Source organism: Mangrovibacterium diazotrophicum (genome assembly GCF_003610535.1).
GTDB classification, from domain to species: Bacteria; Bacteroidota; Bacteroidia; order Bacteroidales; family Prolixibacteraceae; genus Mangrovibacterium; species Mangrovibacterium diazotrophicum.
Genome location: NZ_RAPN01000005.1, coordinates 115,344 through 173,014 on the forward strand (window position 1 = coordinate 115,344; position 57,671 = coordinate 173,014).

General features: G+C 45.7%; 54 protein-coding genes (2 of these 54 cut by a window edge). 23 read left to right on the plus strand and 31 right to left on the minus strand.

Annotated elements, in window-relative coordinates; all coding sequences use genetic code 11:
- The 9 genes from nadB to BC643_RS21630 all read left to right on the plus strand — a co-directional run.
- Positions 1–794, plus strand: the 3' portion of a protein-coding gene (gene nadB, locus BC643_RS21590) for an L-aspartate oxidase (protein WP_120275383.1). Its footprint begins 778 nt before the window's first position; only the last 794 of its 1,572 coding nucleotides appear in the window; its start codon lies off the left edge, out of view; the stop codon is at positions 792–794.
- A complete protein-coding gene (gene nadC / locus BC643_RS21595; RefSeq protein ID WP_211338171.1) occupies positions 791–1,633 on the plus strand; it encodes a carboxylating nicotinate-nucleotide diphosphorylase in 843 nt (280 codons plus the stop codon). Before nadB ends, nadC begins: the two co-directional genes overlap by 4 nt.
- Positions 1,633–2,361, plus strand: a complete 729-nt coding sequence (locus BC643_RS21600; protein ID WP_120275384.1) for a type III pantothenate kinase — start codon at positions 1,633–1,635, stop codon at positions 2,359–2,361. The genes nadC and BC643_RS21600 overlap by 1 nt, the downstream gene beginning before the upstream one ends.
- A gap of 579 nt (positions 2,362–2,940) precedes the next feature.
- The gene (locus BC643_RS21605; RefSeq protein WP_120275385.1) at positions 2,941–4,587 is read left to right on the plus strand and encodes a tetratricopeptide repeat protein; all 1,647 of its coding nucleotides are present in this window, start codon (positions 2,941–2,943) and stop codon (positions 4,585–4,587) included.
- On the plus strand, positions 4,577–5,158 hold the full coding sequence (gene lptC / locus BC643_RS21610) for an LPS export ABC transporter periplasmic protein LptC (RefSeq protein ID WP_170154655.1): 582 nt from the start codon (positions 4,577–4,579) through the stop codon (positions 5,156–5,158). Before BC643_RS21605 ends, lptC begins: the two co-directional genes overlap by 11 nt.
- 3 nt (positions 5,159–5,161) lie before the next feature.
- Entirely contained in the window at positions 5,162–6,433 is a 1,272-nt protein-coding gene (locus BC643_RS21615) for a hemolysin family protein (RefSeq protein WP_120275387.1), read from the plus strand.
- Positions 6,434–6,526: 93 nt separating this feature from the next.
- The gene (locus BC643_RS21620) at positions 6,527–8,644 is read left to right on the plus strand and encodes a peptidylprolyl isomerase (RefSeq protein WP_120275388.1); all 2,118 of its coding nucleotides are present in this window, start codon (positions 6,527–6,529) and stop codon (positions 8,642–8,644) included.
- 182 nt (positions 8,645–8,826) lie between these two features.
- Positions 8,827–9,762: a glycoside hydrolase family 43 protein gene (locus BC643_RS21625; RefSeq protein WP_120275608.1), complete on the plus strand. Its 936-nt coding sequence runs from the start codon at positions 8,827–8,829 to the stop codon at positions 9,760–9,762.
- 184 nt (positions 9,763–9,946) lie between these two features.
- Positions 9,947–10,852 carry a S1 family peptidase gene (locus tag BC643_RS21630; RefSeq protein WP_120275389.1) on the plus strand — a complete coding sequence of 302 codons (906 nt, stop codon included), beginning with the start codon at positions 9,947–9,949 and terminating at the stop codon, positions 10,850–10,852.
- 286 nt (positions 10,853–11,138) lie between these two features.
- Here BC643_RS21630 and BC643_RS21635 read toward each other — a convergent pair whose 3' ends face one another.
- The 5 genes from BC643_RS21635 to BC643_RS21665 form a co-directional block, all read right to left on the minus strand.
- A complete protein-coding gene (locus tag BC643_RS21635) occupies positions 11,139–12,059 on the minus strand; it encodes a hypothetical protein (protein ID WP_120275609.1) in 921 nt (306 codons plus the stop codon).
- A 551-nt stretch (positions 12,060–12,610) separates the two neighbouring features.
- Positions 12,611–12,862, minus strand: coding sequence for a hypothetical protein (locus tag BC643_RS21645; RefSeq protein ID WP_120275393.1), 252 nt, complete (start codon positions 12,860–12,862; stop codon positions 12,611–12,613).
- Between the two features lie 447 nt (positions 12,863–13,309).
- Entirely contained in the window at positions 13,310–14,158 is an 849-nt protein-coding gene (locus tag BC643_RS21655) for a hypothetical protein (RefSeq protein ID WP_147377301.1), read from the minus strand.
- A gap of 217 nt (positions 14,159–14,375) precedes the next feature.
- Positions 14,376–14,870, minus strand: a complete 495-nt coding sequence (locus tag BC643_RS21660) for a DUF3237 domain-containing protein (RefSeq protein WP_120275398.1) — start codon at positions 14,868–14,870, stop codon at positions 14,376–14,378.
- Positions 14,871–15,070: 200 nt separating this feature from the next.
- Complete coding sequence (locus BC643_RS21665; RefSeq protein WP_120275399.1) at positions 15,071–15,661, minus strand: hypothetical protein; 591 nt, start codon at positions 15,659–15,661, stop codon at positions 15,071–15,073.
- Positions 15,662–16,173: 512 nt separating this feature from the next.
- On the opposite strand from BC643_RS21665, the gene BC643_RS21670 reads away from it, so the two are divergent.
- Positions 16,174–17,121, plus strand: coding sequence for an NmrA/HSCARG family protein (locus BC643_RS21670; RefSeq protein ID WP_120275400.1), 948 nt, complete (start codon positions 16,174–16,176; stop codon positions 17,119–17,121).
- Positions 17,122–17,276: 155 nt separating this feature from the next.
- On the opposite strand, the gene BC643_RS21675 is transcribed toward BC643_RS21670, so the two are convergent.
- The 15 genes from BC643_RS21675 to BC643_RS21745 all read right to left on the minus strand — a co-directional run bounded on the left by BC643_RS21675 (position 17,277) and on the right by BC643_RS21745 (position 34,576).
- Positions 17,277–17,726, minus strand: a complete 450-nt coding sequence (locus BC643_RS21675; RefSeq protein WP_245995042.1) for a GatB/YqeY domain-containing protein — start codon at positions 17,724–17,726, stop codon at positions 17,277–17,279.
- A 156-nt stretch (positions 17,727–17,882) separates the two neighbouring features.
- The gene (ftsZ, locus tag BC643_RS21680; protein WP_211338172.1) at positions 17,883–19,295 is read right to left on the minus strand and encodes a cell division protein FtsZ; all 1,413 of its coding nucleotides are present in this window, start codon (positions 19,293–19,295) and stop codon (positions 17,883–17,885) included.
- A gap of 14 nt (positions 19,296–19,309) precedes the next feature.
- Positions 19,310–20,581 carry a cell division protein FtsZ gene (gene ftsZ, locus BC643_RS21685; RefSeq protein ID WP_211338173.1) on the minus strand — a complete coding sequence of 424 codons (1,272 nt, stop codon included), beginning with the start codon at positions 20,579–20,581 and terminating at the stop codon, positions 19,310–19,312.
- A 119-nt stretch (positions 20,582–20,700) separates the two neighbouring features.
- Positions 20,701–21,996, minus strand: a complete 1,296-nt coding sequence (gene ftsA / locus BC643_RS21690; RefSeq protein WP_120275404.1) for a cell division protein FtsA — start codon at positions 21,994–21,996, stop codon at positions 20,701–20,703.
- A 60-nt stretch (positions 21,997–22,056) separates the two neighbouring features.
- Positions 22,057–22,806 carry a cell division protein FtsQ/DivIB gene (locus BC643_RS21695; protein ID WP_120275405.1) on the minus strand — a complete coding sequence of 250 codons (750 nt, stop codon included), beginning with the start codon at positions 22,804–22,806 and terminating at the stop codon, positions 22,057–22,059.
- Positions 22,799–24,181, minus strand: a complete 1,383-nt coding sequence (gene murC / locus BC643_RS21700) for a UDP-N-acetylmuramate--L-alanine ligase (RefSeq protein ID WP_120275407.1) — start codon at positions 24,179–24,181, stop codon at positions 22,799–22,801. Before murC ends, BC643_RS21695 begins: the two co-directional genes overlap by 8 nt.
- The gene (gene murG / locus BC643_RS21705; protein WP_120275408.1) at positions 24,178–25,278 is read right to left on the minus strand and encodes an undecaprenyldiphospho-muramoylpentapeptide beta-N-acetylglucosaminyltransferase; all 1,101 of its coding nucleotides are present in this window, start codon (positions 25,276–25,278) and stop codon (positions 24,178–24,180) included. Before murG ends, murC begins: the two co-directional genes overlap by 4 nt.
- Before the next feature lie 36 nt (positions 25,279–25,314).
- Entirely contained in the window at positions 25,315–26,520 is a 1,206-nt protein-coding gene (locus BC643_RS21710) for an FtsW/RodA/SpoVE family cell cycle protein (RefSeq protein WP_120275410.1), read from the minus strand.
- Positions 26,521–26,576: 56 nt separating this feature from the next.
- On the minus strand, positions 26,577–27,914 hold the full coding sequence (gene murD / locus BC643_RS21715; protein WP_120275412.1) for a UDP-N-acetylmuramoyl-L-alanine--D-glutamate ligase: 1,338 nt from the start codon (positions 27,912–27,914) through the stop codon (positions 26,577–26,579).
- Positions 27,915–27,917: 3 nt separating this feature from the next.
- Complete coding sequence (gene mraY, locus BC643_RS21720; protein WP_120275413.1) at positions 27,918–29,168, minus strand: phospho-N-acetylmuramoyl-pentapeptide-transferase; 1,251 nt, start codon at positions 29,166–29,168, stop codon at positions 27,918–27,920.
- 42 nt (positions 29,169–29,210) lie between these two features.
- Positions 29,211–30,662, minus strand: a complete 1,452-nt coding sequence (locus BC643_RS21725) for a UDP-N-acetylmuramoyl-L-alanyl-D-glutamate--2,6-diaminopimelate ligase (RefSeq protein ID WP_120275415.1) — start codon at positions 30,660–30,662, stop codon at positions 29,211–29,213.
- Between the two features lies 1 nt (position 30,663).
- Positions 30,664–32,796, minus strand: coding sequence for a penicillin-binding protein (locus tag BC643_RS21730; protein ID WP_120275417.1), 2,133 nt, complete (start codon positions 32,794–32,796; stop codon positions 30,664–30,666).
- Between the two features lie 57 nt (positions 32,797–32,853).
- Positions 32,854–33,219 carry an FtsL-like putative cell division protein gene (locus BC643_RS21735; protein ID WP_120275418.1) on the minus strand — a complete coding sequence of 122 codons (366 nt, stop codon included), beginning with the start codon at positions 33,217–33,219 and terminating at the stop codon, positions 32,854–32,856.
- Positions 33,216–34,118 (minus strand): 16S rRNA (cytosine(1402)-N(4))-methyltransferase RsmH, encoded by a 903-nt coding sequence (gene rsmH, locus BC643_RS21740; protein WP_120275419.1) that lies wholly within the window; start codon positions 34,116–34,118, stop codon positions 33,216–33,218. Before rsmH ends, BC643_RS21735 begins: the two co-directional genes overlap by 4 nt.
- Positions 34,118–34,576 (minus strand): division/cell wall cluster transcriptional repressor MraZ, encoded by a 459-nt coding sequence (locus BC643_RS21745; protein WP_120275421.1) that lies wholly within the window; start codon positions 34,574–34,576, stop codon positions 34,118–34,120. The genes rsmH and BC643_RS21745 overlap by 1 nt, the downstream gene beginning before the upstream one ends.
- 308 nt (positions 34,577–34,884) lie before the next feature.
- On the opposite strand from BC643_RS21745, the gene BC643_RS21750 reads away from it, so the two are divergent.
- Positions 34,885–35,727, plus strand: coding sequence for a 1-acyl-sn-glycerol-3-phosphate acyltransferase (locus BC643_RS21750; protein WP_120275614.1), 843 nt, complete (start codon positions 34,885–34,887; stop codon positions 35,725–35,727).
- A gap of 74 nt (positions 35,728–35,801) precedes the next feature.
- Positions 35,802–36,758: a GNAT family N-acetyltransferase gene (locus BC643_RS21755; protein WP_120275422.1), complete on the plus strand. Its 957-nt coding sequence runs from the start codon at positions 35,802–35,804 to the stop codon at positions 36,756–36,758.
- Positions 36,759–36,835: 77 nt separating this feature from the next.
- Here the strand turns inward: BC643_RS21755 and BC643_RS21760 are convergent, their stop codons facing one another.
- Positions 36,836–38,734, minus strand: coding sequence for an amidophosphoribosyltransferase (locus tag BC643_RS21760; RefSeq protein ID WP_120275424.1), 1,899 nt, complete (start codon positions 38,732–38,734; stop codon positions 36,836–36,838).
- Between the two features lie 2 nt (positions 38,735–38,736).
- Positions 38,737–39,198 carry an SPOR domain-containing protein gene (locus BC643_RS21765; RefSeq protein ID WP_120275426.1) on the minus strand — a complete coding sequence of 154 codons (462 nt, stop codon included), beginning with the start codon at positions 39,196–39,198 and terminating at the stop codon, positions 38,737–38,739.
- A 259-nt stretch (positions 39,199–39,457) separates the two neighbouring features.
- Between BC643_RS21765 and BC643_RS21770 the strand changes: the two genes are divergently transcribed.
- Both BC643_RS21770 and BC643_RS21775 read left to right on the plus strand, forming a co-directional pair.
- Positions 39,458–39,892, plus strand: coding sequence for a carboxymuconolactone decarboxylase family protein (locus BC643_RS21770; RefSeq protein WP_245995043.1), 435 nt, complete (start codon positions 39,458–39,460; stop codon positions 39,890–39,892).
- 11 nt (positions 39,893–39,903) lie between these two features.
- Entirely contained in the window at positions 39,904–40,218 is a 315-nt protein-coding gene (locus BC643_RS21775) for a NifB/NifX family molybdenum-iron cluster-binding protein (protein WP_120275427.1), read from the plus strand.
- Here BC643_RS21775 and yjjX read toward each other — a convergent pair whose 3' ends face one another.
- On the minus strand, positions 40,219–40,764 hold the full coding sequence (gene yjjX / locus BC643_RS21780) for an inosine/xanthosine triphosphatase (protein ID WP_120275429.1): 546 nt from the start codon (positions 40,762–40,764) through the stop codon (positions 40,219–40,221). It lies immediately after the preceding gene.
- 73 nt (positions 40,765–40,837) lie between these two features.
- On the opposite strand from yjjX, the gene BC643_RS21785 reads away from it, so the two are divergent.
- The 6 genes from BC643_RS21785 (at position 40,838) to BC643_RS21810 (ending at position 46,658) form a co-directional block, all read left to right on the plus strand.
- Positions 40,838–41,284 carry a GNAT family N-acetyltransferase gene (locus BC643_RS21785; RefSeq protein WP_120275431.1) on the plus strand — a complete coding sequence of 149 codons (447 nt, stop codon included), beginning with the start codon at positions 40,838–40,840 and terminating at the stop codon, positions 41,282–41,284.
- A gap of 4 nt (positions 41,285–41,288) precedes the next feature.
- Complete coding sequence (locus BC643_RS21790) at positions 41,289–42,170, plus strand: VIT1/CCC1 transporter family protein (RefSeq protein WP_120275433.1); 882 nt, start codon at positions 41,289–41,291, stop codon at positions 42,168–42,170.
- Positions 42,171–42,202: 32 nt separating this feature from the next.
- The gene (locus BC643_RS21795) at positions 42,203–42,871 is read left to right on the plus strand and encodes an AlbA family DNA-binding domain-containing protein (RefSeq protein ID WP_245995044.1); all 669 of its coding nucleotides are present in this window, start codon (positions 42,203–42,205) and stop codon (positions 42,869–42,871) included.
- Between the two features lie 86 nt (positions 42,872–42,957).
- On the plus strand, positions 42,958–44,112 hold the full coding sequence (locus tag BC643_RS21800) for an alkaline phosphatase (protein ID WP_120275618.1): 1,155 nt from the start codon (positions 42,958–42,960) through the stop codon (positions 44,110–44,112).
- 162 nt (positions 44,113–44,274) lie between these two features.
- Positions 44,275–44,838, plus strand: coding sequence for a manganese efflux pump MntP (locus BC643_RS21805; RefSeq protein ID WP_120275436.1), 564 nt, complete (start codon positions 44,275–44,277; stop codon positions 44,836–44,838).
- Positions 44,839–44,867: 29 nt separating this feature from the next.
- A complete protein-coding gene (locus BC643_RS21810; protein ID WP_120275437.1) occupies positions 44,868–46,658 on the plus strand; it encodes a histidine kinase N-terminal 7TM domain-containing protein in 1,791 nt (596 codons plus the stop codon).
- Between the two features lie 8 nt (positions 46,659–46,666).
- On the opposite strand, the gene BC643_RS21815 is transcribed toward BC643_RS21810, so the two are convergent.
- The 3 genes from BC643_RS21815 to BC643_RS21825 all read right to left on the minus strand — a co-directional run bounded on the left by BC643_RS21815 (position 46,667) and on the right by BC643_RS21825 (position 49,834).
- A complete protein-coding gene (locus BC643_RS21815) occupies positions 46,667–47,998 on the minus strand; it encodes a DEAD/DEAH box helicase (protein WP_120275439.1) in 1,332 nt (443 codons plus the stop codon).
- A 228-nt stretch (positions 47,999–48,226) separates the two neighbouring features.
- Complete coding sequence (dprA, locus tag BC643_RS21820) at positions 48,227–49,333, minus strand: DNA-processing protein DprA (RefSeq protein ID WP_120275440.1); 1,107 nt, start codon at positions 49,331–49,333, stop codon at positions 48,227–48,229.
- 54 nt (positions 49,334–49,387) lie between these two features.
- The gene (locus BC643_RS21825) at positions 49,388–49,834 is read right to left on the minus strand and encodes a hypothetical protein (RefSeq protein ID WP_120275442.1); all 447 of its coding nucleotides are present in this window, start codon (positions 49,832–49,834) and stop codon (positions 49,388–49,390) included.
- A gap of 94 nt (positions 49,835–49,928) precedes the next feature.
- Between BC643_RS21825 and aroB the strand changes: the two genes are divergently transcribed.
- On the plus strand, positions 49,929–50,999 hold the full coding sequence (aroB, locus tag BC643_RS21830) for a 3-dehydroquinate synthase (RefSeq protein WP_120275444.1): 1,071 nt from the start codon (positions 49,929–49,931) through the stop codon (positions 50,997–50,999).
- 44 nt (positions 51,000–51,043) lie between these two features.
- The gene (locus BC643_RS21835) at positions 51,044–52,273 is read left to right on the plus strand and encodes a 3-phosphoshikimate 1-carboxyvinyltransferase (protein WP_120275445.1); all 1,230 of its coding nucleotides are present in this window, start codon (positions 51,044–51,046) and stop codon (positions 52,271–52,273) included.
- 139 nt (positions 52,274–52,412) lie between these two features.
- Here the strand turns inward: BC643_RS21835 and BC643_RS21840 are convergent, their stop codons facing one another.
- Together BC643_RS21840 and BC643_RS21845 are read right to left on the minus strand one after the other, a co-directional pair.
- Positions 52,413–53,993, minus strand: a complete 1,581-nt coding sequence (locus tag BC643_RS21840) for a glycoside hydrolase family 28 protein (RefSeq protein ID WP_120275447.1) — start codon at positions 53,991–53,993, stop codon at positions 52,413–52,415.
- Positions 53,994–54,125: 132 nt separating this feature from the next.
- A complete protein-coding gene (locus BC643_RS21845) occupies positions 54,126–54,566 on the minus strand; it encodes a nucleoside deaminase (RefSeq protein ID WP_120275449.1) in 441 nt (146 codons plus the stop codon).
- 92 nt (positions 54,567–54,658) lie between these two features.
- Between BC643_RS21845 and aspS the strand changes: the two genes are divergently transcribed.
- Positions 54,659–56,416 carry an aspartate--tRNA ligase gene (aspS, locus tag BC643_RS21850; RefSeq protein WP_120275450.1) on the plus strand — a complete coding sequence of 586 codons (1,758 nt, stop codon included), beginning with the start codon at positions 54,659–54,661 and terminating at the stop codon, positions 56,414–56,416.
- A gap of 47 nt (positions 56,417–56,463) precedes the next feature.
- Here the strand turns inward: aspS and BC643_RS21855 are convergent, their stop codons facing one another.
- The 3 genes from BC643_RS21855 to BC643_RS21865 form a co-directional block, all read right to left on the minus strand.
- Positions 56,464–56,805 (minus strand): cupin domain-containing protein, encoded by a 342-nt coding sequence (locus tag BC643_RS21855; RefSeq protein WP_170154656.1) that lies wholly within the window; start codon positions 56,803–56,805, stop codon positions 56,464–56,466.
- A gap of 73 nt (positions 56,806–56,878) precedes the next feature.
- Positions 56,879–57,352 carry an ExbD/TolR family protein gene (locus tag BC643_RS21860; protein ID WP_120275453.1) on the minus strand — a complete coding sequence of 158 codons (474 nt, stop codon included), beginning with the start codon at positions 57,350–57,352 and terminating at the stop codon, positions 56,879–56,881.
- A gap of 2 nt (positions 57,353–57,354) precedes the next feature.
- Positions 57,355–57,671, minus strand: the 3' portion of a protein-coding gene (locus tag BC643_RS21865) for a biopolymer transporter ExbD (RefSeq protein ID WP_120275455.1). It continues 262 nt past the right edge of the window; 317 of the gene's 579 nt are visible here — the last part of the coding sequence; its start codon lies off the right edge, out of view; the stop codon is at positions 57,355–57,357.

Consider the following 57,671-nt stretch of genomic DNA (forward strand, 5'->3'; position numbering starts at 1 on the left):
GCGAGCGTTTCATGAAAGATATTCACCCGCTGGCAGAACTGGCACCCCGCGACGTGGTGGCTTTCTCGATTTACCAGCAGATGAAAAAAGACAAAAGCCCCAATGTCTACCTTTCGCTGAAACACCTGAACCCTGAAAAAATTAAGAATCGATTCTCGAATATTTATAATAAGCTCGAAAGCTTCGGCTACGACATGACAGCGGATCTGCTGCCCATTGCACCGGCTGCGCATTACATGGTTGGTGGTGTTAAAACGGGCTTGCACGGCGAAACCAACATTCCCGGCCTTTTTGCCTGTGGCGAAGTTGCATCGACCGGAGTTATGGGAGCCAACCGACTGGCCAGCAACTCACTGCTTGAATGTTTGGTTTTTGGTAAGCGGGCGGCCGAGGCAGCAGGAAAAATTCAGGCTCTCTCACCTTCGATCCCTGAACTGGACGAGTACACTAACAAGCCGGAATTTGAGCAATTCTACCTCGATATCAAAAATGAAGTCGCGGATTTAATGTCGCAAAAAGTGGGCATCGTCAGAAACGAAGAAGACCTGACAAATGCGCTCAACCGATTCGAAGAAATCACGAGAAAGGTTGAAACCTGTGCCCGGGACTACAATGTTTTAAAAGCGCGCCAGATTGTTGAAATCTGCGAACTGATTACTCGCTCCGCATTGCTCCGCAAGGAAAGCCGCGGCGGACACATCCGTGAAGAATTCAAACACGAAGATCCCGACTTCAGAGTACATATTGTTTTTCAAAAAGGAAAAGAAACCACTTACGTTCCGTTAAGAAAATGATGAATCAAAAAGAACTTGAAGCTGCAAAACACCTGATAGAACTGGCACTGGAAGAAGATGTTGCCACCGGTGACCTGACGACCGACAACCTCATTCCTGCCGAGATGAAGCGCACAGCCTATTGGGCTGCCAAAGCCGATGGTATTGTCGCCGGACTGGAGATCGCAGAAATGACCTTCCGCAAGCTGGACCCGGATTTGAAATGGAACATATTTTTCAATGACGGCAGCCGCGTGAAAAAAGGCGACATCATCGTTCGATTTGAAGCAACTTACCGGGCCTTACTGACGGGCGAGCGCACAGCACTGAATTTCGTGCAGCGGCTTTCGGGCGTTGCCAGCATGTCGGGCCTGTATGCCGATGCCGTGAAAGACTACAAAACGGAGATTCTCGACACGCGCAAAACACTTCCCGGCTTTCGCTTGCTAGATAAATACGCTGTCAAAACCGGCGGCGCAACCAACCACCGCATTGGACTTTTCGATATGGTCATGATTAAGGATAACCACATCGATATTGCTGGCGGCATCAAACCGGCGGTGAAAGCTATCCGCGAGAAAGTTGCTCCGGAAATCAAAATTGAAGTTGAAACCACCAACCTTGACCAGGTAAAAGAAGCACTGGAGGCCGGCGCCGACATCATCATGCTCGACAATATGAGCAACGAAACGATGACTGAAGCAGTCGAGTTAATTGCCGGAAAAGCAAAAGTTGAAGCATCGGGAAATATGACACTGGAACGTTTAGCAGGAGTTGCTGCAACCGGCGTCGATTTCATTTCGATTGGTGCACTCACCCATTCGGTAGCAGCATTAGATATCAGTCAACGAATTGAATAATGAATTTAGTTATTGACATCGGGAACACGCGTGTTAAATGGGCACTGTTTCGTGATCGCGAGCTCGTGACACAGGACTCGGCACCGGAACTTACGCTTCATGTACTTGGTCAAATCATCGGCGATTTCCATGATGTCAAGCTAGCGATCCTGTCGTCGGTAAAAGAGTTCCCCAAAGAGTGCCGTGATTTGTTAACCGAAGTCACCGACTTATTCATCGAACTCAATCACAACACTCCCACTCCAATCGTCAATCGGTACCGAACTCCGGAGACCTTGGGACTGGACCGTTTGGCGGCTGCCATTGGGGCAAGTACCGCCTTTCCCGGCGATCCGCTTTTAATTATTGATGCCGGCACTGCCATAACTATTGATCTGGTCAGTCCGGCTAACGAATACCTTGGCGGCAACATTTCGCCCGGTATCGAAACCCGCTTCCGGGCATTGAATCAGTTTACGGGTAAGCTACCTCTTATTCAATTAAAAAATGACTTTGAACCATTGGGCGGCGATACTGAATCGGCTATTCGGGCAGGCGTGCAACAAGGCGTTATTTTCGAACTTGAATCGTACATCGCTCATTATAAAAAGGTATATCCCGAACTTGTTGTTGTCCTTACCGGCGGACATTCCAATTTCCTGATGAAGCACATTGGTGCAGAACTAAAACAGATCGAAAATCTGACGCTGACCGGCCTTCTCGAAATTTTAATGTTCAATGCCAGTTAGTTGCCGCCTCAAAAACAACGCTCCAAAAAATGACAATTTCTTAACACGAGCTGACAGTAAACCAAACGGATAAGATAAATTCAACAACAACTTAACTTATTTTTAGATGCAGAAAAAGTCAGCCGATGACACCATCGGGAATTTTGACCACACATTTCCACAAGTTGCGTTGTTTCCACCTTTACAATAATTCTATTCAGTTAGAACCCACGATCAAGCCAAGCTTAAGATTTTCAGGAAATAAAAAAACTTAGCTACTAAAATAAAAGACAACATGTTAATCAGACACAAAAGAAAAACGGGTTTGAGCAGCGCTTCAAAACAAACTGCATCTTGCCGAAAAGCGTATAAAAATATCCTAAGCTGCAATTTGGCACAGCTTTTGAAATCTGAATAAATGATTCAATTGAATTCGAGAAGAAATTAAAACTGAACACATCTTAAAGATTATTTAGCAGTCGCAAAAGAAAATGGGCGGCGAAGAAAAGCAAAATAAACTTATATTTGACCCTCTGTTATCGCTGTAGACCCAGCGAGATTTGAAAAATAAAAGTGTAATCTAAAATATTTTCAAAAAAAATGAAGTCGTTTCTAATTAAAACCAAAGTACTTACAACTATTTTGGCTGTTGCAATGAGCATCTCGGCCTTTGCGCAAAAAGAAATTACCGGAACCGTTTACCGTGAAGGAAAACCAGCTGCCGGTATCACCGTTGAGGCTCACAAATCGAGTGAAATGTTCATGACCAGCTTCGATGGAAAGTATAAACTGACCATTGATCCTGAAAAATGTAAATACCTGAAATTTACTTTCATCGATGAATCGAAGAAACTTGATTTGACTGGAAGTGAAGGCAATGTAATCAACTTTAGCTTCGACGGAACTCCGATTCCGGGAGAAGGTGACGGCGGCGGCGATGCAGCTGAAGTTGGCGTGGACTTGAGAACCAGCCAGGAATTGGTAAAAGCAAACGATACTGAATTCATGAGCCAATTCACCTTGTACGATCAGTTCTACAAGCAAAAAGACTACAAATCGGCACTGCCTCACTGGAGAAAAGTATACAACAAATACCCAAAATCTTCAAGCAACCTGTACATCCACGGTGTGAACATGTACTCGGCTAAAATTGAAGCAGCTACTGACAAAGCAACAAAAGACGCTTACATCGATACGTTGATGTCAATCTACGATCGTCGTATCAAATATTTCGACCAAAAAGGTTTTGTACTGGGTCGTAAAGCAACTGACTATGTGAAGTACAAACTGGGTGGAGACGAAATTTCGGAAGACGAACGCAAAGCTGTATTGAAAAAAGCTTTCGCTGATCTGCAGGAATCAATTAAACTGCAAGGTGACGATGCTGAGCCAGCTGTAATGGTAATCGACATGCAGGTAATCAAAAGTTTGTTCCTGATGGGCGAGCTTACTAAAGAGCAGGTTGTTGGCAACTATGGTAGCTTGAGCAGAATTACAGATACGCAAATTGCAAAAGATCCGAAGGACGAAAAAGCTCCGGTTGCCAAAGCGGAAATCGACAAAGCTTTCCAAACTTCAGGAGCTGCTGACTGTGAAGCTTTGATCGCTTACTACGAACCTAAGTTCGATGAAATTTCAGGCGACATTGACGCTATGAAAAAAATGCTTCGCGCATTGGACCGTCAGGATTGTACTGAAAGCGAGTTGTTCGCTAAAGCATCTGAGAAATTGTACGAAATGGAGCCATCAGCAGAAGCTGCATTCAACATGGCCCGTTTGTTCGTAAAACGTGACGAGTTCGATCGTGCTAAAGAATACTATCAAAAAGCCATCAGCGCTGAAACTGATAAAGAATTGTTGGGTAAATATTACTATGAGCTTGCTTTCTTTACTTACGCTAAAGAACGTGCTTATTCGAAAGCTCGCGACTATGCCCGCAAATCATTGGAAAATGATCCAAACTCAGGAAGAACATTGCTTCTGATGGGTGACATTTACGCACAAGCTGCCCGTACTTACGGTGAGAATGACTTCGACCACACAACAGTTTACTGGTTGGCCGTTGACTATTACCAAAAAGCAAAACGCGTAGATCCGGACTTGACAGCGAAAGCAAACGAACAAATCGCGACTTACCGCGTGTACTTCCCTGACAAAGAAACCTTGTTCTTCCAAGGTCAACAGGACGGACAAAGCTACAAACTCGGTGGATGGATTAACGAAACGACAACGATACGTGCAAAATAAACAGTTCAACAAACTGAATACAAAACAGCTAAGCATTGCAGTTCTCTTAACGGGAATTGCAGTGCTTTTCTTTTCATGTGCCAACAAGATTGAAAAAATCAAGGAGCTTTCCTCGGCCGACCAATTGCCCGGCATGGAGGCTACCCAGTTCGAAATGATCCAGTCCGATTCGGCCATTGTTCGTTTCAAACTGATTGCTCCGCGAATGATCCGTTACGACCAGGAAAAAGAGCCGTTCATTGAGTTTCCGGAAGGAATCGAAATCGAGAAATTCGACGGCCAGATGCGAATTGTTTCGCGAATTACAGCGGACTATGCGCGCTACCTGGATAACGAAGAAAAGTGGTTGGCCAAAAACAATGTGGTTGCGGTAAACGAAGAGGGCGATTCATTAAAAACAGAAGAACTGATTTGGGAAGAAAAGAAAGGAAAGATTTTCTCGGACCAGTTTGTAAAAATTATACGCAAGGATCAAATCATTAACGGTATCGGTTTTGAATCGGATCAGGATTTAATGAACTGGGAAATTAAAAAACCCACCGGAACTTTGTACCTTGATGTCGCAAATTAGAACATGGAAACCCTCATTATAACCATTTTTCTCACGATTGTCTTTTCCGCCTTTTTCTCAGGGATGGAAATTGCCTTTGTCTCGGCGAACAAATTGCGCCTGGAACTCGACAAAAAGCAAGAATCACTTAATTCTAAAATTCTGACCATTTTTACCCGGAATCCGGGGCAGTACATTGCCACCATGCTGGTCGGAAACAATGTGGCACTGGTTATTTACGGGGTGGCGTTTGCCAAGCTGCTGGAGCCCTTTTTCCAGAGTTTCCTGGCAACCGACGGGGCTGTACTTTTCCTGCAGACCGTCTCCTCAACACTGATAATTCTGGTTACGGCCGAGTTTTTACCCAAAACGCTGTTCCGAATAAACCCGAACATCGTTCTTCGTCTTTTCGCCGTTCCTCTGATCATTTTTTACTTCCTCTTCTACCCGCTCACCCGAATCACAATGGGCATCAGCAAATTTTTGCTGAACGGCATTTTCAGAGCTGCCATTGACAAGGACGAGGAAAAAATTGTATTCAGCCGGATTGACCTCGACCACTTTGTAAATGAGCCCGACAATCCCGATCACCAGCCGCGTCATTCTCAGGAAAACGAATTGAAACTTTTCCGAAATGCGCTGGACTTCTCGAAAGTGAAGCTGCGTGAGATCATGGTTCCCAGAACGGAAATCGAAGCCATGGATATTGAGTCGGGTATTGAAGAGCTGCGTCAAAAATTCATCGATACCGGTTATTCCCGAATCCTGTTTTATAAAGAAAACATCGACAACATTATCGGATACATTCACCATTCGGTAATTTTTACCAGCCCCGAGTCGATCCGTCAAAACCTGAAAAAAGTGCTCATCGTTCCCGAGACGATGCCGGCCAGTAAACTGCTTAGCAAATTCATTTCGCAACACCGCAGCATTGCTGTTGTTGTTGACGAGTTTGGCGGAACATCCGGACTGGTGACCATTGAAGATATTCTGGAAGAAATTTTCGGCGAAATTGAAGACGAACACGACACTATCGACTTTGTTGACCGCAAAATTAGCGACACCGAATACATCCTTTCTGCCCGTATTGAACTCGACTATTTGAATGATAAATACAACCTCAATTTCCCGGTCGAAGAGAACTACGAAACACTGGCCGGCTTCATTCTTTTTCACCACGAAAACATTCCGAAAATCAATACGGTTATCACCATCAACGACTTTCAGTTTAAAGTGTTAAAAGCCAGCAACACCCGTATTGAACTGGTAAAACTGCACATATTAGATAACAGCTAAAATAAAAACCGAACAGTAAGGTTTAAAAGCTAAAATTGTTATCTTCGTACCGCTAAAAATTAAGTAAACAAACAAATTTAGAATCATAAGTAAATGGCTACCTTACAGAGAATTCGTAATCGTGCAGGTATCTTAGTAGCGATCATTATTGGTCTTGCCTTAGTGGCTTTCATTTTGGGAGACATTCTTAATGCAAGTAATTCATTATTAAGACCTAACCAACTTAAAATTGCAGAAATAAACGGCGAATCAGTTCAATATCCTGATTTCCAAAAGAAAGTGGAAGAAACAGCCGAAATTTACAAAATGAACACTGGCCAAACCCAGTTGAACGACAATGCCTGGGCTCAAATTCGTGAGCAAGTGTGGCAACAATACGTTCGCGAAGCGGTGATGGGCGATGTGTACGAAGATTTAGGTCTTGCTGTAAGCGGCGACGAATTGTTCGACATGGTACAAGGTTCAAACCTTCACCCGGTAATTCAACAGTTGTTCACCAACCCGAACACAGGACAAGTTGACCGTACTGCTGTGCTTCAGTTTTTGAAAGCCATCAACTCTGGTCAGGCAACTGCTCAACAAAAAGCATACTGGTTGTACATCGAAGATCAAATCAAAGAAGAACGTATTCAAACAAAATACAACAACCTTGTTCGCCAGGGATTGTACGTTACCAGTGCTGAAGCGAAAGAAAGTCTGAACGAAAAAAACAAAAACGTAAACATCGAATTTGTAAGTCTTCCATACGCTTCGATTTCAGACAGCGCAGTATCTGTTAACGAAAAAGATTTGCAAGCATACTACGATGAGCACAAGGAAACCTACAAACAAGATGCAACCCGCACTATTGAATATTTGGTTTTCCCTGTAGCAGCTACCGAAGAAGATGATGCTAATACCTTGAAATGGATCGAAGACGTAAAACCTGAATTCGAAACGATCCAGGACAATGCACAATATGTGAACGTAAACTCTGATGTTCGTTTCCAGAATGTTTACGAAAAACAAGACGAAATGCCTGAAAACATTGCAGACTTCGCTTTCAGCGGAAACGTTGGCGATGTGTTCGGACCTTTCAAAGAAAACAACGCTTATAAATTGGTAAAAATTGACGACATCAAAAATCTTCCGGATTCAGTTGAAGCTCGTCACATCCTGATTAAACCGGAAACCACTGGTAGCTACGATGCAGCTTTGGCATTGGCTGACAGCTTGAAAAACCTGGTTGAAAAAGGTGAAAGCTTTGCCAAATTAGCTGGAATCTATTCTGAAGACCCGGGATCAGCTGCTAAAGGTGGTGACTTGGGTTGGTTCAAGAAAAACCAAATGGTGAAACCTTTCGAAGAAGCTGCTTTCAACGGTGATGTAAACAAATTGTACGTTACAACAACACAGTTCGGTGTTCACCTGATTCAGCCGACTAAAAAAGGTAAAGAAGTTAAACAAGTACGTTTGGCCGAATTGATTCGCAACATTGAGCCAAGTACAAAAACATACCAAACCGTTTATGGAAAAGCCAGCAAGTTTGCCAGCGAAAACACCAGCGGTTCTGCTTTCGACGAAGCTGCAAAAACAGAAGGTTTGAGCAAACGCGTTGCCCGTGTTAGCGAAAACGACCGTCAGGTTGTTGGTTTGGACCAATCGCGCAACATGATCCGCGCGGCTTACACAGCTGATGTGAACGACATTTTGGTGAATAACGAAGGTTCAACCATCTTCGAATTCGGCGACAACTTCGTGATTGCGAAATTGGCAAGTGTTCAGCCTGAAGGTTATGCTCCGTTGAACGAAGTTGCTCCAACAATCAAACTGGCAGTTTTGAAAGAGAAAAAAGGCGAAGCATTGGTTGCTAAAATGAAAGAAGCTGCTTCATCTGACGATATCGATGCAATTGCATCAACCTTGGGAACTGAAGTAAAATCAGCTGCCAACATCCACTTCGACTTGTACTCAGTACCGGTAATCGGTGTTGAACCAGCCGTAGTTGGAACAGTAGTTAGCATGGAACAAGGTAAAATCTCAGCTCCGATTAAAGGAAACAATGGCGTTTACATCACCAAAGTGGTTGCCATCAACGAGCTGAACAATACAAACGCAGAAGCTGAAAAAGCTCGTCTGGAACAATCATTGGCTTACCGTGCCAACTACCAGGCTTACGAAGCACAACGCAGCGCTGCCGAAATCGACGACAGAAGAGCGAAATTCTATTAATCGACGCTCACAAGATATTTGGAAAAGCAGGCTATTGGGCCTGCTTTTTTTGTTTCCCACAATTGCATGCCTTCACGCTACTATAGTCCGGTATCATTTGTATTTTGTTTTTCACGCGGGTTCCGCCCATCAATAAAAGTAAAAGGAACTTTTTTGCTATTTTTGGGAAAACTCAAATCGAAATGAAAAAACTACACTTCTTCTTATTACTACTTGTTATCGCCTTCACTGCTTGTACTGAAGCTCCGAAGCAAGTCTACCTGTTTTCTTATTTCAAAGACAACGGACAGGACGGACTTCACCTGGCATACAGCCTCGATGGCTATCACTTCGACGCGCTGAACAACGACTCGTCGATTCTAACGCCAATGGTTGCCGACGACAAACTGATGCGCGACCCCTGCATCATCCCGGGGCCAGACGGCAAATTCCACATGGTCTGGACTGTAAGCTGGAACGACCGCGGCATTGGCTACGCTTCATCTGCAGACCTGATCAACTGGTCGGAGCAGCAATTTGTGCCGGTAATGCAAGACGAACCGACCGCCCTGAACTGCTGGGCACCGGAGTTGATTTACGATGCCGACAGCGCTCAATACATGATTTACTGGGCCACCACCATCCCCGACCGTTTTGAGGCGGGCTCGGAACAGGGCGACAGCAAATACAACCACCGCATGTATTACACCACTACAAAAGACTTTATCACTTTCAGCCCGACAAAACTGTTATACGACGAAGACTTCAATGTGATCGATGCGGTGATCAAAAAGATTAACGGCGAATACCTGATGTTCCTGAAGGACGAAACCCGCTACCCGCCGAAAAAACACATTCGCATTGCCAAAAGCAACTCCCTTTACGGCGGCTATAAACTGGCTACCGGCCCCATTTCGCCCGACTGGGTAGAAGGACCAACCGTAGCGGAGGTTGACGGCGCCTGGGTGGTTTATTACGACGAATACACACGCCACCACATGGGAGCAATCCGCTCGACCGACCTGGAGAACTGGGAAGTGATTAACGACTCGATCAGCTTCCCCGAGGGAACCCGTCACGGCACGGTGTTCAAAGCCGACGAAACGGTATTGAGCAACCTGCTCGAATATTTCAAATAAACCGAATTGACAAAATAGAAAATGACCGGGCGGCTTGAAGTCACCCGGTCATTTCGTTTTCTGCAAGAACCTGAGGTTGTCAATATTAGCTAAACCTAATATTTATCAGTCAAAGCCTTAGCCCGAAAATGTATCTTGCGCGCACAAATTTTGAAACATCATTCAATAAATCATTGAGCGTAAAATGAGATACCTTTTCAATACACTTTTGGGCATCGCACTATTCCTGGTTGCTACTACCGCTCAGGGCCAGTATTTCAAGAATAACATTCGGGAATACAAAGCGCGACTGGCCGGCGACTGTGCTAAACTAATCGACTCCGGCAAATTTTTTTTGACGGCAGATTCGCTAAGCAAAACATTTCAGGAAAAGGGTTACGGCCCGGTTGATGTCAGGCTGAAACCGATGAAAAAGAAGAAATTGACACCGGGTCAGATTTACGACCGTGTCTCCGAGTCAATCGTTATCGTTTCTTCGGCCGGAAGATGCGGCGAAGTGAACGATCGCGGCGTTGAGTGCAAACAAATTCACACCTACCCGGCTTCCGGTTACATTATCAACTCCGAGGGCATTATTGTGACCAATTATCACGTCGTGGAAGGCTATGTGACAAAACACAACACAGTTTCGCGGGACGTTCTGGTGGTCATGCTCAAGGATCAAACGATTATCCCGGTAACTGAAGTGCTGTTGGCCGATAAAGCCAACGACCTGGCCATTATCCGGATTGATCCCAAGGGCGTGGAACTTACGGCATTGCCGGTGGCCACCAAAGATGCGGAAATTGGCGACCCGGTCTTTATTGTCAGTCACCCCAAAGGCTATTTCTATGCGTTTTCTTCGGGAATGGTCACCGATAAATTCAGCCAGATCAATGCGCAGCAGTACAGGAACCTGATGGCGATCTCGGCCGACTTTGCGGCGGGCTCCAGTGGTTCAGCCATTATCGATCAATACGGGAACGTAATTGCAACGGTTGATTTCACCAAAACTCTGCAGCACTCCGACGACGAGACCAAAACGCAAATGGTACTGAAAGCGACCATTCCATCTTCGGCACTCTTGAAATTAATTGAGGAAGGGAACTAAGGTTTCCGCTGCAACAAGCGATAAACGAATTGACCGGGTGACGTTGAGTCATCCGGTCAATTCGTTTTTAGAAATAATATAAAAGGTAAAGTGTGACCTTTGGTTGTACTTTTTTGTTGCTATGCCACAGTTTCTGACTCACCCCAAGCATGCGCTGCATGCTTCTCCCCGCTCTGCCGGCAGAGAGGGGAAGAGTCGAACGATCCGACAGAGTCGGATTGTTTCGAATCAGGGGAGCGTTGCAACGAAATTTAGAACCACTCCTGCCGATACAGGTCACGTTATACTACAATCCCAAATTAGGCAATACGAACGATTTGGTGTTCGGGTGCAGCCTGATCCACAATCCCGGGTTGGCATTTAACTGCTCAAGGGCTTCATCGGTATCGGCACTGAAAGTTGTGTTCAGCACATTGGCGTAGGTTTTCACTTTTGCCGGAGCTGAATCGGCATCCACCACCGACTGCACGATCTTTTTGGCTTGCAAGATTGCTGCCGGCCCCAAAGTGAGAATGGATGCAGCCGAACGGCATTCCTTTTCATCCGCCTCGCTCACGGTGCTGCCGCCCGCTTTAAACTTACTGATGTGGTGTTCCAGAATACTGCTCGAAATCGGGATGATACCGGCCACATGGTGATACTGTGCTCCGGAGAATGGCTTTATGTAAGCTAGGTGCGAAGCGGCATTCTCTTCCGGCCCATGACCAATAAAGAAGATATCCAATCCGCCCAGCTCTTCCAGTTTCGTCAAATAGTCAACCAGGGCCGACTCCAGATCCGGCGTATCGGTACGCATCGGCGTAAAGCTTTTAATCTTTTTGAAAAAAGCATCGCCCAGGATGCGTTCGAAATCGCGCACAAAGCTCAAACCATTGCCCATTGCCATCGGTGCCAGGGCATCCTGTGTAAACACATTCAGGCGGGCAAGTAGCTCATCGGCTTCGTTTGTTTTGGCTAACTCTCCTAACAGACGGTGTAACTGTTGTGCACCGCGACCACCCAACAGGGCAATGTTGATATCGCCGTCTTTGGCTGCTGCCGTAGTGTAGAGCTCATCCAGCATGGCCTGCCCTACTTCTGCTTCGGTAGCCAATACCGTAGGCTTCACGCCGTAATCGGTCAATTGAAAGGACTGATCGCTGTCTTCTGACAACCAAACCTTGCCGTTGTCTTCGTATCTGGTAAATTTTGAGTTTGTCGTATTCATTCTTTCTTCTTGTTTTTCGGCACGCGGGTATACGCGCCTTTGGGTTTTAGAGGAGCCAAATTTACGGAATATCGGGAAGTTGGGAAAGTCGTCAATCGAGAAAGAAGAAGCTGAATCGCAGCGGAGAGTCCGTCGTCCCGAATTCATTTCGGGATCTGTTGGGCTTTTGTAACGCTCACATTGGTATCGTTAAAAACGATGGACCACTTACCCCTCGTCTCCGCTATCGCTCAGACGAGGGGTAGGCGAAGCGAAAAAAAGCTTCTTACCTAGTATTCTGCATTCCTACTGATATAGCTTTTCTATATTCTTGACTGCCGAATCCGGGAGAACGTTGGGCTAATTCTCTTATAATATGCTTATTTCTCGAAATTGGAATTGAATCGTCAAGAATATCATTCCATTCTCCTTTCCGAATTTCTTCAGCAAATATTTCTGCGATATATAATAGTTCTGAGTCCATATATTCAATCTCTTGGTAAATAGACATTCTAAATTGCACAACGTCATCATTTTTAATCCGTCTCGACCCTAAACTAAAAATAGGTAGACTATAGGGTTAAAGTTAAAACGGAAACCGAAATCAGGATAGTACAATCAACAACAACAAACCTCATCAATTCAAATTTCAATTTTTTGTCGCTTGACATTTGGTCAATGTATGCATGAAAAACTCTCCAACTACCGTTTACATATTTATACTCTTGACCTCTTTTTATTAATCTTAGTCTCATCCATACAAAAACCGCATTAAAGGCAATTACGATATATAAAAGTACAAGAGCTATTTTATCTGACATCATATCCCGATTTGTTTAAGTCATTCTTCGTCGCTGCCCGCACTTATATCGCTTGCCTAAGATTTCCAAACGGCTATTTTAACCATGCGAAGGATTTGCGCGGTAGCGGGGGAATTTTTCGTTACTGCATTAATCTTACGACAACATAGATTATCGCAAATCCGATGGCCATCCAAGCAATTCGGTGACGTGAGTTAACACCAAATGAATTCGAGCACACTATGCTCTCCTCTTTTATCAAATCAAGCGTTAATGCACCGTCTCGGAACAGTTTGTAAGTCGATTTCAGCTCGAAGTCATCTCCACCAATTTTAAAGATATGACTGGTTCCTGTAACGGAATATTTTCGAGACACTGATCTCCCATTTAGCTTAACCGTTTCTCTTCCAAAGACCGAATTCTCGAATTCAATCTTGTTCCCGCTATATTTAAATTCCAAATATTTCATAGTTACTCTATCTTTTTTACAAATCGACTACTAACCCAGCCTAAATAGTAAGCTGGACTATCATTATTATCACCATTTACATATAAACTCCAATTCGGTTTTATGTTGTTCTTCATCATAACGAACCACCATACCCGACCTGTATTATCAATTTGTTCTGCTATTGCAATACCATCTGAATCTTTGGGGTATTCAGCAAAAATATTTCCGACTTCATCATGGTCTAGTAATATCGTGTCGTTTATGCAAGGGTTTAGACGCAAGAAATATTTCTCGTTGGTTGTTTTAAATGCAATTGGTTTCTCGAAGCTCGTTTGGGGTAAATCAGTTTCATAGTACATCGCATACCTGGCCTGTAAGGCAAAGCTAAATTTTGAACTATTCCATACCGGTACATATTTTTCGATGTGGTCAATCACTCCACCGCAGCATCCGTAGTTCTCAATTGTAAAGCTCATGGGTGACAATCCATCATTTACAGAGACATCTATTAGCCTCCCGAACAATCCCAAAACTCTCGTATATATTCCATTGGAATTACCTTGCAAGAAAATGATGCCGTCACTTTCCGCTCCTACAGATCCAGTATAAATAAAATCATGAATGCCATCGCAGTTAAAGTCGACCATATGAAGATTAACCAAACTGGTGGAATCTCCATTCTCCATAGAATAAACCACCCAACCGATACTGCCGTTAGCTTCGACTTTCTTTAGGACTTCCGCTTTAACCTCCTCACTTACCGGAGATGTCCAGCCTTCAAGATTCACATCTCGTTTCAAATCAAACAGAACCTGCGCATTCAAGCTTTTAACAAAAGCAGTCAGAAATATCAAAAAAACTATTCTCATGATCATTGGGTCTTAACGATCCTTCCCTCGACTCTCCGCTGACACTGACAAGGTGAAGGCGTATACTATTCATTTAATTCCTGTCCGTAATAATATTCAATTATTTTGGTAAGCTTCCCCTTTGTATGTCAAGCCGCTGCCCGCACTTATATCGCGTGCCTATAAACGGCTATTTTAACCATGCGAAGGATTTGCGCGGTAGCGGGGATACAATGGTTTATTTTATTTTATAGACTTTATACCTTACACCACCTTCAATTAATTCACCTACTCCGACGGCAATGGTATAATTCAACCATGCATACTTTTTCGAAGAAGTTTCAAATACCGGATTTGTTCTGAAATAATAACTTCCATCCGTATTCCAATGAATAAACCCACCGTAATGAGTATATATTTTTTCACCTTCACTGGTTTCTAAAACTGCTCTAACATCTAATTTTTCTGTTAAAGAATCAATCATTAGTACCCAATCTCCACCGTTTGCCAACACTTTTCCATTTATTTCCGGGCCGCTGAAAGTTCCTCCGGATACAGGATAAATAGTACGCTTCCCCATTGGAGATTCACCAATTTCTATCGGCTCATCTAACAAAGCTGTCATCTCAAACAAAAGTTCATGTTCTAATTTAGTTTCCTGACTACTGGCGGTGAAAGGGATAACGAAAATTGAAAAGAATAATATAAAAAATACAACTTCTATTTTATTCATATCACTATGTTTATTTGATTTTTCAAGTTGTGTATACGGTCACTTGCAAGTTGTCGTTGCGGATTTCCCGGCCTGCGGCAGACAGGAAAGAGCGTCAGTCCCGGAAAGCGGGATGACGTTTAAGAAAGGAGCAGCGGCAACGCACACCACTGCGCCCGCAATGCAATTTGCAAAATGTTGGGTGCTGGCATTTTATTTCTTTAATCATTTAGTCCAATAAGATTAGAAGCAGTAAGAGCCCCGTTTAGATAATACAAGGAATCTAGCAACTTAAAATTCGCTTCAAAAAATAAATCTATATCAGACACATATTGTTTTGTTTCTAAAACCTTATCGCTTTTAAATTTAAACGTATATGATTTGCCTGTCGCAAAGTCATGATATTCCCAATAACTAATTATTTCAACAGAAATATTGGTCCACATGATGGGGCTTTTGGAAATTTGTAAATGAGGTTCTGGCATTCTATTGTCCATATACTCAAATTGTCCACTTGGAATATCTACACATTGATTCTGTACTTTCAACTTAGTTAGAAGCAGTAGTCCATTTACATTATATTTTGTTTTCAATTGACTCAAAATACTGGTATTTGGTTTTCTAAGGAAAAAGATTTCATCAGTTACATTTACTTCCGACATTGCTTCAACATTCACTCTCAATCCTTCCAAGCAATTTTCGAACGAAGCTGTATCGGCCTTTAAATTATAGTCGCTAGCAATCAGAATGCCATTTGATTTCAAATTATTTTGCAATCCAATATTTGGGATGTTTTTTACTGGAGCACTCATGTAGTGGTTCGTTTTACAGGATATCCCAATAACTAAAAGCAATATGATTAAAGATGGTCTCATTACTAACCCGAATTACAGTCAAATCAATTTAATTAAATCCAAAATCTTAAACTGAAAATCAAAATCGTTTATTTTAATACTTTCAATATGCAATGTCATTCATGCTTGCACCCAACGCAGTTCTAAAATTTTACGGCGTTTATCTCCACAGTATCGGTTTCAAAGGTGCGTTTATCCCCTCGATTAGTAGGTATAAGCGCACCTGACCGGCTCCATTCCCCTAATTTACAATTTCTCATAATCATTCATATCTGAGGGAAACTATTTAGCGGTAATCTAAATTAGACGAGATAAAACAGAGGAGATCATAATCTGTATTGATTTCCTCCCTGCCACAAAACATACTACCAATCAGATCGATCAGGCGTAAAAACTGTTATACAAGACATCAGAGTCTTTTTTCGACGCCATGACGCCCGTTGTATTCGTTTAACCTAAACAATAAAACTATGAGCAATCAGAAAGTAATTACGGTGGTGGGAGCAACAGGAGCCCAGGGCGGTGGCTTGGTACGGGCGATCCTGAATGATCCGAGTGGCGAATTTTCGGTTCGGGCGGTCACACGAAACAGTGGTTCGGATAAAGCCAAAGCACTGGCCAAGCTGGGTGCCAATGTGGTTGAAGCCGATGTTTCGAACAAAGCCAGCCTGTTGCATGCCTTTGAAGATTCGTATGGTATTTTTTGTGTGACCTTTTTCTGGGAACACTATTCGCCGGAAAAAGAAATGCAGAACGCCAAAAACATGGCCGAAGCAGCCGCCGAGGTGGGGGCCAAACACGTAATTTGGTCAACGCTGGAAGATACCCGCAAGTGGGTTCCGCTGGATGACGACCGGATGCCGACCCTCCATGGAAAATACAAGGTGCCGCACTTCGACGGCAAAGGCGAAGCGGATGCTTATTTCGTGAACAGCGGGGTGCCTTACACCTTGTTGTTAGCCTCGTTCTACTGGGACAATTTCATTCATTTCGGTATGGGACCTCAGAAGGACGAGAGCGGCAAACTGGCGCTCAACCTGCCGATGGGCGATAAAAAACTGCCGGGCATTGCTGCCGAAGATATTGGTAAATGTGCCCTGGCCATCTTCAAAGATCCGGTAACCTACCAAGGGAAAACGGTCGGTATCTCGGGCGAGCACCTCACTGGCCAGGAAATGGCCGATTCGTTTGCAAAAGCGTTCAACACCGAAGTGGCCTACAATGCCGTTCCTTTTGATATTTACCGCGGGCTGGGCTTCCCCGGGGCCGACGACCTGGGCAATATGTTCCAGTTCAAACACGACTTCCAGGAGGACTTCTGTGGTGTAAGAAGCGTGGCAAACTCCAAAGCCATGAACCCGGAACTACAGTCGTTCGACCAGTGGCTCGCCAAGCACAAGGAGCAGATGGATCTTTAGGGTGAAAACAAAGGTATCCCTATGGAAGATTGCTTCGCTATGCTCGCAATGACGACGAGGCAATCTCTGCCGCCGCTCAGCAAATGAACACAAAATAATTGAGGGCTTCACTTCGAGTGAAACCCTCAATACATACATATCTTATTGCAGCGAAATTACGCCAGCAACGCTTTTACTTTGTCGGCAATGTCTTTGCCATCGGCTTTACCCGCCAGCTCTTTCGAGGCCATGCCCATCACTTTTCCCATTTCTTTAACGGAAGAAGCGCCGGTTTTTTCAATAATGGCTTTTACGGCAGCTGTCAGTTCGTCGTCCGAAAGTTTCTTCGGCAAGTATTCGTCGAAAACAGCAACCTGCACCAGCTCATCAGCTGCCAGGTCTTCGCGGCCTTGCTCTTTGTACAGGTTCGCCGAATCGGTTCCCTGTTTGGCCAGTTTCTGAATAATTTTGATGACTTCGGTGTCATCCAGCTCGTGTGATGCTGTCGCTGTTTTGGCTTCAATCAACACTTTTTTAATGTTGCGTAAGGCGGCGGTTTTCTCTTTATCGCGGGCCTTCATTGCCGTTGTCAGGTCAGCATTTATTTGGTCAAATAAACTCATCATTTAAGACTTTAAAATTCGTTCTCCAAAGTTTTCAAAAAATCGGACGCAATCCAAATTTAGTTCCCAGTTTACTGTTGTCAGTTTTGAGTTTCGGGTTTCGAATTGCGTGAGCTTGGCACACTCCCTGCCCTTTGCTCTCTGCTCTCTGCCCTTTGCCTAGTCCACATTATCGTGCAGGAACGAATTGTTATCGCGCAGGAATGTTTTGTTATCGTCGTCCTGCGAAAGCGAGAAGCGCGACATTTTGTTTTCAAACTTTCCGCGGTTGTTGTCAATCTTCAGGTTCTTGCGACGGTAGGCCGGAATGTTCTCCAGCTTGTCCACCAGGTCGTCATCCGAGCTCGAGAAATCAATTTTCACCGAGTAATCGTCGTCCGGGCTGGGCTGCGGCTGTCCGTATAAAGCTTCAAACTCGTCCGGCTTCGGATAGTCGATCTCAAACTCGATCATACTTTGGTTTTGCGGCTTCTTCTCCTCCACCGGTTTCGATTTGAAAACCTGCGGACGCGGGATTCCGCCAAACTGATCCTTTTGATCTTCTCCCAGCGAATGGTATGTTTTTTCAACTTTTTGGGCTGCCATCATTTCCGGAATGCTGCTTATGCTGAACCCTGTGGCAATCACCGTCACCGAGATTTCTTCGCCCAGCTCTTCATCCAGACCGTTACCCCAGATCAGGTCGGCTTCGTGCCCGGCTTTCGCCTGGATATAGTCGGTGATCTGTCCAATTTCATCCATGGTTACTTCCTCATTTCCGGAAGTAATATTCAGCAGGATATTTTGAGCGCCGCGAATATCGTTGTTATTCAGCAAAGGCGAGTTCAAGGCTTCCTCCACGGCACGCAAGGCACGATCCTCGCCGGTTGCTTTGGCCGATCCCATCAGGGCCACACCACTTTTACGCATCACGGTTTCCACATCGGCAAAGTCCACATTGATGTAGCCCGCCACGGTAATAATTTCGGCAATCCCCTTTGCCGCTGTTGCCAAAACATTGTCGGCCTTGGCAAAGGCTTCAGAGATTTTGAAATCGCCGTACATTTCGCGGATGCGTTCGTTGTTGATTACCAGCAACGAGTCGACATGTGTCTGCATCTCGCTAATTCCGTCGATCGCCTGTTTAATCCGGCGGCGACCTTCATTCCGGAACGGAATGGTAACAATACCAACCGTGAGAATATTGAGTTCGCGACAGGCTTCGGCAATCACCGGCGCGGCACCGGTTCCGGTACCACCACCCATTCCGGCCGTGATGAACACCATTTTGGTGTCCTGCTCAATCGCCTGTTTTACATCGTTGATGTTTTCAACGGCGGCCTCCCGGCCAATGTCGGGTTTGTTGCCGGCACCACGCCCTTCAGTGAGCGAAGCACCCAGCTGTACTTTCATGGGAATCGGGCTGTTTTGCAAAGCCTGTGCATCGGTGTTGCAAACCATGAAACCCACATCTTTAATTCCTTGCTGGTACATGTGGTTGACCGCGTTGCCACCACCACCACCAACACCAATTACTTTTATAATGCTGCCGGAAGATTTTTCCAGATCGAAGTTCATTATATCGTTAGCCATAACCTGTAATTTTCTTAGTTGTTTTCAGTCATCGATTCATCCTGATCGTCAAATAAACGGTTGAACTGACGCATAAACCAGTTGTCGGTCGCGCCATCCGCTTTTTCGTTCACTAGTTCCCCGGACGATTTTTTCTTCCGGTTAGTCGTCGCAGACTTTTTTTGAGTTTTGCGGGCCGTACCAGGTTGTGGCTCAGGTCTCATTTCAAAAACTGTCCCTTCGTACGTATCGTCTTCCAGATTGATATCCAGTATATCTTCGTTTTCCAATTCGTGTTTTTCAACCGGCGGCTCTTCACGCAACAATTCGCTCGGGTTTTTGTCGAATCGGGTGGCTGCAATGGTTACGCTTACGCGGGTACCCAATTTGCTGTCCTTGCCGTTCCCCCAAATGATGTTGGCGTCCTGCCCGGCCTTTTCCTGCAGAAACTCGATGATATCGCCAATCTCACCCATGGTGATTTCATCGTCACCCGAGATGATGTTGAGAAGGATATCTTTTGTTCCGCGGATGTCGTTGCTATCCAGCAAGGGCGACTCCAGCGCTTCGTGAACCGCTTTCATGGCCCGGTCTTCACCTTCGGCATAACCGGTTCCCATGATAAACACTTCACTGTTTGCCATCACGGTGTGCACATCGGCAAAGTCGATGTTGATCTGACCATGCACGGTAATGATTTCGGCCACCCCCTTCACGGCAGCCGTAATAATATCGTCGGCCTTTTTAAAGGCTTTCGACGCTGGAAGATTACCGTAGATTTTATGCAGCTTTTCATTACTGATCACCAGCATACTATCCACATGTTCCTTCATGCGTTCAATACCGTCAATAGCCTGTTCAAACCGGCGTTTCCCTTCGGCCGGAGATGGTGCTGTGACCACGGCAATCGTCAAAATGCCCAGCTCACGCGCCAAACCGGCAATAACCGGCGCCGCACCTGTTCCGGTACCACCACCCATTCCGGCAGTGATAAACAACATCTTGGTATTTGCGTCCAGCACATTGCGCACATCGTCGAGGTTTTCGATTGCTGCCTGACGACCATGTTCCGGTTGGTTACCGGCACCACGTCCTTCCGTCAGCGTTACCCCCAGCTGAATCTTAATCGGCACGGGGCTGTTGATCATGGCCTGTGCGTCGGTGTTGCAAATAATGAAGTCGACCCCATGAATACCTTCGTTATACATGTGATTGACTGCGTTGCAACCGGCGCCGCCCACACCCAACACCTTGATCAGTGACGACTGCGCTCTTTCTAATCCAAATTCAATCATTTCCTCTATCATAAGCGAGGATTTTTACAATTAAAATACAAACACGAACCTTATAAAAATCTGTTCATTCGTTACGAATCTGATAAACAATACCTATAATCGCTATCCGCCCGCAGGCAGACATTTTCTATCTACTTCATCTCGATCCCTTGCTCGTCGTTAAAGAACATATCCATCTGACGGGCAACACCTTCTTTCATCGACTTCAGGAAGCCGAATGAGTTGGATTTTGGTTTCGCCACTTTTTTCTTCACCGGCTCTTTTTTACCGTCAAAGGCTGTTTCTTTCAAACCAATTTGCAGCAATCCCAAAACCGTTGCGAAACGGGGATCTTCCAGTCCTTTCCAGGGCTTGTCGGTTTTCAGTCGCGGAACACCAATCCGAACATCCATCCCGGTTTGGTATTTCAACAACTGGTTCAGGTTGAGCAGTAAAGCTGTCCCACCTGTCAATACTATTCCGGCGCCGATGCGGTCTCCAAAACCCGATTTTTCAATGTGGAAGTTGATGCTTTCGATGATCTCTTCCATACGAGCCTGAATGACGTAAGCGAGGTTGCGGAAACTGATTTCTTTCGGTTCCCAACCCGATGGTGAAGGAATCGTCACCACTTTGTCTTCGGGTGCAAAATCGCCCATGGCCTGTCCGAACTGCGTTTTCAGCGACTCAGCCTGGCGCAGCACAATAGAGCATCCTTCTTTAATATCGTGGGTCAACACGTTTCCGCCAAAGGGAATCAGGGATGAATAGCGCAGCACACCTTCATGAAAAATGGCCAACTTCGTGGTACCACCGCCAATATCCAACAAAATAACTCCCGTTTCTTTTTCTTCCTCGGTCAGCAGAATTTCCGATGACGCCAGCGGATCGATAATCGCCTGCTTCACCTTTATGCCGGTTTGCTCCAGCCCTAACTGCAGATTACTCTCGTACGACTCGGGCGCTACCAACAACTTAAATTCCACTTCCAGGTGCTCAGCCTTCATACCAACCGGATCCGGGCACTCGCCCTCCTGATCAACCTGATACAATTGCGGCTCAGCATGATATATTTTATAACCCTCCGGCAACTCGGCTTTCTTCACCTTTTGGATCAGAAATTCAACGTCCGCCTCCGTTACCAGGTGGTCTTTGTCAATGTATTTTTCAGCCTTCAAACTGAAGGTCTTCAGCTGTTGTCCGACGATGTTCACATAAACCTCGTCAATATCAGTTCCGATGTGCTCCTCGGCCTGACGAAGCGCCACGTCAATCGCCCGCGACACCTCTTCGATATTGAGAACCACACCTCGTCTAACTCCGGCCGAAGCTGATGTTCCGATTCCCAGGATCTCAACTTTGCCTTCTTCAGTCCATTGTCCGGCAACAACCACAATCTTAGTGGTACCGACATCTACTGCTGCAACTATTTTTTTGCTCTTGGCCATAAGCTTTACTTTTAGTCTCTGTTCTTTTTCACAAAAAATCGCACTGCACTCCGCGGCTCGCTACCGCTTTGTACAAACTACCTGATCTTTATATTTTAGGCTAATTTTCTTGTATTTGTCCCATCCAAATTCGTTGAAAGCCTGTGCGTATAAGGCCTTCAGATTGCGAAACTTTTCGCGGTAATTCGTTGCTTCACCGAATTCGATAATCTGGTCACCCACCAAAGGAACCATCAACAGCTCGCCTGAACCGTTCACCGCAACCTGCTTGATCTGCGCTTTCCAGAAATCGTCGCCGTTGATAAACTCAATCAGCGGGATCAATTCTTTCCGTGCAAACTTCTCATCCACCTGTCCGGTGACCAACATCACATGCGAGGTAAATTTCGGGTTCGCCGGAATAACAACGCCTGCCTCATCCATGTAATAATCCGTCTGACCGTCTTTCACACGAAACAGGGGTTCACGCTGTGTCACCTCAACCACCAAATGGCCTTTAAAGTCCATCCGGTCGCCCTCGATGTGACGAAAAACTTCCGCGTTTTTAATCGCCGGTGTTTTCTCCAGCTTCAACTCCAAAGTGTGCGCGTTCACCTGGTCGAGCTTACGCTCAAACAACTTCGGATCGGCAGCTTTCACCAACCGGGTAACCTCTGCCTCATCAATAAAACGAGGCGAATCATCCGGGATCACAACCGTAATCTCATCACATTTCACTTTCGACAAACTGCCGGAGGAAAATGCCATGGTGAAGACCAGGAAAATTCCGGCCAACACGATTAATCCGATATTTAAAATCCGTTTAAACATTTTCCGTTTGTTTTAAAAATCGTGCTACAGGTTCCACCAACAAATCAATATCACCGGCTCCCATCATCAGAATGATACCGGGCTTCAGGTACTGCGCATTCGTTATCATTTCGGCTTTGGTAAACAAATGCTTCTCGTCCAGTTTCACCTGGTCGAAAATTATTCCCGAAGTCACTCCGGGGATCGGCTTTTCGCGGGCCGGGTAAATATCGAGCAGGAACAACTCGTCCAACTGGCTCAGCTGCTCTGCAAATTCAGGTGCAAAATCTTTTGTCCGGCTGTACAGGTGAGGCTGAAAAATGCCCGTCACCCAACGATCGGCAAACATCGCTTTCACCGAACTGATCGTCGCCTTCAACTCCTCCGGATGATGCGCGTAATCATCAATCAACAAATACTCGTTACCACGGTAACGAATGTCGAAGCGGCGTTTCACTCCCTGATAAGTGGCCACAGCCGCTTTCACTTCTTCCTCCGACACTCCGGCCAGCAAAGCCAGCGCTGAAGCAGCCACTGCATTTTCAACGTTCAACAAGCCCGGATAATTCAACTGCATGTCGCGAATCAGGCCATCGGGGTATTGCAGGTCGAAATGATAAGCTTCGTTTTTCAAACTCACATTCAGCGCGCAGAAATCAGCCTGCTCATTCAGCGAGTAACTGTAATGTTTTATCGCCGGATTGTGCGATTCCGAGATCGGTAAACCCTTCTTGGCGACAACTGCGCCTCCCGAACGAATCTGCCCAACAAATTCACGGAACGATTTCAGGATGGCACCGTGATCGCCGTAAATATCCAGATGATCGGCATCCATCGAGGTCACTACCGCATAATCCGGGTGAAGCTGCAAAAACGAACGGTCGAACTCGTCGGCTTCAGCCACCATCCACTCGCTCTCAGCCGAAAGCAGCAAATTGGTCGCATAATTTTTGGAGATGCCGCCCAGGAAGGCAGAGCAATCCAAGCGCGAACTTTTCAAAATATGCGCAGTCATAGTAGACACGGTGGTTTTACCATGCGTGCCGGCAACCGCCAAAGTCTTTCCTTCGTCGCAAATCATGCCCAAAACTTGCGAGCGCTTCCGGATTGTGAAACCCGACTTCTCCAGGTAAACCCTCTCCTCCAAGTCCGCAGGAACAGCCGGAGTGAGCACCACCAAACAGGTATTTTTATCGAGGCCTGCAACCAATTCGGGTTGATCGGTGTAATGCACATCAATCCCCTCGCTGACCAAGGCTTTGGTCAATTCCGTCTCGGTTTTATCGTAGCCGGAAACTGCAAAACCAGCATGCTTAAACCAGCGTGCCAGTGCGCTCATCCCGATTCCTCCGATACCGAGAAAATAAACTTGTTTTATGTCGTTCAAGCCTTTCATTTCTTCATCACTTCGTTTAAAATAACCTGCACAATGTCGGCAGTGGCATTGGGCTTGGCCAGCTTCTTACTATTCGCGGCCAGCTCAGCCAATTTCTTTTCGTCTTTCACCAGACTGAATGCTTCTCTAAAAAGCATCTCCGGCCCGTCAGCATCTTTCACCATCACAGCGGCATGGTTTTCAACCAGCGCCATCGCATTTTTGGTTTGATGATCTTCGGCCACATTGGGCGATGGCATCAGCACCGATGGTTTTCCCAGCAAACACAGCTCGGAAATCGTTCCGGCTCCGGCTCTCGAAATCACCAAATCGGCAGCTTTGTAAGCCAGATCCATATCCGTCAGGAACTCCATCGCCTGCAGATTTTTGGGTTGCTTACCCGCCAAACGTTCCAGCATTTCTTTGTAATAGATCTTGCCGGTTTGCCACACCACCTGCACGCCGCTTTCGGCGATATAATCGAGATTCGCCATCACACTTTCGTTCAAACTGCGGGCTCCCAAACTTCCGCCCACCACAAACACGATGGGTTTTTCAGCCTCCAGACGGTAGGCTTTCAAAGCTTTTTCGCGATCAACCGGCAACAGCAAGTTCTGACGCACCGGGTTTCCGGTAACCACCAGCTTCTCCGCCGGGAAGTAGCGCTCCATATTCGGATAGGCCACACAAATCTTCCGCACTTTGGCCGAAAGCAATTTATTGGTGACACCTGCGTACGAATTCTGCTCCTGCAAAATGGCCGGAACACCCGCCTTAACGGCAGCTTTCAACACCGGACCGCTGGCAAACCCACCAACACCAATCGCCACATCAGGCTTAAAATCTTTAATCACTTTGCGGGCCTTGCTCATGCTCTGGTAAAGCATCCAGATGAACTTGAACATCTTCAGCGATGCCTTTCGCGGCAGGCCCATCACCGGCAAACCAACAATCGGGTAACCCGCAGCCGGCACACGTTCCATTTCCATTTTCCCCAACGCCCCCACAAACAGGATGTCCACATCGGGGACGGTTTGCTTCAGTTCGTTGGCAATGGATAAAGCAGGGAAAATATGTCCGCCTGTTCCGCCTCCGCTTATGATTACTTTTAATGCCATGGTTTACCAGTTTCTATATTTCAATTTCTTTTGTTTCTATTTCAACTCCTGATCTTCGTCAGGCACATTCACAACCACCGGTTGCTCCTGCTGCTCGGCCTTGTCATCCTTCTTATTCAGGTAACTTACCGAGAGGATGAGGCCGAAACCCGCCGCCGTGAAAATCATCGACGTTCCCCCCATACTGATCCAGGGAAGTGGTTGCCCCGTTACCGGAACCAAACCGGTTGATACCGACATGTTCACAAAGGCCTGGATCGAATAGATCAGCACAATTCCCGTCGTTAAGAAAGCCGGGAACGTTCGCGAACTCGCCCGAACAATGGACACTCCCCTGAACAGGAAGATCAGGTACAACAGGGCGATGAACACACCACCAACAACACCGTACTCTTCCACCAAAATGGCGTAAATAAAGTCGTTGTATGCGGCTTCCATATAATTACTCACATCACTGCTTCCGGGACCTTTACCAATCAGGCCACCTTCAAAAATTGCCAGCTTGGCAAAATCGGCCTGCGTGGTTCCCTCTTCCGACTCTTTATCGCCATGAATGTGATCGTCGATACGTTGCTTAAAAGTCTGCAAACGACCGAAAGACTTTGGCATAATCGGAGCCGAAAAATACATCAGCAAAGCCATCAGGATCCCGGCCAGCGCCGTCAGTCCCAAAAATTTTAGAGGCACTCGGGCCACGAACATCAATCCCATCATTCCCATGAAGATCACTGCTGCCGTCGAGATGTTTCCGATCGAAATGATTCCGCAAACAAGACCACTTGCTCCAAGCACCCACAAGAATGCGGTGCGCAATTCCTTTTCCGTTTTTTGCCGGCTCGCCAGCATTTTGGCACCGAACATCACCAACGACAGCTTGGCCAACTCGGCCGGCTGGAAGCTAATGAACTTCAGGTCCAATGAACGGGGTGTTGCTTTTCCGGTCAACTTATATTGAATCAGCGCCAGTATCAGCAGTCCAATCGTAAATATCAGCGCCGTGGGCGCAATCAGGGAATAAAACTTCACGGGCACGACATTCACCAGGAATGCCATCACACCAAAACCAATCGCAATAAAAATGGAGTGACGAATGAGGTAGTGGGCTGTAAAACCTCCTGCCTCACGATAGGCCAAACGGCCGGTTGCACTATACACAATCAGTATCGAAGCCAGAGACAAAAAGAACAGCACCACCCATAAGGTGCGGTCTCCTTTAATTATATTTCCAAGAGAAAACTTCATATCCTACAATTCTTTATTCTGACTTCCAAAATTCAAATCCAACGAAACACTAATTCTTACAACTCGCGAACTGCCATTTTAAACTGGCGTCCCCGGTCTTCATAATTGTCGAACAAATCGAAACTTGCACAGGCCGGCGACAGCAGCACTACTTCGCCGTCTTTGGCCAGGTAGTACGATGCCCGAACTGCATCTTTGATATCCTGCGTATCGACGATATCCGGAACAATACCCGTGAAATAGTCGATGATCTTTTTATTATCGGTTCCCAGACAAACGATAGCTTTCACTTTTTCGCGAACCAAGGCTTCCAGTTCCTTGTAATCGTTTCCTTTGTCAACACCGCCAACGATCCACACAACGGGGCGGTTGATGCTTTCCAGTGCATACCAGGTCGAATTGACATTGGTCGCTTTCGAGTCGTTGATAAACTCGATGCCATGCACCTTCAGGAAGCGCTCCAAACGGTGCTCAACCCCTTTAAAATCAGACAAACTCTCTCTGATCTTTTCATTTCTGATGTTCAACACCTTTCCGGCCAATCCTGCGGCCATCGAGTTGTAGGCGTTGTGTTTTCCCTGCAGGGCGATATCAAATATGGACATACTGAATGTGTTTTTATTGCAATTAATCGTTAGTGTATCGTTGTTGATTCCTGCTCCGTTGGCCGGCGCCTCGGTAAACCCGAAAGGCAGGCAAGTTGCAGAAACGGTTCTTTTTTTCAATTCTTCCTGAATGACCGGATCTTCAGCCCAGTAAATAAAAAAGTCTGAAGCCGTCTGATTTTGAATAATGCGGAACTTCGAGTCCACATAATTCTGAAATTTATATTCGTAGCGATCCAGGTGATCCGGCGTGATGTTGAGCAAAATGGCAACGTCGGCTTTGAACTCGTACATCCCGTCGAGCTGAAAACTACTCAACTCAATCACATAGTAATCGAAATCCTTCTCGCCCACCTGCCAGGCAAAACTCTGCCCTACATTTCCCGCTAAACCAACATTGAAACCGGCGTCTTTCAACAGCTGGTAAGTCAACATCGTGGTTGTGGTCTTCCCGTTGCTGCCAGTAATGCAAATGGTCTTCGCCGTGCAGTAGCGACCGGCAAACTCAATCTCAGAGATGACCGGGATGTCCGCTTCGTGCAGCTTTTTCACCATCGGCGCCTTCTCCGGAATACCGGGGCTCTTAATCACCTCGGCGGCGCTCAGGATTTCCGCTTCCGAATGTTTTCCTTCTTCAAAAGGAATCGCATAATTTGAAAGAACGTCTTTATAGTTTGGCTTGATCGTTCCGGCGTCGGACACCCAAACATCAAAGCCTTTTTGCTTTGCCAGAATAGCTGATCCTACTCCACTCTCACCAGCACCTAATATGACAATGCGGTTGCTCATAGTCTAGCGCATTTTTAAGGTTGCAATGGTGAATACGGCCAACACGATTCCCACAATCCAGAAACGGGTTACAATCTTTGCTTCCGGAATTCCCTTTTTCTGAAAGTGGTGGTGAATCGGGCTCATCAAAAAGACGCGCTGTCCTTCACCATATTTCTTCTTAGTATATTTGAAATAGCTGACCTGGATAATCACCGACAGGTTTTCGAGCAGGAAGATGCCGCACAAAAGCGGAATCAGAATTTCCTTGCGGATGATGATGGCGAAAACGGCCAAAATACCGCCCAAAGCCAAACTTCCGGTGTCGCCCATAAACACCTGAGCCGGATACGAGTTCCACCACAAAAAGCCGACAGTAGCACCAATGAAAGCAGCCACAAAAACCGTCAACTCACCAATATGAGGAATGTACATGATATTCAAATAGTCGGCGTAAATGATGTTACCACTTACGTATGCCAAAATACCGAGCGTGACCGCACTGATGGCCGAGGTTCCCGTTGCCAGGCCGTCGATACCATCCGTTAAATTAGCGGCATTCGACACCGCAGTAATAATCAGAATGATCGCAAAAGCATAAACCAGCCAGCGCACCCAACTTGCATCTTCTCCCAAAAAGTTGACGATCCATTTATAGTCGAACTCGTGGTTTTTAATGAATGGAATGGTTGTCTTGGTTGACTTGACATCCTTGGTTACATAGTGAACCGACTGCTGGCCGGTCTCATTTTCAACCACAATTTCTTTCACGTAGTCGCCTTTGGCATTCTTCACTTTTTCGCGAACGATCACGTCCGGAGACAAGTACAATGTTGCAGCGACAATGATTCCCAATGAAACCTGACCCAGAATTTTAAATTTACCTGCCAGACCTTCTTTGTCTTTCAGGAATACTTTGATATAGTCGTCGATAAAACCAATGATTCCCAACCAAACTGTGGTCACCAGCATCAAAATGATGTAGATGTTATTCAGCTGTGCGAAAAGCAACGTTGGGATAATAATTGACGTGAGAATAATGATACCCCCCATTGTCGGCGTACCTTTCTTCTGCATTTGTCCCTCCAGCCCCAAATCGCGAATTTCTTCGCCGATTTGTTTGCGCTGCAGCATACGAATCAGCTTTTTACCAAAGCCCATCGTAATGAACAACGAGACGATAATTGCCGCCGATGAACGAAATGAGATGTACTGAAACATCCCGATACCGGGGATATTTGAATCTTTCAACCAATCATACAATAAACTAAACATAGTCCTTTATTTTTCTTTTTTCTTTCTCTTCCTTTTGTATCCCTACTCGTTAAAAATCTCTGCGATCACTTCTTTATCGTCGAAATGATGTTTCACACCGTTAATCTCCTGGTAGTCTTCGTGCCCTTTCCCGGCAACCAGAATGATGTCGCCGGTTTTCGCCAGCATGCAAGCGGTACGAATAGCCTCTTTGCGATTGACGATCGACAGCACCTTCTTGCGAACATGTGGTTCAACACCGGCTTCCATATCGGCAATAATTTGCTCCGGCACCTCGGTGCGCGGATTATCGGATGTCAAGATCACGCGGTCACTTTGCATCACCGCTTCTTTCGCCATCACCGGGCGTTTGGTTTTATCACGATCGCCTCCGGCTCCAACTACGGTGATTACTTGCTCGTTTCCGGTGCGGATTTCGCTGATTCCGTTCAGCACGTTTTTCAACGCGTCGGGTGTGTGTGCGTAATCCACAATCGCGTATTTACCATCCGGCGAACGAAGAATCTCGAATCGACCGGCAACGGGACGAAGCTCGCTGATCAGTGGTAACACTTTCTCCACATCCTCGCCCAAAAGAATAGCCGATCCGTACACTGCCATCAGGTTGTAAGCATTGAAAATACCTGAGAAGTGCGTCCAAACTTCGCGACCATCAATAGCCAGCAACATGCCGTCAAGGTGTTTCTCGATGACCTTGCATTTGAAATCGGCCAGCGATTTCAAGCCATATGCTTTTTGCGAAGCTTTGGTATTTTGCAACATCACCTTTCCGTTCTTCTCATCAGCATTCGTCAACGCGAAAGCTGCAGCGGGCAGGTTGTCGAAAAACTTCTTCTTCGCTTTCAGGTATTCAGCAAATGTTTTGTGGTAGTCCAGGTGATCGTGCGTGAGGTTGGTGAAAATTCCTCCCTCAAATTTGATCCCTGCAATCCGGTCCTGATCGATGGCGTGCGAGCTCACTTCCATGAAGCAATATTCGCAACCAGCCTCAACCATTTTGGCCATCAACGACTGGATTTGCAACGAATCCGGCGTCGTGTGGGTTGCCGGAAATTCTTCCTCGCCTACATAATATTTAATGGTCGATATCAAGCCGGCTTTGTTGCCCAGCTTAATGAATAGCTTGTACAACAAGGTGGCAATCGTCGTTTTGCCATTGGTACCAGTCACACCTACTACCCGCAGGTTTTGCGAAGGATTGCCATGAAAATTAGCAGCAATCAACCCCAATGCCGCTGCCGTATTTTTCAAGGTAATCAGGCAAGCTTCGCCAACAGCAACATCCGCGCGCTCGGCAATAATAATTGTAGCGCCATTCTCGATGGCTTTCGGAATAAAATCATGTCCATCGACATGCGTTCCGCTGGTCGCTACAAAAACATCCCCCGCTTTTACTTTGCGCGAGTCAAACTGAATCTGGCCGACCGGAGTCGAAAGACTTCCGGTTACCAGTTCAAACTCAATTCCACTCAATATATCCTTTAATGTCTTCATCTTAACTCAACTCCAAATAAATGGTTTGACCTTTCTTTATCGTATTCCCGGCCTTCAGTGATTGTTTGCTCACTTTCCCCAAGCCGTTCATTTTAACCTTCAATCCAGATTTTTCAAGCAGGAACAGCGCATCGCTTCCGGCCATTCCCACAACATTCGGCATAACACCATCTTTAATGTCACGCCCTTTCACCTCCGGTTTCTTGCCTTCGAACGCCACGCTGACCAAATCGCCGGCCAGTTGCTTTTCATCAACACCGAGATTTAGCTCTTCGGCCGTTTCAACAACATCTTCACGGAAACCGTTGTCGACCAGCTGTATTTCACGCGGTTTCTGTGGTTCATCTTTTTCGTCCACTTCTTTACTGCGTGGCTCCATAAACGATGCGTAAACTTTTGAAACGACCTCTTTAAAAACAGGACCTGCCACCGAACCACCATAATACAAGCCTTTGGGGCCAACCACCGCTACGATGATCGAGTACTTCGGATCATCAGCCGGGAAGTACCCACAGAATGATGCCTGGTATTTTTTCCCGCCTTTAGTATAACCTTGGTTGTCGTAGGCAACCTGGGCTGTACCGGTTTTCCCGGCAATCGGGAAATAGTCGTTATTCAGCGAACGACCGGTACCTTCAATACAAACTCCCTCGAGCATTGAGCGAGCTTTATCAAGTGTCCCTTGCGAACAAATCATCGGGTTCAGCACTTCGGTATCGAACTTGCGAACCAGCAAGCCATTTTCCCGAATCTCTTTCACAAAGCGAGGTTTCACCATGCGCCCGTTATTCGCCACCGCATTATAAAAGGTGAGGGTTTGAATCGGTGTCAGTTTAATCTCATAGCCATAAGAGATCCAGGCCAGCGACGGCCCCCACCAAACATTGTCGGTTGGATATTTGATATAGGGCACGCCTTCGCCGGCAAAACCCAACCCTAGCGGCTTGTTCAGCCCGAAGTCGTAAATCCGGTTGATAAAATCGCGCTCTTTGCCTTCGTAATATTTTGTGATAACCTTTGCCACCCCAACATTTGATGACAGTTCCAAAATTTTCTTCACACTAATCGCGCCGTGACCGCCATGACCGTAATCACTGTCATAAATGGTTTGGCCTTTGTAATCCCAACGGCCAATACCTGTGTCGTAAACGTCAGCTGTATCCACGTAACCATCTTCCATGGCAACCATGAGCGACACCAGCTTGAACGTTGATCCAGGCTCACTGCAGCCGGCATGTCCCAACGCGTAATTATAGCTCTCGCCATAAGTGCCATCCTTCAGGCGGCCAATGTTGGCGATTGCTTTCACATCACCGGTTGCGACTTCCATCACAACAGCTGTACCCCATTCCGCCTGTGATTTTTCCATCTGGCGCATCAGGGCGTTTTGCGTGAAATCTTGTAGATTGACATTAATGGTCGTGATCACATCCTTTCCGTCTTCCGGCTCTGTGATCGGAATATCAACCCAATGCCCCGAATAGTTACGTTTAATAGCCAATCCATTCTCTCCGGCCAGATACCCTTCCATCATGCCCTCGATACCGGAATAACCGATATTGCCATGCACGCCACCGTATGCACCTTTATTTAAGGTCCCGATGGTGCGGCTGGCCATGTCGCCATGCGGCATAATGCGTTCGCTTTCGCCAACAACGATCAACCCGCTACCAAACACAGAGCGCTGCAAGGTGCTCAGTCGTTTGAATTTCTGCAGCTGGTTATAATTCACTTTCTCGGGGTAAATCTGAAACCAACGATTTCCTTTTTTGAATGACTGAACCAAGCGCTGCTTAAACTGGCTTTTCGAAATGCCGAAGAATTTGGCGACTTCTTCGGAAAAGGCATCGGCTTTCTCGTTGAAATCGCGAACAACACGCGGCGCTTTACAATCGAAACGAAGCTCGTAATACGGGATCGAAGTAGCCAGGATGCTACCGTCGTCAGCGCAAACATTTCCTCGCTTCGCCTGTATTTCTGATGTATTTGTTTTAAGATTTTTGGCAATCTGCTCCCATCTCTCCGTATCCACATTTTGAATCATAACCAACTTGACCACAATTGCTGCAGTCAGCGCCATGGCTAAAAAGTAGATAATTCCAAAGCGTAAGGTTATGTATTTCCTGATCTCCATTAATCTCTCCGAGTTCTGTTTATTTTAATTTGTCGCGATTCGTATCGAATCCGACTTTTACTTTTTCAGCTTTTCAACCGACAACCTGCGCGGAGGCTCTTGCGGTTCTACCAAATCCAATCCACCATCATAAACCTTGTTGGCAATCTCCGACGGCCGGTTCATGCGCATCAACTCCGTCTCAAAAGTCACCGACGAAGCGCGAAGCTCTTTAATCGAGTCCTGCACAGCTTCCATCTCGGTGAGGGTTTTTTCCGACCAGTAGCGATTGGCGATAATCAGGATAAACAAGAAGACTATAAACAACACGAAGGGAATCTGGCTCAGTGCTTTTTCGCTCGCCAAGATACTCCCTCCAAGAAACGACTTCAGAATTGGTCTTCCTTTTTTCCCCTTATCGATATGGCCTGTTTCTTCGCTCATACTTTTTCAGCTATTCTGAGTTTTGCACTTCGAGCCCGCGGATTCCGCTCAATTTCTTCTTCTGTCGGCACAATCACTTTTCGATTGACCGCCTGCAAAGCGGAGGCGACATTTCCATAGAAATCCTTCTCCTGCTTACCTTCAAAGTTTCCGGCCTTGATAAAATTCTTTACCAGGCGGTCTTCCAGTGAATGATAAGTAATGACAACCAGTCTTCCGCCCGGCTTCAACAACTCCATGCTTTGCTCCAGGAAATCCTTCAAGACATCCAGCTCGCCATTCGTTTCAATACGCAGGGCTTGAAAAACCTTGGCGAGATATTTTGTTTCTGTCTTCTTCGGAACACAAGGCGCGATCGCTTCTTTAAACTGATCGATCGTGCGGATTGGCTTCACCTGACGTGCAGACAGAATCTGCCGAACCAAACGACGTGCATTTTCCACTTCGCCGTAATCTTTAAAGATTCGAATCAGATCTTCTTCAGACGACGAATTCACAATGTCGGCTGCCGTTTTGGAAGAATTGCGATTCATGCGCATATCCAGGTCGCCCGAAAAGCGAAATGAAAAACCGCGCTCTGCCACATCGAAATCATGCGATGAAACACCAAGGTCGGCCAGAATCCCATCGACCTGATCGACTCCCTTGTACCGCAAAAAATTTCGGATGTATTTAAAATTGTGTCGGATAAAAATAAAACGTTCATCATCGAACGCGTTCGCAGCGGCATCTTCATCCTGATCAAAACCGAACAGTCGGCCGCTTTTCAGATTTTTCAAAATTTCACGAGAGTGACCACCTCCCCCAAAGGTAACATCGACGTAGTCACCATCGCCTTGAATGTTCAATCCTTCGATACTCTCATTCAATAAAACCGGTATGTGATATACTTGCTCCATTACAAATCAACATTTCCACCAAACTCCTTCTCGAACATCGTACTGAAATCCTCCATCGAATTCAGATACTGATCAAACTGATCCACATCCCACAAACGAATTCTTTGCCCCTGACCAACAAACACCACATCTTTCTTAATCCCCACTTTTTCGAGGAAATTGTTTGGAAAATTCATGCGGCAACTATCGGGAACCTGGATGATTTTAAAATTACGATAGAGCATATCCAACAAGCGGCTATGTGCACGATTGTTCGGATTTAACTTCTCGGTAAAACCAGCCAAACGCCGCTCCCACGCTTCCATCGGGTAAATATTCAAGCACTTCTCATACGGGTCTATCTCGATGGCCAAGCGGGCACCGGGAATACTGCCCCCCATTTCATTTTTGTAATCGGCGGGCAGAACGACGCGTCCTTTTTCGTCAAATGTTGCGCTTTTTTCTGCTGAGAAGTTCATATGCTAATTGCCTATTTTCCAATTGTAAAAATAGTAAATTCTATTGCAAAAATCCACTTTCAGTCACTTTCAGTCACTTTTTTCCACCACCATATCCAGAAAACATCGTTGAATCATTGTTGATAACCCAATTAAAATTGTTAATAACCGAAATACTGACATTGATTTACAAAGCCTTACCACACGCCCAAAACTACCAACACCCGTTAATAACTCACAAATCGCTCTCGCCAAACGAAAATAAAGAGCACCCCAAAAACCCCACTTGCCAAATATTTTTCTATTTTTCGGTTCAAATACGCATCATCATGGCGAAGGAACAGGAAAACAAGCTAAAGCCGATAAACGTCAAGGCTTTATTTAACGAAAAGAACCCTAAAATAGCCCGACTTTTGCCGGGATTCATATACCGGTACATCAACCGGATTGGACACATCGACGAATGTAACGAGATTATCACCAATTACGGCCACCTGAAGGGCGTTGAATTTGCACAAAAAACTGTTGAACACTTTGGGGTAAGCGAAGAAGTTTGCGGAATCGAAAACGTACCGACCAACGGACGCTACATTTTTGTCGCCAACCACCCGCTCGGAGGATTCGACGCGTTACTGCTCATCAGCAATGTCTACAAGCGCATTGGCGACCTTCGTTTTTTAGTGAACGATGTATTGATGAAAATCACACCACTGGCCAACATCTTTGTGCCGATCAACAAACACGGAGCACACAGCCGCGAGGCAGCCCGTGCGATCGAGGAAACCTACAAATCAGATAAGCAGATTTTGATTTTCCCGGCAGGATTAGCCAGCCGACGAATCAAAGGAAAAGTTGTAGATACAGACTGGAAGAAACATTTCATTCAGAAATCTGTCGAACATAAACGCGACGTCATTCCAGTACACATCAGTGGTCAAAACTCCGGTTTCTTTTACAATCTATCCAACATTCGTACTGCACTGGGCATCAAATGGAACCTGGAAATGTTCTATTTATCAGACGAGACTTTTCGTCACAAAGGAGCTAAATTCACCTTAACCTTTGGAAAACCAATCCCCTACACAACATTCAACAACAGCAAAACGGCCAAAGAATGGGCCGACAAAGTCCGGGAGATATTGTATGCCTTACCAAATTCCGAAAAGCCCTAATTTAGAGGGGCACAAAAACAATTCTTAATAATTTTTTTTAGCTTTGTAATTCATAAAATTTAGCAGACGAAAATATGAAGGATATTGCTGCACCGGTCGCAAAAAGTGCGATTCTGGCGGAACTGACGCCTGAGAAGCTACTACGCAAGACCAACAAAGGTGCCAATGAGATCTACGTGGTGACCTACCACGACTCCCCCAATATTATGCATGAAATTGGTCGCTTACGCGAAATCACCTTCCGGGAAGCCGGCGGGGGAACTGGTAAGGACCTCGACATAGATCAATATGACACCCAGGAAAACCCATACAGACAATTGATCGTTTGGGATCCGGATTCTCAGGAGATTCTTGGTGGCTACAGATACATCTTGTGTGATGGACTTCCGTTGGACGAAAACGGCGAAGTAAAACTGGCGACAGCCCGTTTGTTCCATTTCTCCGATAAGTTTATGAAAGAATACATGCCACACACACTGGAACTGGGACGTTCATTCGTGCAACCAGCTTACCAATCGAGCAAGGCTGGCGCGAAAGCACTGTTCGCATTGGACAACCTGTGGGACGGACTGGGCGCATTGACAGTGGATCACCCGGAAATCAAATATTTCTTCGGAAAAGTGACCATGTACACACACTTCAACGTTGAAGCCAGAAACATGATCCTGTATTTCTTCGAGAAATATTTCAACGATTCTGAGAAACTGGTTTACCCTAAAAAGCCGATGTTGATCAATATGGATCGCGATGCACTTGCGAAAATCTTCAGTGGCGGCTCATACGATGCCGACTACCGCATCCTCACCCAGAAGGTGCGCGAATTGGGAGAAAACGTTCCACCGCTCATCAACGCATACATGAACCTGAGTCCGTCAATGAAAACATTCGGTACGATTTTGAACGACCGTTTTGGCGACGTGGAAGAAACCGGAATCATCGTAACCATCAAAGATATTTACGACGCGAAACGCGACCGCCACATCGAGACTTACATCAAGGACAAAGGCGACGCTTTCCCGGAAATCAAGTAAATTCAACAAAACAAAGCATAAAAAAAGCAGGCTCAAACGGCCTGCTTTTCTATTTTATATTGGTTTGATTCTTTCAATCAATACGCGCGTCCTTCAAATCCTTCCACATAGTTGATGAATGAAGTGTTCACCACTTTATTTCCTCCCGGAGTCGGATAGTCGCCCGAGAAATACCAGTCGCCCGTATCGTTCGGACAAGCTTTGTGCAGGTTCTCGATGCTTTGGTAAACGATATCAACTTCTGCCTTACAACCTTCAGGCTTCAACAAATCAGCGATTTTCTTCGAGATTTGCTCGGGCGTAAACTGACGGTAAATTTCTTTCACGTAGTTCACTATCTCTTCTTTCGGAAGATTTTGCTGTGCCTTACATTTATTATATACCTCGTCGATCAATTGCTCCTTATTGTGATCTTTCAACAATTCGATCACGGCATTGAAGGCAATAAATTTACCTAATACGGCCATGTCGATACCGTAGCAGTCGGGGTAACGAATCTGAGGAGCTGAAGAAATAACGATGATGCGTTTCGGGTTCAAGCGATCGAGAATTTTCAGGATGCTGTTTTTCAACGTGGTTCCGCGAACAATCGAGTCATCGATAATCACCAATGTATCGGTATTTTCTTTCACCACGCCGTAAGTCACGTCGTAAACGTGCGCAACCAAGTCATCGCGACTTGCATCGTCAGCAATAAACGTACGCAGCTTGGCATCTTTAATCGCGATTTTTTCAACACGCGGCTCCAGCGAAATGATGTTCTCCAAGTCTTCTTCGGAGATGCTTCCGTTTTTCGCACGGATTTGCTCCTTTTTCCAGATCATCAAATGATCCCGAATCCCCTGCATCATACCGTAAAAGGCAGTTTCCGCAGTGTTTGGAATATAGGAGAAAACCGTATTTTTAATATCGTAGTTAATTTCTTTCAAAATTTGCGGTGCCAGCAAATGGCCCAGCGCTTTCCGTTCCTGGTAGATATCTTTATCACTACCACGCGAGAAATAAATCCGTTCAAACGAACAAGATTTCCGTTTGTGCGGCACACGAACAATATGATTAGAAACACTTCCGTCTTTCTTAATAATCAGCGCTTCTCCCGGTTTGATCTGGTGCACATCGCTACCTTTCACATTCATCACCGTTTGAATTACCGGACGTTCTGATGCCACCACAACGATTTCGTCATCAATATAATAGTGAGCCGGACGAATACCCCAAGGGTCGCGGGCAACAAAGGCGTCACCATGACCAATCAAACCGGCCATTGCATAACCACCATCCCAATCCTTGCTGGCATTTTCGAGAATACTCTGAACGTCCAATGTTTTTTCGATCAACGGAGAAATCTCGCGATTCGAGAATCCTTCATTTTTATATTGACGGAAACGGAATTGGTTTTCTTCATCCAGGAAGTGGCCTACTTTTTCCAGTGCTGTTACCGTATCAGTGTAGTTTTTCGGGTGCTGTCCCAAGTCAATCAACTTCTGGAAAAGCTCGTCGGTATTTGTCAGGTTGAAGTTACCCGCCAACACCAATGTACGCGATTTCCAGTTATTCTGACGCATGACCGGGTGCACAAAATCGATGCTATTGTTTCCAAAAGTACCGTAGCGAAGGTGCCCCAAATACAGTTCGCCCGCGTAAGGCAGGTGTTCATACACCCATTTCAAATCAGACAGATCTTTGCCGGACTTCATCGCTTTTTTCACCGATTTACCAACTTTGGCAAACACATCCTGAATTGGATTTTGCTCAATAGAACGGTAACGATGAATGTATTCCTGTCCCGGCTTCAGGTTCATTTTAACACTAACCACACCAGCACCATCCTGCCCGCGGTTGTGTTGTTTCTCCATCAAAAGATAAAGCTTGTTCAAGCCATATTGCCATGTTCCGTACTTCTCCTGGTAGTAACTCAACGGCTTCCTCAACCGGATCAGGGCAATACCACATTCGTGTTTAATCAATTCACTCATTACTAGTTTGAATCTGCAGTGTATAATTTTGGAAACTGAATCAAATCCGGCACAATAAACGCATTCGGATAATTCTTTTTAATTTTCTCTTTTAGTCTCAAAGCTTCACTCTTGGTCCGGCAATCGCCAATGCGGATTTTAAAGTTGGGGCTTTGGAAAGACATGTAAGCAGGCACATCCGGAAAAATCCGAAGGAAATCAGTTCGAACTTTCATCGCTTCCTGGCGTGCACTGGTTCCCGAACTGAAAAAAATCTCGAGACGAAAACCATCGGTTCCGCCTTTCTTTTTATTCATTTCGATGTGATTGTTCAACAACGTATCGATACGGGAATCTTGCTGAACGTCAATTCGGTTCAGGATTGTGGCTCCACCGGAAGTTGCGGCAGGCTTGTAGGTCATCTCCTGAGCAGAAACACTCAAATGAAATAATAAAAAGATGATCCCAACAATTGGTAACTTCATAGAGGCGACTTTTAAAGCTGCAAATATAATGCGAATTGCTTTAATACAAGAATTACACCATTGTAATGCGGGCGAAATTTGAAAAAATTCACATTTATTTTTTCACGCTGCTAACCATCTCCAAAATCGAATGCACAAACAACTCACCTAATGACGTTTATACCTCCTTTCACAGCCCTCGATCATAATTTATTTTGATTAAAAAGGATCGCACAAAAATACCGCCCACCAATTCTTTTCTCATATTTGTCAACAATTAATGAATTCGGTAAGCTTTACCAAACCCAAAACCGTTTATTACAGTACAATTCACTATTTTCACAACATTATGAGCGATTTGATCAATGATTTCAGAGAATACCGGGAGAAGATGAACGAGAAAATTCTTGGTTCCGGCAACAAAGTAATGAAGCGAATCTACGGGGTAGATACATTGGCTTACCAGGAAGGAGCTCTCTCCACGCAAACAAAAGAAATGCTCGGATTGGTTTCTTCAATGGTCTTGCGCTGCGACGATTGTATCAAATATCACCTTGAAAAATGCCATGAACTGGGGCTGACCACCGATGAAATTTTCGAAGTATTCTCCATCGCAAACCTTGTCGGAGGGACAATTGTTATTCCTCATACCCGGCGAGCCGTTGAATATTGGGAAGCGCTGAACGAGAAAGCAGGAATTAATGCAAAATCTTAAATTGTAAGTTTATGATAGCTATAAGTGCAACAGATAAAAAACTCACCGCCAGCATGGACATCCGTTTTGGCAGAAGTCCGTACTTTTTATTGACCGATGGAGTTGTGACCCGTTTCATCAGCAACCCTTTTTGTCAGGACGATGATGATGTCGCACCGAGAGTTGTGGAACTTCTGAGCAAACAGGAAGTTTCGAAGATCGTAACCGGCGAAATTGGCCCCAAAGCAAAAGCCAGTCTCGATAAAAACCGGATCCAGGTTATCATGCTCACCGAAGATAAAATCAGCCTGCAGCATGTTTTGAAAAAGATGAACATGTCGAAGTAGCTACTTTGAAAGCTGCTTCCGTTCCACATACAATTCCCTGTTCAGAAACGGAATGATTGCCAACATTGCTGCCTGATGGTATAAAATTTCCCGGGTTAACCGATCGCTAGTCAACAGTCCAACAGCACCATTTTGTTGTTTCGAATTTTGCTGATTGAAAACCAGATCATCAGCATCGCCAAGCTCCATCCCGCTAAAAATTAGTTCTCTGATTTGCGGCGGAAGTTCGAATGTGGCCGTGCGGGCATGTGATTCAAATTCGTGATTCGCGATCACAATCCAGGCAAATGCAAATAAGCGATCGTTGTGCAGCGCGACGCCGCCTTCTATTCCGGCATAAAAATCTGCTCCCTGAATTTCGTTTCGGGCTTCAGCAGCGCGATTAATCGCTCCCTGCAGTGTCTCATCTTCGTCCATTGGCTGATCGGAAACACCGGAAGAAACCGTTACGGGAACCACCTCCAACGCATCGTCGAAGCAGGCTGAAAAGGATTTTAATATTGCATTAACTTTTACCGGATTTTTGGAGGCTACAACTATTTTCATACGATAATCGAATCGGGTTAGAGGCAATAAAGCTACCTTTACTCGTTGAATATTCAAACTAAAATTACGAAGAATGCTTATCAGGAAAGCTCGGCCCGAAGATGCCTCAACAATCGCTGGTTTTCAACTGGCCATGGCGCTCGAAACCGAAGACTTACAACTCGACAAAAAAACAGTCAACAAAGGAGTTGATGCTGTATTTGAAGACCCGTCCAAAGGAAATTATTACATCGCGGAAATTGAAGGACATGTGGTGGCCTCGCTGCTAACCACTTTCGAGTGGAGCGACTGGCGCAACGGAACCGTGCTTTGGATTCAGTCGGTTTACGTCCTGCCCGATTTTCGGAAGATTGGCATTTACACCTCCATGTACCAGCACATTCAACAATTGGTGATGGACAACGACGACCTGAAAGGAATTCGCCTGTACGCAGAAAAAACAAACGACACGGCTCACCTGGTTTACGAAAAATCAGGAATGAGTGCCGAACATTATCAACTATACGAGTGGTTAAAATAGAATTATGGAACGCAAGCCTTTATCCCCCGAAGTACGCAAACAAATTATTATTGCTCAGCGCACAGAGATCACAGAATATCATGTTTACAAACGACTGGCAGGAATTGTCAAGGACAAAGAAAATTCAGCCGTTTTGTCGAAGATAGCAGATGACGAGCTGCGACACTACAAGATTTGGGAAAAATACTCGGGCCGGGAAGTCAGCCCAAGCAAATGGGGAATCCGTAAATTTTACTGGATCGCACGCCTTTTCGGGATAACCTTCGGTATTAAACTATTGGAGAAAGCAGAAGAACGTGCCCAGGTAAATTACCACGAAATTGGTCGGGAGATCCCCGAAGCAATCGCCATTGGCAAGGAAGAAACCGAGCACGAAAACAAATTGATCGCCATGATCCATGAAGAAAAGCTGGAATACATCGGCTCAATTGTTCTGGGGTTGAACGACGCCTTGGTGGAGATTCTGGGAACATTGGCGGGTTTGACATTTGCACTTCAAAACACCAAACTCGTAGCCTTGGCGGGTATCATTGCAGGTATTGCCGGCGCATTGTCGATGTCATCGTCTGAATATCTGTCCAACAAATCGGAGGGAAACCATGACGGTGCTTTAAAATCGGCGTTCTTCACAGGCATCGCCTACTTTGTTGCGGTAGTGTTCCTGGTCGTTCCGTACCTGATTTTTACCTCACCGTTCGTAGCACTGATCGTCGCGGTGATCGATTCAATTCTGGTTGTTTTCTTTTACAGTTATTATATTTCCATTGCAAACGATCAACCGTTCCGCAAACGATTTACCGAAATGGTTGTTCTTAGTACGGTGGTTGGATTGATTTCTTTCGGATTGGGATACCTGGTCCGCGTTCTGTTCGGCATCGACGTCTAAACACTTATTCGGATTTCTGAAAAGGACTTAATGTGAGCACGAAACTTAAGAAAATGATCCTGGAGGGTGAACATCAAACCCAGGACTTTAAATATTGTATCAGCGATTCGCGAAAAATTGCTCGTTCCCTGGTTGCATTTGCCAATACCGATGGCGGCCGTTTGCTGATCGGGGTGAAAGACAACGGGAATATAGCCGGCGTGCGTTCGGAAGAGGAATATTACATGATTGAATCAGCTGCGACAATTTACAGCAAACCACCGATCAAGTTCAGCTCGCAACAACATTTCATCGATAATAAAGTGGTGCTGGAAATTATTGTTGAAAGCAGCACCGACAAACCCCATTTTGCCAAAGACGAAAACGACAAATGGTGGGCTTATTACCGCCTGAAAGATGAAAATAAATTGGCCAACAAAGTCATGATAGAGGTTTGGAAGAAGCAGAGAAGCCCGGAAGGAATTTTCATCAATTACTCAGATGATGAACGCTTTCTACTGGATTACCTTTCCCGAAACGAAAGCATCAGCCATTCCGCTTTTTCCCGAAAAGCCCGCATAACTTACATTGATGCTGAAAAAATTCTTTCCGATTTTATCGTCCTCGGAATCCTTCAACCCGTCTTTGGAGAACAACAAATTCGTTATGCTTTAGCCGACGATTTCGACCGCGAAAGCTGGGACAGACAGGAATCAGCGTAAAAAAGTTTTCACATTATTGTAATTTTTGTTTGACCGCTTTACAAATAGTTAAACATATTTTTACAGCCTTAGAACAAACAATGAACATGAAAAGAATTTTAGTATTTGCATTTGCGCTCGCCGTCTCCACGGCCAGCTTTGCCCAGGAAAACTACAAGACAATTACCAAAGAAGATTCACTCAGAACTTATCACGGTAACATCAGCTACCCGGTAAAAACGTATCCGGACGCTCCTAAAACAAAAAAGCCTAAGAACATCATTTTTATGATTGGCGATGGTATGGGAACGGCTCAAATCTATGCCGGATTGACTGCCAATCACGGGCACCTGTTCCTCGACAATTTCAAACACGTTGGTTTTTCCAAAACCCGTTCTGCCAGTGACTACATTACCGACTCGGCTGCAGGGGGTACAGCACTTTCAAGCGGCTACCGCACCTACAACGGAGCAATTGGTGTCGACACCGATACGGTTGCACACAAAACCATGCTCGAGATCGCTGAAGACAAAGGAAAGGCAACCGGCTTGGTTTCAACCTCGGCAATAACACACGCCACTCCCGCTTCCTTTATTGCTCATCAACCATCGCGTAACATGTACGAAGCAATTGCCGGTGACTTTTTGAAAACAGATATCGACGTTTTTATTGGCGGTGGCTACAAGCATTTCACAGATCGCAAGGATGGCAAAGATCTGACCGTTGACCTGAAAAAGAAAGGCTACACTGTTTTGCAGGACATGAATGACATTGAAAAAGTAAAATCAGGAAAATTAGCCGGACTGACAGCGGCAGAGCACAACCCCGTAGCATCAAAACGTGGCGACATGCTGCCACGCGCTACTGAAACGGCTCTGAATATTCTGAGCAAAAACAAAAAAGGCTTTTTCATCATGGTCGAAGGATCGCAAATCGACTGGGGTGGCCACCAAAATAACACCAACTACGTGGTGGAAGAAATGCTCGACTTTGACCAGGCAATTGGCAAAGCGCTTGAGTTTGCAGCTAAGGATGGCGAAACCCTGATCGTGATCACAGCCGACCATGAAACCGGAGGAATGGCAATTACAGGCGGCGATATGGAAACCGGAATGGTACAAGGATCATTCATCTACGGACACCACACCGGCGTAATGGTACCTGTATTTGCGTTTGGACCGGGCGCAGATGAGTTCACCGGAATCATGAAAAACGAAGACATCGGTAAAAAACTGATCCAACTCGTTTCTGGTAACGAATAGTCAGATTTCCCGACCAAAATATCAATAGAAAGTCCGGTAACAAATGTTGCCGGACTTTTTATTTCCGGCTTATTTAAAACCGCTCCAAATTATAGTGACAGCGGACTTGAACAAGGTCAAAAGAGGCATTTTTTATAGTTTTGCAGCTTACAAATCCCGCACATGTTCTACACAACCATCATCATATTAGCGATGGGATTGTCGGTTGATTCGTTCGCAGTTTCTGTAACGAGCGGCCTCAGTCTTCCCAAAATCCGATTCTTCGAGGCTGTAAAACTGGCTTTTCTCATGGCATTATTTCAAGCCGCCATGCCAGTTATCGGCTGGTTCCTGGAAGCCAGTGTTCGCAACTACATTGAGCCGGTTGACCACTGGATTGCATTCGGGCTACTTGGACTACTTGGCGGGAAAATGATCATTGAAAACCTCAGAATAAAAGAAGAGAAAAAATTCCTTGATCCCATGATTTTCCGTGTTGCGCTCATGCTTGCCTTTGCAACCAGCATTGATGCCATGGCCGTGGGCTTCAGCCTGGCAATGATTATGGAGAAGCTGACACCAATTGTCCTCATCATTGGCAGCATCACGTTTATTGCCTCCATGCTGGGAATCTTAATCGGTAAAAAGACAGGCCCGAAAGTCTCAAAATACGCCGAAATTACTGGCGGAATCATTCTAATCGCCATCGGCCTGAAAATACTTCTTGAACATTTGCAGGCTTCTTGATACATTTGGGGGCTTAAATTGTGCGCTTCATGCCCCATGAGATCGGAAATTATTTAATCACCCCGTTGGGGATATTCTTGCTGGTGTCCGGTGCTGCCGGCATTTTTCTGGCATTGTATATTTCGAAATTCAAGCAATCGCCAGGCATCGGCTATTTGGCTATGCTGCAGCTCTCGACTGCCATTTGGACCATCTTTTATTTTCTCGAATATTCCGCCATCAAGTTGGACGACCGATTGTTTTGGTCAAAACTCTCGTACATCGGAATTGCATTCATCCCGGTCTGGTTCTACCTGTTTTCAGTCAATTTCGAATCGAGACAAAAGAAGGTCTCGCAAAAGTTGGCACTGCCATTGATCTTTGTTTCTTCAATTTTTATCGGCATCGTTTTCACCAACGACTACCACCACATGCACTGGCAGTCGGCTAAAATTGACAGTGAATTCCAGACCACAATCTATCAATACGGCCCATTCTTCTGGCTTATCTTTGTGTACATCTACGGCTTTCTGATTGCCAGCATTATTAATATACTGAATCTCATCAGACGCTACAGTGCGCAAATTCACAGCGCTGTCTGGTTAATGATCCTCGCCTGCCTCATCCCGGTTTTAGGGAACATCATGTATGTGTTCAAACTGAATCCGGTGCCTGGCTTTGATTGGACACCGACTTGCTTTTTCGCTACTGGTTCAATTCTGGCATACATCAACATCCGCTTCGGATTGATCGACCTGATTCCTTTTGCCCGTCAGAAGCTTATCGATGTGATGGACGATGGATTTCTGCTTATCGACATCAATTATCGGGTTGCCGATATCAATCAATCGTTACTGAATCGAATCAGCCGTTCCCGCGAGGAGGTTTTGGGGAAACATCTGACTGAGGTCTTCCCCGGACGCGAAGAACTTATCGACCAAATCGCACTGAGTGAACAAGTTTCGCGGATTGAGATAACCACTTTGCTGAGCCCCGACAAAAAGCATCTGGACATGCGGGCAACACCGATTTTCGACAAGTACAACGTGATGAGCGGGCAGGTCGTTATTTTCCGCGACATTACCACCCTGAAAAATCACGAAACAACGATCCTGAAAACCAATTCTCAGCTGAAACAGGAAATTACGGAGAAAGAAAAACTCATCGGCGACCTTGATAATTTCGCCAACACGGTGGCTCACGACTTAAAGAATACCATTGGTGTGGTTGTGTCGCTTTCGGAAATGATCGAACAGGAAATTGCCGAGAAAAACTACGGGGCTGTCGCTGATTTGAACAAACTTGTTTTCGGATCGGCAAGCAAAACGCTCTACATTATGGAGGAACTGCTGACCATGTCGACCATCCGCCAACAGGACATTACCAAACAAACGGTGGACATGAATTCGGTTGTAGAAGAATCAATCACCAGACTTTCGAGCTTGATTGAATCGAGCCAGACAACCATTGTCAAGCCAGACCATTGGCCTTCAACCCAAGCTATCCCCTCCTGGATTGAAGAAGTCTGGGTGAATTTTATCAGCAACGCCGTAAAATACGGAGGCGCACCACCGGTAATTAAGATGGGGGCTGAACAACTTTACTCCGAAAACAAAGTCAAGTACTGGATTAAAGACAATGGCAACGGCCTATCGACTGATGATCAGGCTAAACTTTTCACCAAGTTCACGCGACTTGAAGCGAGCCGTGCACACGGAACGGGACTCGGCTTATCAATCGTTAAACGAATTATAGAAAAGCTCGACGGTGAAGTTGGCGTATTCAGCGATGCTATTCCCGGCGAGGGCTGCCTGTTCTACTTCATTTTGCCAGGCAATTAATCAATTGACTATCTTTTGCCCTTTCCTTTTCTGAACTTCTTGGTTTTGGAAAGATGTGCCGGTGGATTTACCGGCGTATTTTTCGATTGTCCCGGGCGCCGTTTCTTCTCGTGGAATGCACCTTTGAAGGTCGGATCTTCCAATTTCTTCTGACGGTCGATCTCCCGCAACTGATCCTGATTTTCAGGCTTTGGTGTCGGCGGCACTTCCACTTCTTCCGGAATCTCGAGTACCGGAATTTCCATGCGAATAATTTGCTCGATTTTTCGCAGGTGGTATTCTTCTGCCGGGTTAACCAGGGTGATTGCTTCGCCATAGTTATTTGCACGAGCCGTACGACCGATTCGGTGCACGTAATCTTCGTAGCGTTGCGGCAAATCAAAGTTAATCACGTGCGAAATCAGGCTTATATCCAAACCACGGGCTGAAACGTCTGTCGAAATCAAAATCCGCACATCCCCGTCTTTAAAGGCGTTGATCGCATTAATCCGGGTATTTTGTCCTTTATTCGAGTGCAGAATTCGTTTCTCCCCTTCGGTCTTCCGTTTGATGATCTTGAAAACACTTTCCGCATGTTCCTTCGTTCGAACGAAAATGATAACGCGGGTAAAGGTCTCTTCATCTTTCAGCAAATGCTGAATTAAATTCAGTTTTGTCCTGAAGTTTGGGACTTTGTAGATCGATTGCTGCACCAATTGGGCAGGCGTTGCCGAAGGTGCAATTTCAACGCGTTCAGGAAAATCCAGGAACTCGTGGCTCATTTCCTCGACCTTCTCATTAAAGGTTGCAGAGAAAAGCAGGTTCTGGCGTTTTACCGGAATAATTTCCAGCAACTGCCGAATCTGCGGCATAAAGCCCATGTCGAGCATCCGGTCAGCTTCGTCAATCACCAGCGTCTTGATCTTCTTCAGCGATACGGCACCTGCTTTATACAAGTCCCACAAACGACCGGGCGTTGCTACCAGAATATCAATTCCGGGTTTGATCAAATCCGCATGCTTGGTCCAGCCGATCCCGCCGTAAACCGCAGCATGACGAATGTTACTGTAAGTGGTTAACTCTTCAATATCTTCACCAACCTGGATTGACAACTCACGTGTTGGCACTAAAATCAAAGCGCGCGGATCTTCACCTTCCGCTTTCACCAACTTCATGAAAATGGGCAACAGGTAGGCGGCCGTTTTACCGGTTCCGGTTTGCGCAATGCCTAAAACATCGACGCCCGAACGAACGACCGGGATTGCTTTTTCCTGGATCGGCGTCGGCTGCTCGAACCCAATTTCAGTTAAAACCTTTAAAATTGATTTATTGACTTTTAAGTCTTCAAACGTAGTTGTCATGCCGCAAAGATAGTGAAAAGCCGGAAGTTCCAAATCAAGGGCTTCGTTTCTGGTTTCTGGTTTCTGGTTTCTGGTTTCTGGTTTCTGGTTTCTGGTTTCTGGTTTCTGGTTTCTGGTTTCTGGTTTCTGGTTTCTAAACCGAACCCGGTTCCAAGAGAAAAGTTTCACTGTTTGGTTTTTGGAACTTGAAACTTGGAACTCAAAACTCGTAACTCGCAACCCGTAACTTCAGTTTTTTCGGTACATCTTCCCCGGCAGGCTCGCCACCAGCCCATTAAATTCGAGGTTAAGCAGAAGAGCTGAGACTTTTCCCATCGGCATTTGCACCAACTGACAAAGCTGGTCGATATAAATTGAATCAGCCGACAAGGCGTCGAACACCGTTTGTTCCTCGTTGCTGAGTTCCACAAAAAGCTGTTTCTGAATTTTAGGCGCTTTATCTGGTTTCGCCTGCCAGCCCATAAATAGTTCCAGATCCTCTAAACCTTGGATCAAGCAGGCTTTGTTATCGCGAATCAGTTCGTTACAGCCACGCGAAAAAGTATCGGAACTTCTGCCCGGAACTGCAAACACATCCCGATTGTACGAACCGGCAATATCTGCAGTCACCAGCGCACCACCCTTCTCGGCCGATTCAACAACAATGGTTGCATCAGCCAAACCTGCCACAATCCGGTTGCGCCGCAAAAAGTTCTGCCGTTCAATATCCGTTTCACTGATAAAATCGGTAACAAGTCCTCCCTGACCGAGCATCTTTTCAGCCAGCGAGCGGTGCAACGCCGGATAAATCTTGTCCAGTCCGTGCGCCAAAACCGCCCAGGTTGAAACCCCATGTTGCAAGCAAGCCTTGTGTGCTGCCGAATCAATCCCGTAGGCCAAACCACTCACCACAACGTAACCGCCGCGCTCAGCCATTGCCGAAACCAGCTCGTCGCAGACCTTTTTACCGTAGTCGGTTGCATTGCGCGTCCCAACAATCGCAACAATTCGTTCTGCATTCCAATTTAGATTTCCTTTGGCGAAAAGAACCAGCGGCGCATCCACGCAGCGCTTCAACCGTGCCGGATAATTATCGTCCCAATAAAGCGAAGTTTGAATTTTATATTTCTGCAGAAAGTCGAGCTCTCGTTTTCCGCGATCCAAATCACGATGCTCAATGATGCTTTGGCCCAGCACACTCCCGATACCGGGAACTTTCTGAAAGTGTTTTTGGCCGGCTTCAAAAATAGCCTCCACACTTCCCATGTATGCAAATAGTTTCTTGGCATTGATACAGCCAATACCGGGAATAAGCGACAGCGCAATATAATAAGCCAGTTTCTCAGGGTTTGCCATACCGACAAAAAGGTTTTGTTCAATTTAAACCTTTCAGTCTGAATAAACAAGACCCTACTTTTTCAGGAGGGCATTTAAGTCATTCTCAATCAAGCCGATTTCATCTTTCGACAAACCCACCAGGCTCACTTCCGGGTATTCAGCAATTCCTTTGGCCGTCTTGATCGCAATGTACAAATCAGAAAAAGCTGCGATTCGTTTCACTTTGGCAAAGTAGAGCAGGTGTTTGTCAAACTCAATCGAATTGTATTCTTTTCCGAAGAAAGCGATCAGCGGATAATAACGAATCAGGATTTTATTCCCTTCGGAGGAGTAATAAATGTAGTTGATTTGTACAAACTGAACAGCCATCACGCATAACACCAGGATACCACCGGAGATGAGTGCTCCGACATTATTTTCTTTCCAAACAAAGAACAGGGTCAATAGCAACAGCGCAACCATGCTAAAATTGAAAGTCCGTTTTATCTTAGTCGTACGTTTTTTGTTTGAAATTTCCATCTTGCTTTTGAATTGTAAATAATTAGCTGTAATCAGTTTTAAATTCTCAAGGCAGCCATTTTTTTTTAACTTTGCGGCACCAAAAAATCAGGTGATGACTGCATCAAATATACATTCGAATATCATCTTTTCCCAACAGATCGAAACGGAACTCGAAAATATCGTCAGCTCCTTTCCGGTTGGGAAAGTATTCTTACTAACGGAGGAAACACCAGCAAAGTTGTGTTTGCCGCTGATTCAAAATTTAATTGACAAATACCAGATCAGGATTACCACCATTGAAGGGGGCGAGACCCACAAGTCGATCCGTTCGGTGGAGAAAGTCTGGGAAGTACTCTCGAAATACGGCGCCGACCGCAAATCGCTGCTCATCAACATTGGTGGCGGCATGCTCACCGATCTTGGTGGTTTTGCAGCGTCTACCTTTAAGCGCGGCATGGCTTTCATCAATATCCCAACCACTTTGCTGGCACAAGTTGATGCCTCGCTGGGTGGAAAAACCGGAATCAACTTTAACGGCTTGAAAAACGAAATTGGTGTTTTCAACGAGCCCAATGCCGTTATTATCAACACCAATTTCCTGAAAACCATCGATTTTGAGAATTTCCTTTCCGGTTATGCTGAAATGCTGAAACACGGGTTGATCAAAAATCCCGCCCATTGGGAAGAGCTGATGGTTTACGATTTCGACAATATTGATTACGAAGCGCTGCAGGAAATCATCGCCCACTCGGTAGATGTGAAGAAATGGCACGTTGAAAACGACCTCACCGAAAAGAATATCCGCAAAGCGTTGAACTTCGGGCACACCGTTGGACACGCATTTGAAAGCTACGCGCTGCACGAAGGCCGCCCAATCCTTCACGGTTATGCTGTGGTTTACGGAATGATTGCCGAGCTTTATCTTTCTGCCGCTAAATGTGGTTTCGACAAGCTGCTGCTGGACCAGATTTCGAAATGGATGCTCGAAAAATACGGCAAGTTCGAAATTAAGCCTGACGATTACGAAGCGCTGTACGAACTGATGACACACGATAAAAAGAACGAAGGCAGCCGTATCAATTTCACACTGATCTCGAAAATCGGACAGGTTGAAATTAACCAGGATTGCCCCAAAGAATTAATTTTTGAAGCGCTTGATTACTACAGCCAATTGAGTGTTTAGCAAATTTTTGACTTTTGACTTTTGACTTTTGACTTATACAACTAATGAAGTTCCAGGTATCAAAAAACGACAAGAAGGTTTACGGCACGATTAACCTGCCGGCCTCGAAAAGTATTGCCAACCGTGCATTGATTATTCACGCGCTGAGCTACAGCCCATACGAAATTCAGAACCTCTCGACCAGCGACGACACGAAAGTGCTGAAAAAGGTTTTGGAGTCGAACACCAACCTGTTCGACATTGGCCACGCCGGAACAGCCATGCGTTTCCTGACGGCTTTCCTGTCGCAAATTGTTGGCGAATGGGTAATCACCGGTTCGGAACGGATGAAACAGCGTCCTATCAAAGTGCTGGTTGATGCGTTGAACGAACTGGGCGCGAGAATCGAATACATGGAAAACGAAGGTTTTCCTCCGTTGAAAATCTACGGTTCGCACCTGAAAGGAAAAATTCTGGAATTGGACGGCAGCATCAGCAGCCAATACATTTCGGCCCTGTTGATGATCGCTCCGACTTTGGAAGACGGTCTGACATTGCGTCTGAAAAATAAGATCACGTCTCGCTCGTACATCGAGATGACGTTGAAACTGATGAAACAATTCGGCGTGGATGCGATTTTCAAAGGAAACGAAATCCGCATTCCGCAACAAAAATACCAACCGATTGAGTACACCGTTGAAGGTGACTGGTCTGGCGCTTCGTACTGGTACGAGATTCTTTCGTTGGCAGAAGAAGGTGAAATTAAATTGCCAAACCTGCACCTGATCAGTTTGCAGGGAGATTGCAATATCGCGCCTTGGTTCAAACCATTTGGTGTTGAAAGCGAGGCTTACGATGGTGGCATTATCATCCGCAAAACAGCCAATATTCAGCCTAAAAAACTGACGCTCGACTTCCTTGAAAACCCCGATATTGCACAAACCATGGCTGTTCTGTGTGTTATGAAAGGTGTTCCGTTCCACTTTACCGGCCTGGAAACCTTGAAAATTAAGGAAACTAACCGTATTGCCGCCCTGCAAAATGAGCTGGCTAAGTTTGGTGCGCAACTGGTTGAGCCGCAACATGGCGAATTAGCCTGGGATGGCACTTTCCCGTTCAAAAAGCAGGATGTACCGTTCATTTCAACTTATCACGATCACCGCATGGCGCTGGCTTTTGCTCCGGCCGCTTTCTTTGGTGCTGTTGAAATCGACGACGCGATGGTGGTTACCAAATCCTATCCGTCTTTCTACGAAGATTTAAAACTGGTCGGCTTCGACGTTAAAGAAGCCTGATCATCCAACTGATACTGAAAAAAGAGGATGATTTACACCAGGTAGATCATCCTCTTTCTTTTTCTGAAAATCACGTCAGGCAAAGACGCTGAGTCGCAAAGAAACTCGTTGCATAGATTTCCGCTCTCGCGAGTGAAACCTATTCCTTCACCCAAAGCTGATCGTCGATTGGGGAGCAATCCACAAACTCAATGCTGTCGCTCAAGTTCCCTTCAACCTTCAAATCTAGTTTTCCGGCGAGTGTTTTGAAATCAATATTTTCAAATTTCAAGTTACGACTGTCAACGAACTCCAGAATACTGTCGTTCGCATTGAGCCGCATATTTTTTAAAGTGCCTTGATCCAGATCGTGTGAGTAGAAGAAATTCGTGCAGTTCGCCTCCACGTTTTCAATCGTCAGGCCTTCCAAGGGCGACTCCGGAATACCAAAGACTTTCACAAAGTGCGTGCAATTTTCAATCAGGATGTCCTTCGCATGAATGTTTTTATACCAGGGCGTCAACTCGTTCACGTCCCGGGCCGGCAGCCTTTCCGCCAATTCGCCAACATAAAGCGGTTCGCCCAACATATCCCATTTAAAAGCCGTTGCTTTCAAGTTCATCCGGATGCGCTCGTAGGTGAGGTTCTCCCCTCCGCCACCTCGCGGCCTGCGGGTCTTAAAGCGAATTCCGACTTCGGTATCTTCGAACACACAATCGTGCACGTAAAGGTTTCTGATCACTGCAGCCGTTTCGCTGCCAACGGTAATACCTCCGTGTCCTTCCCGCGCCAGGCAATAGCGAACCACCACATTTTCGGTTGGCTTATTCACCCGCAATCCATCATATCCGCGGCCTGCTTTCATGGTAAAACAATCGTCGCCACAGGCCAAAGTACTGTATTCAATCAATACATTTCGGGTCGACTCAATGTCAATTCCATCGCCGCGGGGAACACCAACCGAATTCACGTTAATTCCGCGAATAATAACACCGTCGCAATAAATCGGAACAACGTTCCAGAAGGCTGTATTTTCGAGCGAAACGCCTTCAATGTAGACGTTTGTACAATTAATCGGTGAGATAAACATGGGCGGAAAAATGGTTCCCGATTCCTGGTTACCATCAAACATCCTATCGGCGATCGGCGTTGTCGCCTCGATCACATTTTCAATAACTCCGGAACGATCAATCCGGTCCCGGATATCGCCGCCTGTCGGTCCAATTAGTTTTCCACCACCGGTAATCGCGATGTTATTTTGACCATTGGCATAAACACAAGCACCAAGTGACATTACTTCTACTCCCTCGATACGCGTGAAAACTGCCGGCTGAAAATCCTTCACCCGACCGCTGAAGCGCAGAACTGTTCCTTCTGAAATATGCAAATTGACATTCGACTTCAATTCAACCCGTCCTGTCAGCCACTCCCCCGTTGGCAATATGACCACACCTCCTCCGCGCTGGCTCAAATTTGAAATCGCATCGTTGATTGTTACGGTATTAACAACATCTGCAGAAAGCTGCAAATGGATTGTGTCAGATGGAAAAGTTGGCTTGGAAAACTGAACCGTCTCGAAAGGCGCTTCAACCGGAGCAATTTTTTCGGGCAAGTTCGCATGCCCTACCTCTTCAACTGTCGGGATTGGCGCCAACGTCCATTCGGAGCTCTTTTGGGAAGAATAATTGCAACCGTAGAAAAGCAGGAAAACAGGAAGAAAATAGTAAAACGTCTTATTCATAATCGTTCAAGTTCAGTTCTGTTTGTTCGCCTCAAAACTAATCAACTTTTACGACTCATGAAAACGTTTACATTTCAAATTCCTCAAATATCAGGAATTTAATTACGCCAAAAATTTAAAATGAAAATTGGATTATCGACGTTCCTGGAAAAAAGCGGTCATTAAATCAGCGCAGTCTTCAGCCATCACACCGCTCACCACTTCCGTTTTGGGATGAAGTCCTTTCGGCGCAAATTTGCTGAAGCCTCGTTTTTCATCGCTGGCTCCGTAAACCAGTTTTCCCAATTGCGCCCAGCCCAATGCCCCGGCACACATCACACAGGGTTCGAGCGTGACGTAAAGCGTACATTCATTGAGGTATTTACTTCCCAACAAATTGGCCGCAGCCGTAACCGCCTGCATTTCGGCATGAGCGGTAACATCCGTTAAAGTCTCGGTGAGGTTATGCGCACGAGCAATAATCCGGTTATTTGCAACAACCACTGCGCCAACCGGAACCTCGCCTTCTTCGTACGCCAATTGTGCTTCCTGGAAAGCACGTTTCATAAAGTAAACATCGTCAAAGGGCTGCATGGTCAAATCAATTCAATATTAATGACAAACCTACCAATTATATTGCTAAAATCTGTTTATTTTTGCAGGCAAACAAAAAAGTAACGACCATTATGTACAGAACGCACACCTGTGGTGAACTTCGTATCGAACATCAGGGTAAAGAAATAACATTGGCCGGATGGGTACAACGGAAACGTGAACTAGGCGGAATGACTTTCGTTGATTTACGCGACCGCTTTGGAATTACCCAGCTGGTTTTTGATGAGAACTCGTCTGCTGAACTGAAAGAGAATATTAAAAAGCTGGGCCGCGAATTTGTAATTCAGGTAACCGGAACTGTTCGCGAACGCAGCAGTAAAAACAAAAATATTCCTACCGGCGACATTGAAATTGAAGTGAGCAAACTTTCGATTTTGAGCCCGTCGGCTGTTCCTCCGTTTACCATTGAAGATGAAAGTGACGGTGGAGACGATATCCGGATGAAGTATCGCTACCTGGACCTGCGCCGTAACCCGGTTCGCGAAAACCTGGTGCTGCGTTCGAAAATGGCACACGAAATTCGCACATATTTGAACGAGCGCGATTTTATTGAAACGGAAACTCCGGTTTTGATGAAATCGACTCCGGAAGGAGCACGCGACTTTGTGGTTCCATCCCGCTTAAACCCGGGTGAATTCTATGCGTTGCCACAATCGCCGCAAATCTTCAAACAACTATTGATGGTAGCTGGCTTCGACCGCTACTACCAAATTGTAAAGTGCTTCCGCGACGAGGACTTGCGTGCCGACCGTCAGCCTGAATTCACGCAAATCGACTGCGAAATGTCGTTTGTTGAACAAGAAGACGTGTTGAACATGTTCGAAGGTTTGACAAAGCAGTTGTTCAAAACAACGAAAAATGTAGAAGTAGGCGAATTCCTTCGCATGCCTTATTCTGAAGCGATGTCGAAATACGGTTCAGACAAACCGGACATCCGTTTCGAAATGCTGATCAACGACATCAGCGAAGTGGTAAAAGGAAAAGACTTTAAAGTTTTCGACGACGCTGAATTCATTGGTGCTATTTGTGCTAAAGGCTGCAGCGAATACACCCGCAAGCAATTGGACGCTTTGACCAATTGGGTGAAACGTCCGCAAATTGGCGCCCAAGGAATGGTTTACCTGAAGTGTAACACAGACGGTAGCCTGAAATCATCAGTGGACAAATTCTACAGTGAAGAAGACCTGAAACAATGGGCTGACATTTGTGGAGCTGAAACCGGCGATCTTGTACTGGTACTGTCGGGTGCCAAAGAAAAAACATTGAAAGCATTGGGTGAATTGCGCCTTGAAATGGCCAACCAACTCGGCTTACGCGATAAAAATACATTCAAACCACTTTGGGTGATCGACTTCCCATTGCTGGAATGGGACGAAGAAACACAGCGTTTCTACGCGATGCACCACCCGTTCACGGCTCCGAAACCGGAAGATATTCCGTTGCTGGAAACTGATCCGGGTAAAGTTCGTGCAAACGCTTACGATTTGGTGATCAACGGCGTTGAAATCGGTGGTGGATCTGTCCGTATTTTCAACTCAGAATTGCAGGCGAAAATGTTCGATTTGCTGGGCTTCACTAAAGAATCGGCTGAAGCGCAATTTGGCTTCCTAATGAGCGCCTTCAAATACGGAGCTCCTCCGCATGCGGGTATCGCCTTCGGCTTCGACCGATTGGTATCACTGTTCTGTGGCTTAGACAGTATCCGCGACACCATTGCATTCCCGAAAAACAACTCAGGACGCGATGTGATGAACGATGCACCATCACCAATTGCCGATGCTCAGTTGGACGAACTGAATATCAAACTCGATCTGAAAGAAGACAAATAATCATCAACGATGATATCATGCAAAAAGGGAGCTCAACGCTCCCTTTTTTATTTCTTCAAAAAGTCTTCCCGAATTGGGTTGAAACTATCCACTAAACGCGCAGTCGGCGTCAGTAATTGAATCGTATGCTTCTTTCCGGATGGAGCAGCAAACATATCCCCAGCTTTCAATTTTACGGGTTCTTCATCCTCACAGAAGAAGATAATCTCTCCCGCTGCAACATAGGATGTTTGCTCGTGCGGATGACTATGCGGCGGCTCTGGTTGTTCCCAGGGGCCGTCCGTGAAATCAATCAGCACGGTCATCAGGTTAGAGGTATGGATGATCTTGCGTTCCAAACCTTCTCTTACTTTTTCATAAGGGACTTCGTCGAACATTAGTGTAGCCATGATGTCGTTTAGTTTACAAATGAAAAAAGGGAAACCCGCATGAGTTTCCCTTCTATGTATTGTCTTAAAAAGATTACTTTTCAGTGTCTTTCTTTCTTGACGAATAGTTGATGTGCAACGCAGAAGCTTTACGCAACTCTTGTTTGATATCGGAAACGATACCCATTTTTGCGAATTCATCAACTTTCAGAGATGTAATCATCATTGGCACCTCAGCTTCATCGCGAGCTTCACGCTCAGCTGTAATGAAGTCTAAAATATCAGATGGTTGAGCAAATTGATCGTTCAACTGAATACGTGGTTCTGATCCGAATACATGTTGGTATTGCGGCATCGGCTCACCTACGTAAATATAACTTACCAATGATTTCTTTTCCAATTTGGATAGTTCAGTGGCTGCGGGAACTTTAACCTTAACCATCAAGGTAACTTCCCTCATCGTTGTACTAACCATGAAGAAGAACAACAACATGAACACGATATCGGGCAATGAAGCTGTCGAAATTGGTGGCAATTCTTTACCACTATCTTTTCTAAATTTAGACATACTTATTTCCCTCCAACTTTTTTAGGTTCGGCCTCGGAGATCTTAGACGGATAAATTTCTTTAATCGCGTCTTGTTGATCGCTCTCGAGTTTCTCAAACGATTTGCCAAACTTTTGTTCTGCTAATTCTTCTCTCAAATCATTAATGGCACCAACCAACTCGTTTTGAACAGCGAGATATGTTCCGTACGATGTACCACGGTCGTTTTGCAGTGAGATTACCCCTTTTGTGATTCCATATTCCCCGAAGTAAGGAACTTCTTTATAAGTCTTTTCGGGCAAATTTTCTGAATTATTAGGGTTAGCCATAAATTCTTTGG

Excerpts from the sequence above, each read along its gene's own strand:
- nadC (WP_211338171.1), top strand. The coding sequence starts at position 791 with ATGATGAATCAAAAAGAACTTGAAGCTGCAAAACACCTGATAGAACTG.
- BC643_RS21600 (WP_120275384.1), top strand. The coding sequence starts at position 1,633 with ATGAATTTAGTTATTGACATCGGGAACACGCGTGTTAAATGGGCACTG.
- BC643_RS21605 (WP_120275385.1), top strand. The coding sequence starts at position 2,941 with ATGAAGTCGTTTCTAATTAAAACCAAAGTACTTACAACTATTTTGGCT.
- BC643_RS21615 (WP_120275387.1), top strand. The coding sequence starts at position 5,162 with ATGGAAACCCTCATTATAACCATTTTTCTCACGATTGTCTTTTCCGCC.
- BC643_RS21620 (WP_120275388.1), top strand. The coding sequence starts at position 6,527 with ATGGCTACCTTACAGAGAATTCGTAATCGTGCAGGTATCTTAGTAGCG.
- BC643_RS21625 (WP_120275608.1), top strand. The coding sequence starts at position 8,827 with ATGAAAAAACTACACTTCTTCTTATTACTACTTGTTATCGCCTTCACT.
- BC643_RS21630 (WP_120275389.1), top strand. The coding sequence starts at position 9,947 with ATGAGATACCTTTTCAATACACTTTTGGGCATCGCACTATTCCTGGTT.
- BC643_RS21635 (WP_120275609.1), bottom strand. The coding sequence starts at position 12,059 with ATGAATACGACAAACTCAAAATTTACCAGATACGAAGACAACGGCAAG.
- BC643_RS21645 (WP_120275393.1), bottom strand. The coding sequence starts at position 12,862 with ATGATGTCAGATAAAATAGCTCTTGTACTTTTATATATCGTAATTGCC.
- BC643_RS21655 (WP_147377301.1), bottom strand. The coding sequence starts at position 14,158 with ATGAGAATAGTTTTTTTGATATTTCTGACTGCTTTTGTTAAAAGCTTG.
- BC643_RS21660 (WP_120275398.1), bottom strand. The coding sequence starts at position 14,870 with ATGAATAAAATAGAAGTTGTATTTTTTATATTATTCTTTTCAATTTTC.
- BC643_RS21665 (WP_120275399.1), bottom strand. The coding sequence starts at position 15,661 with ATGAGTGCTCCAGTAAAAAACATCCCAAATATTGGATTGCAAAATAAT.
- BC643_RS21670 (WP_120275400.1), top strand. The coding sequence starts at position 16,174 with ATGAGCAATCAGAAAGTAATTACGGTGGTGGGAGCAACAGGAGCCCAG.
- BC643_RS21675 (WP_245995042.1), bottom strand. The coding sequence starts at position 17,726 with ATGATGAGTTTATTTGACCAAATAAATGCTGACCTGACAACGGCAATG.
- ftsZ (WP_211338172.1), bottom strand. The coding sequence starts at position 19,295 with ATGGCTAACGATATAATGAACTTCGATCTGGAAAAATCTTCCGGCAGC.
- ftsZ (WP_211338173.1), bottom strand. The coding sequence starts at position 20,581 with ATGATAGAGGAAATGATTGAATTTGGATTAGAAAGAGCGCAGTCGTCA.
- ftsA (WP_120275404.1), bottom strand. The coding sequence starts at position 21,996 with ATGGCCAAGAGCAAAAAAATAGTTGCAGCAGTAGATGTCGGTACCACT.
- BC643_RS21695 (WP_120275405.1), bottom strand. The coding sequence starts at position 22,806 with ATGTTTAAACGGATTTTAAATATCGGATTAATCGTGTTGGCCGGAATT.
- murC (WP_120275407.1), bottom strand. The coding sequence starts at position 24,181 with ATGAAAGGCTTGAACGACATAAAACAAGTTTATTTTCTCGGTATCGGA.
- murG (WP_120275408.1), bottom strand. The coding sequence starts at position 25,278 with ATGGCATTAAAAGTAATCATAAGCGGAGGCGGAACAGGCGGACATATT.
- BC643_RS21710 (WP_120275410.1), bottom strand. The coding sequence starts at position 26,520 with ATGAAGTTTTCTCTTGGAAATATAATTAAAGGAGACCGCACCTTATGG.
- murD (WP_120275412.1), bottom strand. The coding sequence starts at position 27,914 with ATGAGCAACCGCATTGTCATATTAGGTGCTGGTGAGAGTGGAGTAGGA.
- mraY (WP_120275413.1), bottom strand. The coding sequence starts at position 29,168 with ATGTTTAGTTTATTGTATGATTGGTTGAAAGATTCAAATATCCCCGGT.
- BC643_RS21725 (WP_120275415.1), bottom strand. The coding sequence starts at position 30,662 with ATGAAGACATTAAAGGATATATTGAGTGGAATTGAGTTTGAACTGGTA.
- BC643_RS21730 (WP_120275417.1), bottom strand. The coding sequence starts at position 32,796 with ATGGAGATCAGGAAATACATAACCTTACGCTTTGGAATTATCTACTTT.
- BC643_RS21735 (WP_120275418.1), bottom strand. The coding sequence starts at position 33,219 with ATGAGCGAAGAAACAGGCCATATCGATAAGGGGAAAAAAGGAAGACCA.
- rsmH (WP_120275419.1), bottom strand. The coding sequence starts at position 34,118 with ATGGAGCAAGTATATCACATACCGGTTTTATTGAATGAGAGTATCGAA.
- BC643_RS21745 (WP_120275421.1), bottom strand. The coding sequence starts at position 34,576 with ATGAACTTCTCAGCAGAAAAAAGCGCAACATTTGACGAAAAAGGACGC.
- BC643_RS21750 (WP_120275614.1), top strand. The coding sequence starts at position 34,885 with ATGGCGAAGGAACAGGAAAACAAGCTAAAGCCGATAAACGTCAAGGCT.
- BC643_RS21755 (WP_120275422.1), top strand. The coding sequence starts at position 35,802 with ATGAAGGATATTGCTGCACCGGTCGCAAAAAGTGCGATTCTGGCGGAA.
- BC643_RS21760 (WP_120275424.1), bottom strand. The coding sequence starts at position 38,734 with ATGAGTGAATTGATTAAACACGAATGTGGTATTGCCCTGATCCGGTTG.
- BC643_RS21765 (WP_120275426.1), bottom strand. The coding sequence starts at position 39,198 with ATGAAGTTACCAATTGTTGGGATCATCTTTTTATTATTTCATTTGAGT.
- BC643_RS21770 (WP_245995043.1), top strand. The coding sequence starts at position 39,458 with ATGAATTCGGTAAGCTTTACCAAACCCAAAACCGTTTATTACAGTACA.
- BC643_RS21775 (WP_120275427.1), top strand. The coding sequence starts at position 39,904 with ATGATAGCTATAAGTGCAACAGATAAAAAACTCACCGCCAGCATGGAC.
- yjjX (WP_120275429.1), bottom strand. The coding sequence starts at position 40,764 with ATGAAAATAGTTGTAGCCTCCAAAAATCCGGTAAAAGTTAATGCAATA.
- BC643_RS21785 (WP_120275431.1), top strand. The coding sequence starts at position 40,838 with ATGCTTATCAGGAAAGCTCGGCCCGAAGATGCCTCAACAATCGCTGGT.
- BC643_RS21790 (WP_120275433.1), top strand. The coding sequence starts at position 41,289 with ATGGAACGCAAGCCTTTATCCCCCGAAGTACGCAAACAAATTATTATT.
- BC643_RS21800 (WP_120275618.1), top strand. The coding sequence starts at position 42,958 with ATGAAAAGAATTTTAGTATTTGCATTTGCGCTCGCCGTCTCCACGGCC.
- BC643_RS21805 (WP_120275436.1), top strand. The coding sequence starts at position 44,275 with ATGTTCTACACAACCATCATCATATTAGCGATGGGATTGTCGGTTGAT.
- BC643_RS21810 (WP_120275437.1), top strand. The coding sequence starts at position 44,868 with ATGCCCCATGAGATCGGAAATTATTTAATCACCCCGTTGGGGATATTC.
- BC643_RS21815 (WP_120275439.1), bottom strand. The coding sequence starts at position 47,998 with ATGACAACTACGTTTGAAGACTTAAAAGTCAATAAATCAATTTTAAAG.
- dprA (WP_120275440.1), bottom strand. The coding sequence starts at position 49,333 with ATGGCAAACCCTGAGAAACTGGCTTATTATATTGCGCTGTCGCTTATT.
- BC643_RS21825 (WP_120275442.1), bottom strand. The coding sequence starts at position 49,834 with ATGGAAATTTCAAACAAAAAACGTACGACTAAGATAAAACGGACTTTC.
- aroB (WP_120275444.1), top strand. The coding sequence starts at position 49,929 with ATGACTGCATCAAATATACATTCGAATATCATCTTTTCCCAACAGATC.
- BC643_RS21835 (WP_120275445.1), top strand. The coding sequence starts at position 51,044 with ATGAAGTTCCAGGTATCAAAAAACGACAAGAAGGTTTACGGCACGATT.
- BC643_RS21840 (WP_120275447.1), bottom strand. The coding sequence starts at position 53,993 with ATGAATAAGACGTTTTACTATTTTCTTCCTGTTTTCCTGCTTTTCTAC.
- BC643_RS21845 (WP_120275449.1), bottom strand. The coding sequence starts at position 54,566 with ATGCAGCCCTTTGACGATGTTTACTTTATGAAACGTGCTTTCCAGGAA.
- aspS (WP_120275450.1), top strand. The coding sequence starts at position 54,659 with ATGTACAGAACGCACACCTGTGGTGAACTTCGTATCGAACATCAGGGT.
- BC643_RS21855 (WP_170154656.1), bottom strand. The coding sequence starts at position 56,805 with ATGGCTACACTAATGTTCGACGAAGTCCCTTATGAAAAAGTAAGAGAA.
- BC643_RS21860 (WP_120275453.1), bottom strand. The coding sequence starts at position 57,352 with ATGTCTAAATTTAGAAAAGATAGTGGTAAAGAATTGCCACCAATTTCG.